Raw genomic sequence first — 57671 nt, 5'->3', positions numbered from 1 at the left:
ACCCGCACTCAGCGACGACGGTGACTATCAGTCGATCGAACAGTTGGCGCATCGCTACGTCGAAGAGATGGAAGCCGTTTCGCCGGACGGGCCGTACGACTTGCTCGGTTGGTCCCTCGGCGGAGTCATCGCGCACGCCATGGCCGTCGAACTGCAATCGTCCGGCCGCGAAGTTGCCACACTGACGATGATGGACAGCTACCCCGACAACGGCGATGCCTCTGCGTCAGCCGCACTCGACGTCCGAGACCTACTGCGAGGACTCGGCCTCGAGATCGAGACCGACCGAGATCTGACCTTCGACGAGGCGGCGGTCGTGCTGGCCCGGAGGCTCGGGCCCGAGACGGGAGTCGACGGTCGGGACCTCGAGCGGATTGCCAGAGGGTACGAGACTTCGCAGAGAATCACGCACCAGTTCGTTCCCCAGATATACGAGGGAGACCTGCTGATCTTCCCGGCTGACGGAAAAGACGACACGATTCCGCGGGAAAGGTCGCCACAGGAATGGCGTCCGCTCGTGACGGGCCGGATCGTGGAGGTACCGGTGCGATGCGGACACAACGAGATGATCGAGGCACCGGCCATGGCGGTCATCGGACCGGAGATGGCTCGGGTGCTCTCGATGTTTTCCGGATACTCCGAACGGGCATGACAACTTGAAGCCACCGAGCCGCACGCCCGTGAAGCGAGCGCCACCGAGCTGTTGCCGGGCACCGCAATCGAGCACGAGGAGCGGCAATGAGAAGGATCGGACGTACTCGGGCGATACTGGTCGTCGCCCTCGTCGCATGGACGGGATTGTTCGGTGAAGCGGCGCTTGCCTCGGCTGATCAGGCGCGAACATCCCCTCCAGGTGGTTCAGCTCTCGATCACGTCGAGGAAATCAACGCCCGTCAGCTGACGATGTATGTCTACTCCGCTGCAATGGACAAGGTGATCCCACTCGAGGTGATTCGGCCGGCAGACACGAGTGCGCCCCGGCCGACTCTCTACCTGCTCAACGGCGCGGGCGGAGGCGAGGACACGGCGACGTGGCAGACACGCACAGACGTCGTCGACTTCTTCGGCGACAAGAACGTCAACGTCGTCAACCCGATCGGCGGTGCCTACAGCTACTACACCGACTGGGAGAAGCCCGATCCTGTTCTCGGGCTGAACAAGTGGACCACGTTCCTCACCGAGGAGTTGCCACCGATCGTCGATGCCACGCTCGGGACGACGGGTGTGAATGCCGTTGCCGGATTGTCGATGGCAGGTACCTCGGTTCTGAGCCTGGCCGAGGCGGCGCCATCCGTTTACCGTGCCGTCGGTGCTTTCAGCGGGTGCGCCGAGACGAGTACTCAACCCGGTCAGGACTACGTGAGATTCGTGGTCGGATTCCGCGGCGGCAACGTGGACAACATGTGGGGTCCTCCCGGCGGTCCGGGCTGGGTAGCCAACGATCCTGTGGTCAACGCCGAGAGATTGCGGGGCGTCGACCTCTACATCAGCAATGGATCGGGCCTGCCCGGCCCACACGAGAATCTGGGCGGACCGATGGTCAACGGCGACCTCGGCGTTCTGGCGAACCAGGTGATCGTGGGTGGAGTCATCGAGGCCGGGACGAACCAGTGCACCCAGCGTTTGGCCGAGCGGCTCGACTCCCTGGGCATCCCGGCCACCTATGATTTCCGGGCAACCGGCACTCACTCCTGGGGTTATTGGCAGGACGATCTTCACAACTCGTGGTCGATGATTGCCGAGTCGATCGGTGCGCGTTAGCCGGTGAACCCGAGGATCGGCGGCTGAGTTGTTTCTCACTTCGGGGCCCGCTCGCCCCACCTAGCCGACCGAACTGCAGGTCAGCGGCGTTATAGTCGCCACATGAGTTCAGAAACACTCGCGCCCCTCGACACCGATGTACTTGCGCGCAGGTTTGCGTGCCTTGGTGATCCGACGCGGCTGCGAGTGCTCCGACTCGCTGCCGGCGGTCCGATCGACGTCGACACGATTGCACACGCCGCATCACTCGCGCCGTCGGCGCTGAGTGCTCACCTCGAGGCCTTGATCGAGGTCGGTTTTGTCGAGGCTTCGGTGCGTGAAGGCACTTCGGTTGTCAGTGTTGCCGGAACGGCATACTCCGATCTGATGGCAGCGGCCGCCGTCGTGGCTGCGCGTGGCCCGGTCGAAGACACACTGGGAGTTCTTCCCGACGATGTGGTGCTGCGCCGCATGGAATCCGGCGACTGGGATGCCGTGCGCTCGATCTACCGCGAAGGAATCGACACCGGAACCGCGACGTTCACCACGTCGGTGCCGTCAGCCGAGAAGCTCGACGCGCAATGGTTGCCCGATCATCGATGGGTCGCCGAGATCGACGGCCGAGTCGAAGGCTGGGCGAGCCTGAGCCCGGTGTCCTCGCGTGATTGCTACCGAGGGGTCGCCGAGAACTCCATCTACATCGGTAGCGGTGCTCGCGGGCGCGGCGTAGGCAAGCTGCTGCTTCGCCGACAGGTGCAAGCCGCCGACGCCAGTGAGATCTGGACGGTGCAGTCGTCGATCTTCCCGGAGAACCGGGCGAGTGTCGCCTTGCATCAGGCCGTCGGATTCCGAATCGTCGGCACTCGCTCGCGTATCGCTCAACTCGGTGGCAGGTGGCGTGACACGTTGTTCCTCGAACGTCGCAGCGAGGATGCTGACATTGAGGATGCTGACATTTGATAAGAGACGCTCAGCCCTTGGCAGCGCTGATTCCCGCGCGTCGCCCGTAGAAGCTGCCGTCACCGAGGGACGTTCCGGAGGCGTATCCACCGGCGCAGACGCCGGCGGTGCAGCGTCCAGCGGCAAACAAACCCGGGATCGGTTCGCCGGAGACGTGGATGACCTCCGAGTTGATCGACGTGCGCAGGCCGCCGAGCGTGAATCCGGCGGTGAAATTGCGAAGGTCGAGCGCAGCGACGGGTGAGCCGATCGGCTTGACCCACTCCTTCTTCTTACCGAGTACCGGGTCTTCACCACGGGCGGCGTGCCGGTTGTAGACCTCGACGGTCGACTGAAGGGTGCCTTCCGGCAGGCCCATGTCGGATTCGAGTTCCTCGACGGTCTCGGCCACCCACTTGGGCTGGAATCTGAAGAACGGTGTGGAACTGTCGGCGGCGCAGCCCTCTTCGTAGGAAGCTTCGTCGATGATCAGGTAGGCCTGATTCTCGTTGCGCAGCAGCGTCTCCTGGCCGATTCTTCCCGGATACGTGTCTTCGTTGACGTAGCGCTGGCCGCGTCCGTTGACCAGAATGCCGCGGATCATCAACTGGGGGTCGCCGAAGAATGCGACCTCGGTTGCGTCCATGTGTGCGAGGTCGGCCCCGAGTGCCTGCGCCATCTGGATGGCCTTGCCGTCGTGCTCTTCGATAGCCGCACCGGGGCGCCCGATCAGCCGTGGGGCGTACGACTGGATCATCGCTTCGTTGTAGGCGAAGCTTCCCGTCGCCAGTACGACACCCGTGCGTGCTCGAACTGCCACTTCCTTGCCGTACTGCTTGGCGATGATGCCGACTACTCGATCGCCGTCGACGACCAGACGCTGGACTCGCATGTCGTATTCGGCTCGTACACCGAGGCTTTCGGCCGTCTCGATCAGTGGCTTCATCAACATGAAACCACCGCCCTTCTCCCCGGTGCGCTTGCCGCTCATCTGCGGCACGTGCCCGCGAGGGGCCGGTGTCGCGATCGTGTTGAACGGTGCCGAGTTCTCGCCGCCGGAATACATGAGTCCGTCGTCGAAGGGTGTTTCCCAGCCGGGTTGGCCGTAGAAACTCTCCTTGAACGGCACACCGTTGTCGACGAGCCAGTTGTAGTGCTCGACACTGCCTTCGCAGTAGTCGGTGATCTTCTCCTCGTCGGCGCCGGGACCGAGTGCGGCCATCATGAACGATTTCATGTTGGCGGGGGAGTCCTCGAACCCGAGTGCCTGCTGCAACGGGGTCCCGCCGCCCAGATAGATGAATCCCCCTGCCAGCGCGGCAGCGCCGCCCCAGCCGCTCGTGCGCTCGAGCACCAACACGTCGGCGCCCGCTCGCGCGGCCTCGATCGAAGCACTCACTCCGGCAATGCCGTAGCCGGCGACGACGACGTCAGCCTCGAAGTCCCACTGCTCGATGCTTGCGGCGGACTGCGGACGGATTGAGCTGGCCTCGGCCATGGATTCGGATCCTTCGTTCTTCTGGTTGGTTGGTGGGGGAATCGGTGGGTGTGATTGATGCCCTGATGGCAGTATCTCGACCGAAAGTCAGTCGGTGTCCGTTTTCGCGGAATCGGCCGCGGCCTTCTCCTTGGCGCGCGCGGCTTTACGTCTGTCGGCCTTCACAGCGATCAGCGCATTGTTGAGTCCGGTGGCCAGCGGCCAGCCGACGTAGTGGCACAGGAAAATCGCGGCCTCTTCGAACTGCTGCTCGGTCAACTCCTCGTTGTGGAGAGCAGCGTTGATCTGGATCTTTGCCACATCGTTCTGCCCCTGGGCGGTGATGGCACCGATCAGGAGTAGTCGTCGGTCACGCACCGACAGTCCCGGTCGCGTCCAGATGTCGGCAAAGAGGTGGTCCGCGGTGACCGCGAAGAAGTCGCCGGGAACGTCGGCGGGAAGCTCCCAGCCGTACACCTCGTTCATCTTCGCGACGCCACGAGCGCGGGTCTCGGAGATGCGGCTTTCGTCGGTTCCACCGGCATCGGTCATGTGAGTGGTGTCGGTCATGCGTGCTCCCGAGTAGTAGATGCCGAAGATGCCGTTGAAGGTTCGGCCGGCCTGTCTTCGCTGTCATTCCCGACGCCCAGACCGGCACCGAGTCCGGCGAGCGCAAGGTGCGCGAGCGGCAGGTCGAGATTCAGCCGATCTCCGAGGTCGATGGCCAAGGCCAAGTCCTTCTCCCCGAGATTGCGAACATGCCGCAGTATCGAGAACCACGGGTCGTCCTCCGAGACCGGTGCGGTGGTGTCGCGGAGCATGATCGCGCCCGCGCCACCAGTGATCGCATCGGTGTGCCTGACGACCTTTCCGAGCGTGCGGAGATCGAGTCCTGCTGCTTCGGCGAGTCGCGCGGCCTCGGTCGTGGCGGTGAACGAGACGAAGTGAAGAAGGTTGCGTGCGAGCTTCATTCGCGTTCCCGCGCCGACGTCACCGGCGTGAACCACCAGCTCGGCCCAGGATCCGAAGGGCTCGCGGACGGCTTGGAACGCCTCGTCGGAGCCGCCGATCATCACTGCCAGCCTGCCATGCGCTGCGCCGCCGGCACCGCCACTGATCGGCGCGTCGACCAGCAGAACACCACGCTGTTGACAGATGTCAGCGAGTTCCACCGCCGTGGTGTCCGAGATAGTGGAGTGAATCGCGACGACAGTGCCTGGCTGTGCGGTCGACAGGATCCCGTGCGGCCCGCACACAACCTCGCGTACCTGCGCGTCGTCGAGCACCGTGACGGAGATGATGCTCGCCTGCGCTGCAACGTCGGCGGGCGTCGATGCTGCGCTCGCGCCCGCAGTGGTGAACGGCTCGAGCGCTTCTGCGCGGGCATCACACACCACCAGTCCGCCCGGCCAGTCCAGGAGGCGCTGCGCCATCGGCGCGCCCATGTTGCCTAGGCCGATGTATCCCAGTCTGGTTTTCGAAGCGCTGGCTTTCGGCGCCGATTCCGTCATGACCGGTACACCTGGCCTCCGTCGACGTTGAAGATCTGCCCGGTCACCCAGCCTGCGTCGTCGGAGAGAAGGAACAGGCACATGCCGACGAGATCCTCTGGCGTTCCCATGCGCTGCAACGGGATTCGCTTTACCATGTCCTTGACGATGTTGCCGGGGGTGACGGTTCGAGTCGCCTCCGTGTCGATGGGACCGGGAGCGATGGCGTTGATCCGGATGTTCGACCAGCCGAGTTCGGTCGCGAGTTGTTGTGTCAGGCTGTTGACGCCGGCTTTCGCGAGTCCGTAGTAATTCGAGTACAGCCAGGCTGCTGTGGAGGATTGGTTGACGATCGAACCGCCCTTCGCGCGCATATGAGGTACGACCGCCCGGCACACGTGCAAGGCGCCGTCCATGTTGACGCTCATGAACTTTCGGTAGTAGTCCCAGTCCACCGTCAACAGGGAATCGATCTTCATTCCGCCGTAGATGGCAGCGTTGTTCACCAGATGCTCGATGCTGCCGAACTGCTCGATCGTGAAGTCGGCAAGTGCCGCAGTCGACTCCCCGTCGGCGACGTCGACGTCCTTGAACACGGCACTTCCACCGTCCGCCGTGATCTGCTTGGCGACAGCTTCACCGAGTTCGCGATTGAGATCCGCCACGACCACGTTGGCCCCCTCCGCGGCCAGAGCGCGGGCATACGCCTCTCCGATACCCTGCGCTGCTCCGGTGACTATCGCGGTGCGACCGTCGAAACGTCCCATGTCGACCTACTTTCGTGGTGATGATTCTGTGGTGAGGGTGTGGGGTGAGGGTGTGGAATGTCAGGAAGGTGAAGCGACGAGCTTGGTTTCGAGGTATTCCTCGAAACCGGCGAGGCCCATTTCGCGGCCGATCCCGGATTGTTTGTAGCCGCCGAACGGTGCGTCGGCCGAATACCAGACGCCGCCGTTGACGCTCAGCGTTCCGGTTCTGACACCGGCAACGACGTGCGCGACGCGATCGGGATCGGAGCCCCACACCGACCCGGACAGGCCGTAGGGGGAATCGTTGGCAATCCGGATAGCGTCGTCGTCGTTGTCGTACGGAATGATCACGAGAACGGGCCCGAAAATCTCCTCCTGCGCTACGCGAGACGAGTTGTCCAGCCCGGCAATGAGAGTGGGTTCGACGAAGAAGCCGCTCTGGTGATCGTCGGGTCGGCCTCCACCCGTCACGATCGTGCCGCCCTCTTCGACCGCGAGGGCGAGGTAGCTCTCCACCCTGGCGCGCTGGCGCGCGGAGATGACCGGACCACACACCGTTCCGCGCGCGCTGGGGTCACCGGCTCGGATACCCGCCATCGCGGCGGAGGCCGCTGCCAGAGCATCTTCGTACCGAGCGCGCGGCACGAGAAGCCTGGTACTGAGTGCGCATCCCTGACCGGCATGAACGCACACGGAGAACGCGGCAACCGAGCATGCACCCTTGATGTCCGCGTCGTCGAGGACGATGAATGCGGACTTGCCCCCGAGTTCGAGGAAGACCTTCTTGAGGGTTTGCGCGGCCGTGGCCATCACCGTGCGTCCGGTGGCGGTGGAACCGGTGAAGGACACGAGATCGACGCGCGGATCGCTGCACAGCTGCGCGCCGAGAGAGTGATCTGTCGACGTCACCACGTTGACGACGCCCGCCGGGATCTCGGTTTCTTCTGCAATCACCTTGGCGACCAGCGCGGCGCACCAGGGCGTGTCCGGCGCGGGTTTGAGAACGATGGTGTTGCCGGCCGCGAGGGCGGGGCCGAGTTTGGCGAAATTGATCTGGTGCGGGAAGTTCCACGGTGTGATTGCGCCGACGACGCCGACCGCTTCCTTGAGCAGTCGGCGATGGGTCGGAATCCCCATGGGTGAAGCGTGCCCGAGATCTTGTTCCCACGAATAGGTTTCGATCAGGTCAGCCCAGTAGCGAAGATCTTCGATCGGGCCTTCGAGTTGCGGACCGCTCGTCAGCATGACGGGTGCGCCGACCTCGGCGACGGTGATCTCACGCAACTCCTCGATGTGGGACTGGAGTGCGTCGCACAGTTGGCGCAGGCAGCGAGCGCGAAACCCGTGATCGCGTGCCCATTCGGTCTCGTCGAACGCACGGCGCGCCGCGGCAATGGCCGCGTCCATGTCCGCGGTGGTGCCTTCGGCCGCACGGCCGATCAGTTCCTCGGTGGCCGGGTTGAAAACTTCGAAGGTTCCACCCGATCCGGGAACCAGCTTTCCGTCGACGAGAAGTGCAGAACTGTCTGCGGGTCGAAGCGTCATAACGCGAACCCTCTCTTTCTGGACATGTGTCTGGACTCTAGTTCACACTCGTGGTTGAGGCAATGGTTTCTGGGGCATAAGAGATTTCGAGAGCGTCTCGGGATCTGCTTCGGTGAAAAGCGCCTCGTGTCCGGGGCGGCGCGGCTACGGTTCACCGCACATTCACAACCACGCCTTCACATGCACGCCTTCACATCCACGCTTTCACATGCACGCCTTCACATTCACGGGAGAGAGGTCGAAATGAACAGAGTTGACGGAAAAGTGGTGCTGGTGACCGGTGCTGCTCGAGGTCAGGGGCGCAGTCATGCCGTTCATCTCGCACGGGAGGGCGCGCACATCATCGCCTTCGATCTGTGCGCAGACATCGCCAGCAACGAATACCCGCTCGCCAGTCCTGCCGATCTCGAGGAAACGGCTCGACTGGTGAAAGAGACCGGACAGCAGGTGGTGACGGCCCGTGTCGACGTCCGCGATCGCGCCGGACTCGAAACGGCACTTGCCGAGGCGGTAGGTCAGTTGGGCGGATTGCATGTCGTCGTGGCGAACGCCGGTATCTGTCCGCTCGGCAAGCACGTGTCGACTGCCGGTTTCGTCGACGCGTTCGATGTGAACTTTCTCGGTGTCGTCAATACAGTGCACGCGTCGATGGAATACCTCGGCGAAGGGGGTTCGATCATCGCGATCGGCTCTGTTGCCGGTCTGGTGCCACAGACCGGATTCAACGGGCAGCAGGCGCTCCAGGGTCCGGGTGGCGACGGATACGGACTGGCCAAGAAGCTGATTCAGGCATATACCAGTTCGTTGGCACTGACTCTCGGGCCGAGTTCCATTCGCGTCAACGCGATTCATCCGACCAACGTGAACACCGACATGTTGCAGAGCATGCCGATGTACCGGACGTTCCGTCCCGACCTCGAGAATCCGACCGCCGAGGATGCGGCAGTGACGTTCCCGTTCATGCAGGCGATGCCGACCCCGTGGGTCGAGCCCGCGGACATCTCGCATGCGGTCGTGTACCTGTCCTCGGACGAGTCGCGATTCGTCACCGGCCAGCAACTGCGCGTGGACGCTGGTGCCGGGATGAAGATCGGTCTGTAGTAGAACTTTTCGCTTCGTGGCTGCCTGTGAGTGGTGAATTTTCGAAGTTTCCCCATTTCGTTGCCCTGGACAGGGCGCTGTAGTAACGTCCAGACACGTGTCCAGCAAACGGGGCGATTCAAGTGGCGGGGGATCGATTGTCTATGAATCCACTCGCAGGCGCCTCACGGGCAAACAGGCGGAAACTGTGGCCAGGCTTGCCGAAGCAACAGTGAAAGTTCTACGCAAACAAGAGTTTTCCGGACTGACTGTCCGTTCGGTTGCGGCCGAAGCGGGTGTAGGAACTGCGACCGCCTACACGTATTTCGCGTCCAAGGAGCATCTGGTCGCAGAGGTTTTCTGGCGAAGACTTCAGAACTCGTCGGCGCCTGATGGCTCAGGGTTGGATCGCACCGCGCACGTGCTGTCTGTACTTCGAAACATCGCGCTGCTTCTCGCGGACGAACCGGAGGTATCGGCCGCCGTGACCAATGCACTGCTCGGATCCGATCCTGAAGTGGAACATCTTCGCGGGCGGATCGGACTCGAGATCCATCAACGACTCGCTTCGGCGCTGGATCCGAATGGCGAACCCGAAGTGTTGGAAGCGCTCGAAATGCTTTATGCCGGGGCGCTTCTGCGAGCAGGGATCGGCTACGGAACCTACGCGCAAATCGCTGGACGCCTCGAGGCCTCAGCTCTACTGATCCTGGAGAAATCATGACAGAAGCTTTGATCGATCCGGTGGTCTTCAATCCGTACGACTACCACTTTCACGACGATCCGTATCCGACGTACAAGCGTCTGCGCGAAGAATCACCGTTGTATCACAATCCGGACGTTGGCTTTTGGGCGTTGTCGCGATATGCGGACGTGGTCGACGGATTCAAGGACAACAAGCGTCTCTCGAGCGCCAACGGGGTATCGCTCGACCCCGCAGCCTACGGTCCACACGCACATTATGTGATGTCGTTTCTCGCGATGGACGATCCCCGCCATATGCGGTTGCGCCAGTTGGTTTCTCGCGGATTCACGCCGCGACGGGTTGCGGAGCTCGACGGCCGGATACTCGAACTCACGAAGCAACATCTGGTACCTGCGTTGGGCGCGGGGGAGTTCGACTGGATTACGGAGGTGGCGGGAAAGCTGCCGATGGACGTCATCTCCGAACTCATGGGGGTTCCCGAACCCGACAGAGCCGAACTGCGGCGAAAGGCGGATCTGGTGGTGCATCGAGAGGCGGGTGTTCTCGACGTGCCGCAACCTGCGGTGGAGGCTTCGATCAGTTTGATGGGCTACTACAAGGAGATGATCGCGCAGCGTCGCCGATCGCGGACTGACGATCTGACCTCGGCCTTGCTCGATGCCGAGATCGACGGAGACAAACTCTCGGACCAGGAGATCCTCGGATTCATGTTTCTGATGGTCGTGGCCGGAAACGAGACCACGACCAAGCTTCTCGGAAACGCTCTGTACTGGGGTTCGCACCACCGGGAGCAGATCACACCGGTTCTCGACGATCCCGAACGAGCCTCGGAGTGGGTGGAAGAGACTCTTCGCTACGACACGTCGAGCCAGATCGTGGCTCGGACTTCGGTTGTCGACCTCGAGTATCACGGACGCACCATTCCGGCGGGGGAGAAGGTCCTGCTCCTGATCGGATCGGCCAACCGAGACGCCGACGTCTTCGAGGATGCCGACAGCTTCCAGATCGGCCGGAGTTCGTCGGGAAAACTCGCGAGTTTCGGTGGTGGCGTGCACTTCTGTCTCGGTGCCCACCTTGCCAAGCTCGAAGCCAAGATCGCCCTCGCAGAGTTCGGGCGTCGGGTCAGCGACTACGAAGTCGACGAGTCCGGAATCGAGCGTGTTCATTCGACAAACGTCCGGGGCTTTGCGGCCCTGCCGGTGAAAGTGCAGGTGCGCTGATGCCTCGTTTCGAACCCAATCCACTTCGCCGGCCGGCATTGATCAGTGGTGCATCGTCGGGAATCGGCACCGCTACTGCGTATGCCCTGGCCGAACTCGGCCATCCGGTTGCGCTCGGTGCGCGTCGAGTCACCGAATGCGAAGCCATCGCCGAGAAGATCCGCAGCAATGGTGGCGAAGCGTTTGCCCACTTCCTCGACGTCACGGACGGTGATTCGGTCGACGGATTCGTCTCGGCCGCAGAGGCAGTCCACGGTCCCACCGAAATGGTCGTCTCCGGTGCCGGTGACCTCGAATTCGGGGCTGCGGACGAGATGGATCCAGAGGCGTTTTCACGGCAGATCCAAGTCCACCTCGTTGGTGCGCAGCGATTGGCGCATCGCGTACTCCCCGGCATGAGGCAACGACAGCGCGGTGACTTCGTACTGATCGGCTCGGATTGTGCCGAGCGCCAGCGTCCACTCATGGGTGCTTACGACGCGGCCAAGGCCGGGCTCGAAGCAATGGGGCGCCAGATGCGAATGGAGCTCGAAGGAACAGGCATTCGCGCGTCGATCGTGCGACCCGGGCCGACACTGACCGGCATGGGGATGGACACGACGCCGGAGATCATCGGACCGGTTGGGGAATCGTGGAGTAAGTGGGGGTTCGCCCGCCATGGTTACTTTCTGCGCGCCTCGGACATCGCCAATGCCATTGTCGCCGTTGTGTCGGCGCCGCGAGGAGCACACATCGTGCTCGTCGAAGTTCAGCCCGAGGCACCACTGGACAAACTTCCCACTGCGAACTCACAGGAGACGACATGACGCACGGAGTGCAGGAGACGTCGCGAACACTGCCCGAGCCGCCGCGGGTGTCCGGCGGGGATCTCCCGCACGGGCATCTCGAGGAACTGCGAACCGACCCGATAGCGCTCATGCGCCGGGTGCGTGAGGAATGTGGTGACGTCGGCGCCTTTCAACTTGCCGACCGCACAGTGATCCTGCTGTCCGGAGCTGAGGCAAACGAGTTCTTCTTCCGCTCCACCGACGAGGATCTCGACCAACAAGCGGCTTACCCCTTCATGAAGCCGATATTCGGTGAAGGCGTCGTCTTCGATGCCAGCCCGGAGCGGCGTAAGGAGATGCTGCACAACTCGGCTCTGCGCGGCGAACAGATGCGCGGGCACGCTGCCACGATCGGCCGCGAGGTCGAGGCGATGGTCGCGCAGTGGGGAGACGAAGGCGAGATCGATCTGCTCGACTTCTTCGCCGAGCTGACCATCTACACCTCGTCGGCGTGCCTGATCGGCAAGAAGTTCCGCGACGAACTGGACGATAGCTTCGCCAAGCTGTATCACGAGCTCGAACAGGGAACTGATGCATTGGCTTTCGTGGATCCGTACGCGCCGATCGAGAGTTTCCGCCGCCGCGACGAGGCCCGGTTGGCGTTGGTCGCTCTGGTACAGGACATCATGAACGGGCGCATCGCGAATCCTCCGAAGGGCAAGGAGGACCGCGACATGTTGGACGTGTTGGTCTCGGTCAAGGACGAGAACGGCGACCTCCGGTTCAGTGCCGACGAGATCACCGGCATCTTCATCTCGATGATGTTCGCCGGCCACCACACGACTTCCGGCACGGCAGCGTGGTCGCTGATCGAGATGTTGCGGCATCCCGACACCATGACGGACGTCGTCGACGAACTCGACAATCTGTACTCCGACGGCGCCGACATCAGTTTTCATGCCCTGCGCCAGATTCCGGTTCTCGAGGCTGTGGTCAAGGAAACCCTTCGACTGCATCCGCCGTTGATCATCCTGTTGCGGGTGGCACGTGGAGATTTCGAAGTGGGCGGCTTCGAGATCCGAGAGGGCCATCTTGTCGCCGCGACGCCCGCGATCTCCAATCGAATCGCCGAGGACTTCCCCCGACCGGACACCTTCGATCCCGGGAGGTACATCGACCCGAATCAAGAGGACATCGTCAACCGCTGGACGTGGATTCCGTTCGGAGCCGGCCGGCATCGCTGCGTCGGCGCTGCATTCGCCCAGATGCAGCTCAAAGCGATCTTCTCGATCCTGCTGCGGGACTTCGAGTTCGAGATGGCGCAGCCGTCGGAGTCCTACCGAAACGACCACAGCAAGATGGTCGTCCAATTGCAGCAGCCGTGCGCGGTGAGGTACCGGCGCAGAACACGTCCCGGGCGTGAGGGGTGATCATGCACGTCGAAGTAGACCTCGACCTGTGCCAAGGCCATGCGGCGTGCGAGCTCGAGGCACCGGAGATCTTTGTCGTCCCGAAGCGGGGGAAGGTCAGTCTTCTGGACTCGGACCCACCCGAGTCGCTCCGCGGTGAAGCTGAGATGGCGGTCAGGTACTGCCCGACCGGCGCCCTGAGAATTGTCGACTGATTACAGCGGATTGTCGATTGATTGCAGCGAATTCAAGTACTCGAGGGAGGAAGTTCAGATGACGGGTTTCGACCGCGCAGAGCTCGACGAGATGGTCCAACGCTGGATCGAGGCGAACAAGAAGGCCGAAGCCGCCGGTGATTGGAAACCGTTGGCGGACATGTACACCGAGGACGCAACGTACGGGTGGAACTATGGTCCCAAGCAGGATTTCATGGCAGTGGGGCGCGAGGAGATTCGCGAAGTCGCGCTCGGCCTCGAGATGAAGGGCCTCGAAGGTTGGGAGTACCCGTATCAAGACTTTGTGATCGACGAACGTAGCGGAAACGTGATCGGCTTGTGGAAGCAGATTTCCGATGCCAAGCGTGAGGACGGGAGCAACTACTCCGTCTACGGTATCGGCGGTAGTTGGTTCCGCTACGGCGGGGACTTCCAATGGTCCTGGCAGCGTGACTTCTTCGACTTCGGGAACGTGTCGGCACTGTTCATGGAGATGATCGGCAACAACGCTCTCTCGAAGGGGATGCAGGGCCGGATCCAGCGATCGATCTCGGGCGACCCGCTACCGGGCTGGTATCCGGTGGGCACCGCGCCGGTCCCGCTGTGGTGAGTCCGATGACGGTGCGCGATTCCTTCGAGACACTCTCGCAGCGCGACCTTGCCGTGTTGGTGCCCGAGTTGCTCCTGTGTGGGCAGCTGATCGATCGCTCGGGCATGGCGCATCTGATCGTCGAATTCGGACGCGAGGGTATGGCGCAGGTGGCCGTCGAGGAGTGGGAATCGGCCAGCCCCTGGTACACCCGCCGCATGCAGAAGGCTCTCGGATACGAGGGCGACGACGTCGTGACGATCTTCAAAGGGTTACAACTCGACATCGGCGCTCCGCCACAGTTCATGGACTTTCGATACCGGGTCGACGATCCGCTGCACGGTGAATTCTGGCTCGATCATTGCGGAGCACTCATGGACGTCGAGCCGTTGGGCGATGAGTTCGTGACCTCGATGTGTCACGACATCGAGGATCCGACTTTCGATGCGACGGCCATCGCGACCAACCCGCACGCCCAGATCCGGCCGATTCACCGACCACCGCGCAGGCCCGCGGACCGACATCCGCACTGCGCCTGGACCGTTGCCATCGACCCGTCGCACACGCCTCCCGTGATGACCGCGCACACCGAGCAGATCGGACGCACCGCCGCGGTGACGGTCGAGCTGAGCCCGATCGATCACGGTGGGGACGGTAGGGCGGACTACTCGGGTCCGTTGTTGTCCGACCTGAGGTTTTCCGACTTCTCGCGATCAGCCTTGGTTCGTATCGCAGAGGAGATCTGCGTGCAGCATCATCTGTTGGCGTTGGGCTTTCTGGCAGCGGTTCGCCGCCGTGCCGACGAAGACAAGGCGCGCGAGATCACGCGAAAGCAATTGACCGGAATCGCGGGAGTTGCGGCACAGCGTATTCGAGATGCGCTCGGGCTTCCTTCGACTCTGGAATCGTTGGCATTGGTCCTGTCCGTGCATCCCTTGCTGAATCCGAAGCAGTATGTGGAGAGCGAGATCCGACCGGACGGCGGTGCTCTGGAGCTGTGGATCTCGCGAGACGCTCTTGTCGACCGCGACGGCGGTTGGCCGACCTTGCTCGGCAGCGAGCACCTCGATCCCCTCCAGGCTTTGGTCCGCGGCGTGAATCCGCACTTCACCGTGAGAGTGGTGGCCGAAGATGCCGCGGGGCTCCTTCTGGCCGTCGACATCACCGAAGCTCCCGCTCCGGAATGCGTCGAAGTCGCCATTACGAAGGTCAGTACCGGCGCGGCATTCGTATTCGAAGATCGCGGAATCCCTTTGCCTCTCTTCGTCGTCTGACCGGCCGAACCCGAAGGACTCAACCTATGGCGTACACGTTTGCAGACCTGTTCGAGCATTCCGTCGATGTGATGCCCGATCGCCTCGCGCTGATCGTTTCCGGCGAGGAGGTGACATACCGTGAGCTCGACGAGCGGGCCAACCGATTGGCGCATTACTTCCAGTCCGTCGGGTTGGGTGTCGGTTCGCACATCGGTATTCAACTGCACAACTCGATCGAGGCGATGGTTGCTGTCCTCGCGGCCTTCAAGATCCGCGGCGTCCCCATCACGGTGAACTACCGCTACACGAGCGACGAATTGGTTTACCTGTACGAGAATGCGGATCTCACGGCGTTGGTTTTCCATCGTGGTTTCGCTGAGCGGGTCGCCGAGGCGTTGGTGTCCGCGCCGCGGGTCAAGTACGTGATCGAGGCGGCGGACGAACTCGCTCTCGGGAACGAACCGTCGATTCCGGGGGCAGTGGCGTACGAGGATGCGCTCGGCAACCAATCCCCGCTGCGCGTAGGTGAACATGCTTTTCCCGAGCGTTCCGGCGATGACGTCTACGTTCTCTACACCGGCGGAACAACCGGACGACCGAAAGGCGTCGTCTGGCGGCAGGAAGACATCTGGCGCGTGTTGGCCGGCGGTTACGACTTCTATTCGGGTGAGCCGATCGCCGACGAGTACCAGCAGTCGCGCGGTGGCGCCGCGGCAGCCGAACCGATGCGGTGGTGCATGCTTCCACCGCTGATCCACACCTCGGCACTGATGCCGACGTTCAACGCTCTGTTCTCCGGAAACACCGTCATCTTCGAACCGAAGTTCGATGCGGCAAAGGTCTGGAAAGTCGTCGCCGAGTATCGCCCGCAGGTCATGGTCATCACCGGCGACGCCATGGGCCGTCCACTGGTCGAAGCCCATCACGAATTGCAACCGGATGCGTCGAGCCTGGCTGTGCTCGCCTCCGGCGCTGCGCTCTTCTCCGGATCGGTCAAAGACGCGTTCTTCGACGTCTTTCCGAATCTGATGATTTCTGATTCGGTTGGATCGTCCGAAACAGGCTTCGGCGGAATCGGATTCGCAACCAAAGGGCTCGAGCAGCGTGGCGGACCCAAAGTGGGCGCCAACAGATTCACGGTCGTCGTCGACGACGACAACCGTGTGTTGGAGCCGGGTTCGGGGGCCGAAGGATGGTTGGCGAAACTCGGCAACGTCCCACTGGGCTACTACAACGATCCGGTGAAGTCGGCCGAGATATTCCGAGAGGTGAACGGCGCGCGGGCAGTGGTGACTGGAGACCGAGCGCGGATCGAGGACGACGGCTCGGTCACTCTCCTCGGCCGGGGAAACATGGTGGTCAACACCGGCGGTGAGAAAGTCTTCGTGGAAGAGGTCGAAGCAGTGGTGAAGGCCCATCCCGACATCTACGACGCAACAGTGATCGGCATTGCCGACGAGCGGTGGGGCAATCGGGTGGCGGCGGTGCTCCGCGTCCGCGATGGTGTGGAACCGGATTTCGATTCCATCGAAAAACACACCCGCACTCAGCTTGCCGGCTACAAGATTCCGCGTTCCTTCTGGATCGCCGACGAGGTCGTTCGAGCGCCGAGCGGCAAGCCGGACTACCGCTGGGCCAAGGAGTTCTCACAGAACAGCGACCCGGTCCACCGGATCGACTAGCGCTCACACGCAACACCCGGCACCCGGCGCCCATCCGTAAAGGAGCATCTGCAATGCCTGAGATCGACCTTCCCGACGGGTTCGACGTGACCGACCCGCATCTGTACGGCGAGCGCGTCCCGCTTGCCGAGTTCGCCGAACTACGACGATGCGCTCCGGTCTGGTGGAACGCCCAGGAACCGGGTACCGGCGGATTTCACGACGGTGGTTGTTGGGTTGTCTCCCGCCACGCAGACGTCCGCGACGTCTCGTTGCGCAGCGAGGAGTTCTCGAGCAACGTCAACGGCTGCATTCCGCGGCATGAAGACAACATCTCGGCGGAGGAGTTGGAGGCGACAAAACACGTCCTCATCAACAAGGACGCCCCTGAGCACACACAGCTGCGCAAGTTGGTGGCGCGCTTGTTCACTCCGCGGTCGGTGGAAGCGATGCGGGCCGGGCTGGAAGCGCGGGCAGAAGACATAGCGTCGGCTGCCGTGGCGGAAGGTAGCGGTGATTTTGTCAGCCAGGTCGCCAGCGAGTTACCGATGCAGGCGATCTCGGATCTGATCGGTGTACCGCAGGACGGGCGCCGTCAGCTGTACGAATGGTCGAATCAGATGACGGGATACGACGACGAGTCGCTCGCCGGCGAGTCTCGGATGGCGTCGGCGCAGATCCTGGGCTACGCCTATCAACTGGCCGAGGCGAGACGGGAGGAACCGCTCGACGACATCATCTCGCGCTTGGTGCATGCCGACATCGACGGACAGAAACTCACCCCGGAACAGTTCGGTTTCTTCGTCATCATGTTGGCTGTCGCAGGCAACGAAACGACGCGCAACGCAACGACACTCGGCATGATGGCATTTCTCGAGCATCCGGATCAGTGGGAACTGTACAAGCGTGAGCGTCCGCGCACCGCCGCGGACGAGATCATCCGCTGGGCTTCGCCACTGACGTCGATGCAACGAACAGCAGTGGTGGACACACAGATTGCCGGCACGGCGATTGCGAAGGGGCAGCGTGTCGTACTGCTCTACGGCTCGGCGAACTTCGACGAAACCGTCTTCGAGAACCCCGACGTCTTCGACATCACCCGAGACCCGAACCCGCACCTCGCGTTCGGAGGAACCGGACCGCACTACTGCGTCGGCGCCAACCTGGCCAGAATGGAGGTCGATCTGATCTTCGGCAAGATCGCCGATCACATGCCCGACATCAGCAAGCTCGGCGATCCGAGCAGGCTCTCGTCCGGTTGGCTCAACGGGATCAAGGAATTCAAGGTCGACTACGGCAACTCCACGTCATGTCCTTCGGGGCATTGACGTGTACAGCGGAAGAGTTGCACTTGCGGGCCCGATGCGCGAACTCGGCCAGTTCTACCGGATGGGCGCCGATGTCGCAGTGGGCTTGTTCCGCACTCGCTTTCAGGTGCAGGAGTTTCTCGAGCAGAGTTGGATGATCGCCCGGGTGTCGATCGTGCCGACAGTGTTGGTAGCCGTGCCGTTCACTGTCCTGGTGAGTTTCACCCTCAACATCCTTCTCCGCGAGATCGGTGCCGCCGACCTCAGCGGCGCCGGGGCCGCGCTCGGTGCCGTGACTCAGGTCGGTCCGGTGGTGACGGTGCTGATCGTGGCAGGTGCGGGCGCGACAGCCATCGCCGCCGATCTGGGATCGAGAACGATTCGTGAAGAGATCGACGCCATGGAGGTGCTCGGGATCGATCCGATCAATCGGTTGGTGATTCCGCGGGTGGTCGCGTCGACCGTGGTGGCTTTGCTGCTCAACGGACTCGTCTGCGTCATCGGCATCGCCGGCGGTTACGCCTTCTCGGTGTTTCTCCAGGGCGTGAACCCTGGCGCCTTCGTCGAGGGAATCACGTTGCTGACCGGCCTGCCTGAGGTGGCGTTGTCGATGGTCAAAGCTGCACTGTTCGGGATGCTGGCGGGATTGGTGGCCTGCTATCGCGGACTGTCGGTACGGGGTGGGCCGAAAGGCGTGGGGGAGGCCGTCAACGAAACGGTGGTGTACGCGTTCATGGCGTTGTTCGTCGTCAACACCATCGTCACCGCGGTCGGCATCCGATTGACGGCGGGGTGATCGAGGTGACGCTGTCGGATTCGCTGGCACAAATCGGCAAGTTCGGACGCACGCGGGCGCGGGTGGCTCGAACGTCACGCTCGATCGACGACGTCGGGCGACAAGCTGTCTTCTTCGCGCGCGCCATCGCTCACATCCCGTGGGCAATTCGCAAACACCCGAAAGAAGTGTTGAGGCTGGTAGCCGAGATCAGCATGGGCACCGGAGCTTTGGCAGTGATCGGCGGCACGGTTGCGGTCGTAGGATTTCTGACCCTAGCCTCGGGCGGCACCATTGCGATCCAAGGTTTCAGCTCGCTGGGAAATATCGGAGTCGAAGCGCTCACCGGATTCTTCTCCGCCTTCATCAACGTTCGTATCGCTGCGCCGGTCATCGCGGGAATCGGCCTGTCGGCCACGATCGGAGCAGGTTCGACCGCGCAGATCGGTGCCATGCGCATCAGCGAGGAAATCGACGCCCTCGAATCGATGGCGATCAGTTCGGTCCCGTACGTCGTCAGCACCCGCGTCACCGCAGGGATGATCGCGATCTTGCCGCTGTACTCACTGGCGCTCGTAGGATCATTTCTGGCCGGACGATTCACCACGGTCGTGCTGTTCGGTCAGTCCTCCGGTCTTTACGACCACTACTTCACGACGTTCCTCGATCCGGTCGACGTCGCATGGTCCTTCGTTCAAGTGCTCGTGATGGCACTACTGGTGATGCTGATCCACACGTACTACGGATACAACGCGTCCGGGGGACCGTCGGGCGTGGGAACTGCAGTGGGCCGCGGGGTTCGGCTCTCGCTGATCTGCGTCGTGGCGGTGACCCTGCTCGTCTCACTCGCGCTCTACGGCGGTTCCGGCAACTTCAATCTGTCCGGTTAGGGGGACTGCGTGCACAGATACGGCTACAAGTTGGCTGCTCTGGGCTTGGCTGCGGCGATCGTCGGGGTCATCGCTTTGTCGGTCGCGTCTTTCAACCAGGTGTTTGTCGCTCGCGTCCCGATCACGGTGATCGCGGAGCGCGCGGGGCTCGTGATGGATCCGGGCGCGCGGGTGAAGATGGCCGGGGTGACCGTGGGCTCGGTGGAGTCCATCACGCCGACTGACGACGCCACCGCACAACTGTCGTTGTCGATCGATCCCGAAGCGCTCGAATCGATTCCGTCAAACGTGGATGTGGCGATCACGTCGAACACGGCCTTCGGCGCGAAGTTCGTCAGCCTGTCCTCGCCGGAGCAGCCGAGCAGCGCGCGACTTGCCGCCGGGGCGACGATCGACGCATCCCGGGTGACTGTCGAGCTGAACACGGTGTTCGAGAAACTCACCACCGTGCTCCGGACGGTGGACCCGGGCAAGCTCGATTCGACATTGGGTGCCCTCTCGACTGCTCTGCAAGGACGCGGCGAACGGCTCGGGGTCGCACTCGAACAAGCAGATTCCTCCTTGCTTGAATTCAACACTGCACGTGAGGCTCTCGATCATGTGTTGACTGATTTACCAGCCGTCACACAGACCTACCGCGACGCTGTTCTCGACTTGATGGACACCCTCGACTCGCTCACGACGACGGGAACAACTGTTCTCGACGAGCAGCAGAATCTTGATCTCCTCTTGCTCAACGTGATCGGGGTCGCCCGCACCGGAGAAGATGTACTGGGAGCCAACGCCGACGGTATCGACACCGTTCTGTCGTTACTGCGGCCGACCACCGCACTGCTCGAGGAATACTCCCCGGTGATTCCCTGCATGTTCCACGGACTGCAGGAGAGCAAGAAGATCGGCGACGGCGCCTACAACGGACAACCAGGAATCAAGATGTCGATCGGTCTGATCGCCGGAACCGAACCGTACCGATATCCCGACGACCTTCCGAAGGTCGCGGCAACAGGTGGCCCGCAGTGTATGGGTCTTCCACTGCGCGACCCGAACGTCAATGCTCCGTACCTGGTGACCGATACCGGGGTGAATCCGTTTGCGCCCGAGCGTCAGCCGAATGGTGGGCAACCGATGAACACGGTCCCGGATCTGATGAGCTACCTGTTCGGGACGGAGATCCGATGAAAGTTCGTGGGTACACCGTCAAGTTCGGAATTTTTGTTCTGGTGATGATCCTCGTCAACGCCGGGCTGATCCTCGTGTTCGGCCAGATGCGAGGTGGCGACGCGAGGTCGTACTCGGCGGAGTTCGTCAACGCCTCCGGGCTCAGAGCCGGCGACAAGGTGCGCATCGCGGGTGTGCCGGTCGGTTCTGTCGGCTCCGTCGAATTCGGTGGGAATCACCGTGCCCACGTGAGTTTCAGTGTGGATACGGGTGACACCGTGACTGTATCGACCAGAGCCGCTGTTCGATATCAGGATCTGGTGGGTAATCGATACCTCGAACTGCTCGACGATCCGGGGATCGCGGAACCGCAGCCACAGGACGAGAGCATTCCCGTCGATCGCACCGCACCGGCACTCGACCTCGATGCGCTACTCGGTGGTTTCAAGCCGCTGTTTCAAGCCCTGGACCCGGAGCAGGTCAACGCGTTGTCGATGTCCTTGCTCGAGGTGTTTCAAGGCCAGTCCGGAACTGTGGCATCGGTGCTGGCGCACACCGGATCGATCACGAACACTCTCGCAGACCGCGACCAACTGATCGGTCGAGTGATCGGCAACCTCGACGGTGTGCTCAGTGAATTGCGCAGCCGCGGTGGTCAGTTCAGTGACACTCTCGATCACCTACAACAGCTGGTCAGCGGGCTCGCGGCGGACAGGGAGATGATCGGGACTGCCGTCGAGAGTGTGAACACCGCATCAGGCACCTTCGCCGATCTCCTCGCCGGAGTTCGCCCGGACATCGCGGGAAACCTGTCGAAGCTGGACGCTAGCCTGAATCCGCTGATCGAGCAACAAAGTGAGCTCGATCGGATTCTCGCGTCCATGCCCTCGAACTACAAGCAGCTGATCCGAGTCGGCTCGTACGGGTCGTTCTTCAACTTCTATCTGTGCGGAATCGCACTGAAGGTCGACGGTGCCGACGGTACGCCGCTCACTGTCGACCTGGTGGATCAGACGACCGGAAGGTGCGCACCACGATGAGAGAGATGGCACAGAGCCAGGCCGTACGCGTGGGGGTCGTGGGATTGGTCGTCACGGCCGCCGTCGTATTGGCATCGCTCCAGTATCAGAATCTGCAGTTCCTGAAATCGGGTGTCGGGTACAGCGCGGTGTTCGCCGACGCCAGCGGTCTCGCGCCGGGAGACGAAGTCAACGCCGCTGGAGTGAAGATCGGAACGGTGGACCGGATCGAGGTCGAGCACGGACTCGCCCGCGTGGATTTCACACTGGAAGGCTCGATCGGTTTGGGAGAGAGCACGTCGGCAGCCGTCACCACGATGTCGTTGCTCGGCAAGCGAGCGGTATCGCTCAATCTGGACGGTCCGGGAAGGATCGCGGTCGGCGGCGAGATCCCGGTCGAGCGAACAAGATCGGCGTACTCGCTGCCCGACGTGCTCGGTGACCTCACCACGACGGTCGAGGACATCGATCTCGACCAGCTCTCCGAATCGCTCGACGCAGTGGGGCAGGTGATGTCCGACAGTGCGCCGAACCTGAGGCCGGCGCTGGACGGTGTCGCACGGATCTCCGACAGCGTCAATAGACGCGACGACATGTTGCGCACCTTGCTGTCCGATGCAAACGACGTCGCCGGGACGCTGGCCGAGCGTGGACCACAGGTCAACGCGCTACTCGTCGACGGCAACGCCTTGTTGGGAGAACTGGATCGGCGACAGGCGGCGCTGGGGGAAGTGATCACGAACATCTCGGCGTTGTCGACCCAGCTGAGCGGACTCGTCCACGACAACGAGGCGCAATTGCAACCGGTCCTCGGCAAACTCGACACGGTTGTCGGCATTCTGCAGAACAACAAGGACAACCTTTCTCAGGGAATCGACGGTCTCGGTACGTACGTGGGCACGCTCGGCGACACCGTGGCCAGCGGTCCCTTCTATTACGCCTACGTCCAGAACCTGGTACCGGCGCAATACACCCAACCGTTGATCAACGCGATGTTCGGGCTACCACCTGCGCCGCTACCGATTCCGGAGGTTCGATGATGGGTGCCTTACGAGTTCGCAAACCGGTGAACTGGCGTCGAATCGGCGTAGTCGGTGGAAGCGTCGTCGGCGCGGCGATCGTCGTCGTGTCGGGATACCTTGCGGTGCAACATCTGCGCTACTACAACGTGACGGCCTACTTCACCTCGACGACCGGCCTGTATGTCGGTGACGACGTTCGTGTCGTGGGGGTCGACGTCGGCCGCGTCACCGAGATCGCCCCACAGGGAGATCGAATGCGCGTCGAACTGAAATTGGCGCGCGAGGTTCCCGTCGCCGAGGACGCGAAAGCGGTGATCGTTGCCCAGTCACTGGTCTCGGCCCGCTTCGTGCAGTTGACGCCGGCGGTGACGGACGGCGCCGACGCACTGAATGACGGTGCGGAGATCGGGCTCGACCGAACGGCGGTCCCGGTCGAGTGGGACCAGATCAAGGAACAGCTGGGCCGGGCTGCCGATGCTTTGGGTCCCGACGGGGACGATCGTGGTCCCGCCGCCAACTTCCTCGACGGTGCCGGATCCGCACTGGCCGGCAACGGGGAAGCGCTGGGGCGCTCGGTGACCGAACTCTCGGAGGCTATGAGCACACTCGACGAAGGCGGAGCCGATCTGTTCGGCACCATCCGCGGCCTGCAGACCTTCACGACTGCACTCGCCGCAAGCGACGAACAGATCGTTCAGTTCCAAGGACGGCTGGCAAATGTCTCGAGTGTGCTCGCCGAGAGCCGGACGCAATTGGCTCCGGCTCTCGCCGATCTGGACGCCGCCGTCGTCGACGTACAGCGGTTTGTCGAACAGAACCGAACCGGCTTGACGGAGCAGATCGCGAAGTTGGCCGACGTGTCCCAGGTATTGGTCGACAAGCGCGCAGGTCTCGAGAAGGTACTGCATCTGGCTCCGACAGCGTTGTCGAACTACTACAACGTCTATCGGCCGGCCCAAGGAGCGATGGTGGGTGTGCCCGCATTCCAGAACGTCGGCAACCCGATCGACTTGATCTGCGGCGGAATCGCCGGCCTGGCCAACGACACCTCGAAGAAGGGCGCGGATTTGTGCATCGAATACCTCGGCCCGTTGCTCAACACGATCAAGGCGAACTACCCGGACCTGAGCATCAATCCGACCCGGGCGCTCGGCGCTCTTCCGGACCAACTGGTGTACAGCGAGCCTGATCTGGAACCGACTGGCGCCTTGAGTTTTCCGACGGTACCGGTGGCGTCTGATCTGACCGGCTTGCTCATGCCGTCGACAGGATCACGATGACTGGCCGCCGGTGGGGAACAATGTGTGTGGCGGCGAGCGCCGTGCTCGTTCTGACGGGTTGTCAATGGAGCGGGCTGAATTCGGTGTCGCTGCCGGGCGCGGCCGGCCGCGGTGAGGGAAGTTTCTCGGTCGTGATCGAGATGCCGGACGTCACGTCGATCAGTCCCAACTCTCCGGTCATGGTCAACGATGTGACAGTCGGAAGTATCAGTGCGATCGAGACCGACAACTGGCACGCACGGGTGACGGTTGCGCTCGACGGTTCGGTGTCGCTGCCCGCCAACGCGACTGCCAAGATCGGCCAAACCAGTCTGCTCGGATCCAAACACGTCGCGCTCGCGCCGCCCACCGAGGTGGCGCCGGAAGGGCGGTTGTCGGAGGGATCCGTGATTCCCCTTGCATCGGCCAGTGTCTATCCCACCACCGAGGAAGCGTTGACGGCACTGTCCTTGGTGCTCAACGGCGGTGGGCTGGCCCAGATTCACAGCATCACCACGGAACTGAACACTGCTCTCGGCGGGCGGACCGATGCGGCGCGCGACCTGCTGAGCCAGATGGACACCGTGACCGAGACACTCGACCGTCAACGCGAGGCGATAGTCACGACCATGGAGAATCTAGACGTGTTCGCCGGCGAGATCACGGCTCAGCGAGACGTTCTCGGTGAGGCGTTGGAGACCCTTGATCCGGCCTTGGCGGAACTGAGCGCCCAACGCGTCGACCTGACCACCGCCCTCGATGCGGTCGGCAGGTTCGGGGACGTCGGGACCGATCTGGTCGACCGGACCCGCGACGATTTGAAAGCCAATTTGAGCGCCTTGGAATCGACGCTGCAGAAGGTGGTCGAAACAGGACCGGACCTGATCAACAATTTGGGCAATCTGAGTACCTTCCCCTTCCCCCAGACGACCATCGACGACGGAATGCGCGGTGATTACACCAATTTGTGGGCGCTGATTGACCTCACGAGTAATCGCCTTCAGTCAGGTCTGGGCTTCGGTACTCCGTTCGGGGCGCCGCAAACTCCGGTGGAGAACGGAACACTGGTCGATCCTTTGACCGCGCCTCTGGGTACCGGGCGGGCCGCCCCAAGTGACACCGGGCGGGCCGCCCCAAGTGGTACAGGGCGGACCGACCAGGACGGTGGACGATGATTCTCACGAAGTTGGTGCGAAGGCAATTGACGATCTTCGCGATCCTGGCGGTGATAGGCATGAGCGCAGCGGCTATCTCGTACCTGAGAGTTCCGACCATGCTCGGCATCGGGCGCTATTCGGTGACAGTCGAACTGCCCGACGCCGGCGGCCTGTATCGGAACGCGAACGTGACCTATCGCGGCGACACCATCGGTCAGGTCAGGTCGGTGCGTCTCTCGCCGGGAGTGGTACGCGCCGAATTATCTTTGGAGAGTGCGGTTCCCGTTCCCTCCAGCGGACTCACAGTAGCGGTGCGAAGCGTGTCGGCAATCGGTGAGCAATACGTCGACATGCAACCGAGCACCGCGGACGGACCCTTTCTGGCCGACGGAGACGTGATCGGCCCCGACGCTGTCACGATCCCGACCGAGATCGGACCGGTCCTCGATCAGGCGCAGGCGATGCTCGCATCCGTACCGCAGGACAAGTTGCGATCGGTGATCGACGAGTCCGCGGCAGCTTTCGGAGGCAGGGGAGAGGATCTGGCTCGTCTGCTGGATTCGACCACTTCGTTCGTCGATCAGATGTCCGCTGCCACAACGCCGGCTACGACGCTCGTACAGCAGTTGGATCCGCTCCTGCAGACACAGGTGGTGACGGGCGATCAGATTCGCCAGTGGGCGTCCAGTGTCGCTCAGCTCAGTGGACAGTTGGAGGTCGCCGACGGCTCCGTGCGCAATATCCTCGAGACCGGACCGGGCTTCGCGACTGAAGCCGACCTGCTGTTTCAAGGCCTCAAACCCACTTTGCCTGTGCTGCTTGCCAATTTCACCAGCACCGCTCAGGTGGCTTTGACGTACAACGCCGGGTTGGAGCAGGTGCTCGTCATCTTGCCGCCACTGGTCGCGGCACAGGAAACCGTCGTACAACGCGGGCAGGTGGACGGCGCCGCGAACGTCAACTTCCACCTCCAAGCGCAGGACCCTGCGGCGTGCTCGACCGGTTACCTTCCCGCCGATCAGCGACGGGACCCGACCCAGACGAGTGTGCCGGACACCCCGGCTGATCTGTACTGCAAAGTGCCACAGAACTCGGTCTTCGCCGTTCGTGGATCTCGGAACATTCCCTGCATGGAGGTACCGGGCAAACGAGCACCGAGCCCGGAGATCTGCCGGAGCCCCGAAGCGTACGTGCCGTCGGGGACCAATGCGCCCGGCGAGTTGTACACCGGGCCTGACGGAGTCGACTATCAACACACGGAGTTGGCTCCGGCTGACTCCGGTCCGGGGGAGGGTGAGCCGTGGCAACAGTTGCTGACGCCGACGAATCGCTGAGAGGTGAGGTGCTGGATCCGGTCGGAGGGAAGCGCGGTGTACTCACTGCCCTGGTCTGGATTGCACTCGCGGCTCTGAGCGTCGTTGTCGTCTTCGGTTGTCTGGCAGTTCGATCGGACCGCGCGCGAGAGTCCCAGCGTCAAGGGTTCGTCGACGGTGCTGTCGCAGGAACCCTTGCTCTGATCGACGTTCACTCTGCCACGCTCGACGAGGATCTCGCGGCGCTGAAGTCGCTGACTACGGGAACTTTTGCAGACGAACTGAAGTCCGGTGAACCTGCGTTCGTCGCATCGATTCGTGATTTCGCCGTCGATTCCGACGGTCGTGTCGACACCGCAGCCCTGGCATCGGAATCCGGAACCTCGGGGGTGGTACTGATCGCGGCATCGGCTCAGGTCGGCAATTCGGCGGGAGAATCTTCGGCGCGAACCTACCGTCTTCGCGTCGGTGTCGAGGAGGTCGACGGTCGGGTACTGATGTCGAGTGTGGAGTTCGTCCCGTGAAGCGCGTGGTCTTGGCGTTTGCAGCGCTGATCTTGGTGGGAGCCGGCGGGACTCTGCTCTGGAGTCACCACCGTTCGGCAGCCGCTGAAACCGCACGTGTCGAGGTGATCGGTGTGGCGCCGATGCTCGTCGAGAATCTCTTGAGCTACAACAGCGACACGGTGGACGAGGATCTTGCACATGCTGCCGAGGGCGCAAGTGGAACATTTCAGGACCGCTTCGCTGAATTCGGATCGAAAACCGTTGCACCCCAGTCGAAGGAGCAAGGAATCAGCACGAAGGCGCGAGTAGTCGACGTGGGAGTGCTCTCCGCTGCTGCAGACCGAGCAGAATTGCTCCTGTTCGTCGATCAGATCACGACGAGTATCGCGCGGCCGGCACCAGCGTCGACGTCGAGCCGAGTCGAGGTGACACTCGATCGAGTCGACGGCACATGGCTGGTGAGTGCCATGACCCCCGTCTAGTGAAGGTTGTCGCGGCCCGCCATGATCAGCCTGGCAGTGACTTCGAGCCGGTCTGCGATCTGCGAATAGGACTCGTAACCCATGCCGGCTCGGACAAGCGCTCCGGACCAGGAGATTTCGAGTGCTTCGAGTACGTCGGGATCGTATGACGGCCCCAGCGCCTCGATGAGCCGCTCGCGGATGTTCTTGCCGATACGTCCCCGAAGGTGTTCGACGTCGGGATCGTTGCCCATCATCGCCGTGGTCACGGCCGCGGCCAGCTCCGGTTCGTCGGAAACGAGGAGTGCGACGCTTCGAAGGACCGAGCAGACCTGCGCTTCTCGTTCCGCCTCGGGGGAGGGTTCGTGAGGTACCGCGTCGAGTCGGCGCCAGAACAGTTCTGCCACAAGGTGACTCTTGGACGAAAAATAGGTGTATGCCGTGGCTGCGGCGACACCGGCTTCCGCTGCCACCATTCGCACAGTCAGATCGGCAAACCCTTTGTCGCGCAGGACCGTGATCGCTGCCGCGGTCAATCGATCGACGGTTTCGGCTTGCTGCTGTGTGAGCCGTCGACGAGTGGACTCGAACTTGGTCTTACCAGACATGTGTCCAGACACTACGGGATCAGACCCGTGCGAGCAAAGTGTGCGCTATCACCGCTCGTTCTCGCTCCCCGCTCGGTGTCATGTCTCGCTGCCCGCTCGGTGTCATGTCTCGCTGCCCGCTCGGTGTCATGTCTCGCTCCCGCTCGGCGTCATGTCTCGCTCCCGCTCGGTGGGACAGAATTTCGATACCCCGCGATCTCTAAGTCCATGTGTTAGAACGATTTCTAGAACACGTTCGGAAATGTGCCCAGGATCGGAGAGGCTGATTATGACGAAGTGGGACGAGACATGCGACGTACTCGCTGTGGGATCGGGCGGCGGACTCGCCGGCGCGTACACGGCAGCACGAGAAGGCCTCGACGTCATTGTGATCGAAGCGACCGACAAGTACGGCGGAACAACGGCGTACTCGGGCGGCGGCGGAATGTGGTTCCCGTGCAACGCCGTTCTTCGCCGGGGCGGGGACGACGACACCATCGAAGATGCGCTGGAGTACTACCGTTCGGTGGTGGGTGATCGGACACCTGCCGACGTCCAGGAGGCATACGTTCGAGGCGGCGCCGGGTTGATCGACTATCTCGAAGAGGACTCGAATTTCGAGTTCCAGATACTGCCGTGGCCCGACTACTTCGGGGAAAAACCCAAGGCTCGCGCGAGCGGTCGACACATCGTTCCCAAACCGATGAACGCGAAGAGGCTTGGTGTGCTTCGTGATTCACTTCGATCGCCGCTCGCGACGGAGCGGTTGGGAGAAGAGTTGCCGGCGTACCTCGTCGGCGGGCAGTCGTTGATCGGTCGATTCTTGCTGGCACTTTCGACATTCGCCAACGCCGCCATGCACCTGAACACCACCCTCGAAGAACTGGTCGTCGAGGACGGATCGGTCGTCGGCGCGGTCGTCGAACAAGGTGGTCGGCGTCGAACCATCCGAGCCCGCAGAGGAGTGATTCTGGCCGCGGGCGGATTCGAACAGAACGAGACCCTGCGTGCCGAATTCGGTGTTCCCGGCTCGGCGCTCGACACGATGGGTTGTCCCGGCAATCTCGGCAAGGCGCATCAGGCGGCCATCGCCGTGGGCGCCGATACCGACCTCATGGGGGAGGCCTGGTGGTCGCCGGGGCTCACCCATCCGGATGGCCGCTCCGCGTTTGCGCTGTGGTTCACCGGCGGAATCTTCGTGGACGACAACGGTCGTCGATTCGTCAACGAGTCTGCGCCGTACGACCGCTTGGGTCGCTCCGTCATCGAACACATGCTGGCACGAGAAGTAACCACACCGTATTGGATGATCTACGACAACAGGGAAGGTGCAGTGCCGCCGGTGAAGGCGCCCAACGTGCCCATGGCGCAGACGGAGCAGTATGTGGATGCGGGGTTGTGGAAGAGTGCCCAGACGCTCGAAGACCTCGCCGCCCAGATCGATGTTCCCGCAGCGGAACTGGTGCAGACCGTGAAGCGATTCAACGAGTCTGCGGCGACCGGCGTCGACACGGACTTCGGCCGAGGAGACACTGCGTACGACCGTGCCTTTTCGGAGGGGGCTTCACCGCTCGTACCGATCGACCAAGGACCGTTTCACGCGGCCGCTTTCGGTATCTCCGACCTCGGGACCAAAGGTGGTCTACGTACCGACGCAACCGGGCGGGTGCTCAAAGCCGACGGTACGGCGATTGCCGGGTTGTACGCGGCGGGGAACACGATGGCAGCGGCCAGCGGGACTACGTATCCCGGAGGTGGAAACCCGATCGGAGCGAGCATGCTGTTCAGTCACCTGGCTGCACTCGACCTCACGAAGCCGCCGTCGTAAGGATCGGGCCGCTCGTGTCGGGAAAGGGGTCAGGCCTTGCCGAGTCCGGCGGCGATTCCCTTGTCCAGTTGGCTGAGCATTGCAGTCCCCAAGGACGAAAGCTGGGCGACCTGGCGATCATCGAGGCCCTCGAAGAGGAGACCTTGAACCGAGGCGACGTGTGGCGGCGCGGCCGCGACGACCTTTGTCATTCCTTCGTCGGTGAGTACTGCGTTGGAGCCGCGGCTGCCGCGAATGACTTCCCGTTTCACCCAGCCGGCTTTCTCCATCTTCGTGACGACGTGCGAGAGGCGGGACAGGGAAGCGTTCGCGCGCTGGGCCAGTACCGACAACTGGAGCTTGTGGTCGGGGGCGTCCGAGAGTGCGGCGAGCACGAAGTATTCGAAGTGGGTGAGTGCCGAATCGCGTTGCAGTTGAGTGTCGAGTGCGGCAGGCAACCGTGTCACGAGAGCGATCAGTGTCAGCCAGGCTTCCTGCTGCTCGGCTGTGAGCCACTTCGTCTGAGACTGCGCGTCGGGCTGCGCGGTCGGTTCACTCATCGGTGACTTCTCCTTCGGGTCGAGCATTCTTCGTGCACGGAGCGTGCTGGTGTACAGCGTCTCAGACGCATGTCCAGAAGAATATTGCGGGGAATAGTTGCGGGACGCAAGTGTTGAGTCCTATATTAGGTTGAACCTTCAACTTAACGACGAATGTCTATCCCGAGGAGCCCATATGTCCACCACAACCATGCCTGCGCTGTATCTCAGCCACGGTGCTCCGCCGCTGGTGGACAGCGCGTTGTGGGTCGACCAATTGGGGGCGTGGGCCGGCGATCTTCCGCGGCCGACGGCAATCCTCGTCGTCTCGGCGCACTGGGAATCAGCACCGCTGACGATCGGTTCGACGACCACGGGCACCCCGCTCATCTACGACTTCGGTGGTTTTCCCGAGAGGTTCTACCGCGCGAAGTACAACTCTCCCGGCGCTCCGGAACTCGCAGCTCAGGTCGCCGCGTTGATGCCGGACAACGAACGAGTGGTTCAGCAGCCGAATCGAGGACTCGATCACGGTGCCTACGTGCCGCTCACGGTGATGTACCCGGACGCAGACATCCCGGTACTGCAAATTTCGCTGCCAACCCTCGATCCCGAGCGTTTGCTCCATCTCGGAGAACGCCTACGGCCACTCCGTGAGCAAGGTGTACTGATCGTGGGATCCGGATTCACCACGCACGGGCTGCCGTTCCTGCGCGATCCGTCACCGGAGGCGCAGGCCCCGGGATGGTCGGCGGAATTCGACGCGTGGGCAGGGGAGAGGTTCGCTGCCGGAGACGTCGATTCGTTGATCGACTTCCGCGCCCAAGCTCCCGGGATGCCGTACGCGCATCCGACCATCGAGCACTTCGCCCCGTTGTTCGTCACGCTCGGTGCGTCGTCCGATCCGGAGCAGGTGCCCACCCAGGTGATCGACGGATTCTGGATGGGACTTGCGAAGCGCTCGATTCAGGTCGCCTAGAGAATCAGGTTGCTCAGAGAATCATTTCGCCCAGGTGAGTCAGCTTCGATTGCGAAGGAACTCGAGTGCCTGGTCGCCGTGCGTGTTGGCGCGAAGTTCACTCGAGATGACTTTGAGAACGGTGCGGTCGGTGTCGATCACGAAGGTCGAGCGTTTGACCGGAGCCAGCTTGCCCAGGAGTCCGCGCTTGACGCCGAACTGTTCGGCTACCTTGCCGTCGGTGTCGGCGAGCAGGGGGTAGTCGAAGGATTGTGCGGTGGCAAAGGTGGACTGAGCTTCGACCGTATCGGTGCTGATACCTGCCCGCGAAGCGCCCACCGCGGCGAATTCGCTGCCCAGGTCACGGAAGTGGCACGCCTCGGCGGTGCACACCGGCGTCGAGGCTGCCGGGTAGAAGAAGAGGACCAAGGGGCCGTTCGCGAGCAGGCTCGTCAGCGAGCGCGGAGTTCCGTCCTGGTCGGGCAGCGAGAAATCGGGGGCGAGTTGGCCTGGTTTCATTCGGCCGAGGTTACCCGCGCACGACGACCGTGTGGGGGAGCCTGGGATGATGGAGGCATGCACGGCGAGCCCACCTCCATGTCCGCACGGTCGTCCGACACCGCGATCGTCGGTGACGCGTCCGATTCCACCACCACTCGGGAGCAGTTCCGTGCCCTCGCAGCTGAGCACCGGGTCGTTCCGGTCACTCGGAAAGTGTTGGCGGACTCCGAAACTCCGCTCTCGGCGTACGAGAAGTTGGCCGGCAATCGTCCAGGCACCTTCTTGCTCGAGTCGGCCGAGAACGGTCGTTCGTGGTCGCGGTGGTCGTTCATCGGCGTCGGGAGTCCGGCTGCACTGACCGTCGTGGACGGAGAGGCGGCTTGGTACGGCAATGTTCCGGCCGGTGCTCCGGCCGGCGGTGACCCGATCGATGCACTCGGTGCCACCCTCGAACTACTTCGTTCGGAGCGACTTCCCGACCTACCCCCGCTGACCGGCGGAATGGTCGGGTTCCTCGGTTACGACGCGGTGCGGCGCCTCGAGAGATTGGGTGACTCCGCGGTCGACGACCTGCAGATACCCGAGATGGTCATGCTGCTCGCTGCCGACATCGCCGCTGTCGATCACCACGAAGGGGCGATCACCCTCATCGCCAATGCGGTCAACTGGGACGGCACCGACGAGCGTGTCGACACGGCGTACGACGACGCGGTCGCCAGGTTGGACGCGATGACTCGCGCTCTCGCGGCGCCGGCGAAATCGACGGTGTCGACATTCTCGAAAGCGACTCCGAACTACCGTCGTCAACGCACCACCGAGAGCTTCGGTGTCGACGTCAAAAAGTTGATCGGCGACATCGAAGCGGGCGAGGCATTCCAGGTAGTTCTCTCGCAGCGATTCGAGATCGATTGCACTGCAGCACCGATCGACGTGTACCGGATGCTGCGCGCGTCGAACCCCAGCCCGTACATGTATCTGCTCAACGTGCCGAACGGTGACGGAGAGACGGCGTTTTCGATCGTCGGTTCGAGCCCTGAAGCACTGGTCACCGTCGCCGAGGGCGTCGCGACGACACACCCGATCGCTGGAACCAGATGGCGCGGTGCCACAGAGGAGGACGACATCCTGCTCGAGAAGGACCTCCTCGCCGACGAGAAGGAAAACTCCGAGCACCTCATGCTCGTCGATCTGGGGCGAAACGATCTGGGTCGTGTCTGTCGCCCGGGCACGGTGAAGGTGCACGACTACCGGCACATCGAGCGGTACAGCCACGTGATGCATCTCGTATCGACCGTCACCGGTCATCTGGCCGAGGGAAAGCACGCTCTCGACGCGGTCACCGCATGCTTCCCCGCTGGAACCCTGTCAGGGGCACCCAAGGTGCGTGCGATGCAGCTGATCGAAGAACTCGAGCCCACCAGGCGGGGTATCTACGGCGGCATCGTCGGCTACCTCGACTTCGCCGGCGACGCCGACACCGCGATCGCGATCCGAACGGCATTGATCAAGGACGGGATCGGATATGTCCAGGCGGGCGCCGGCGTCGTCGCCGACTCCGATCCGGTCTACGAGGACACCGAGGCCCGCAACAAGGCGATGGCAGTGCTGAGCGCCATCGCGTCGGCGCACACCCTGCGCACCATCGGAGGTGACGATCAGTGAGTGAGAACGAGTCGATTGCAGCGGAGCAGCCTACAAGGGCTTCTCGTGGCACCGCTGTGCCGAGGACGCTTTTGCTTGCACTGTCGGCAGCAGCTCTGTGGGGCAGCTCACGAATGACGTGGGTTCATCTGACCTCGAGCGACGGCAAAACGCTGGAGCGGACGACGGACCTCGACGGCAGCACCTGGGCGGCGGCGATGACTCCGCTCGCGCTCGCGCTTCTGGCGGCGATCGCGGCGTCGTTCGCGGTGCGAGGTTGGGCGCTTCGTGTGGTCGGACTGTTGGTGGCACTCGTCGCCGTCGCGGTAGCGGTTCCGGCGGTGCAGTTGTTGGTGTCCGGAGCCTCTGCGGACCGAGCGGTGGAGTTGGCCGAGTTGTCCGGTCACCCGGAAGATCTCTCGACGACTGTTTCGGTACTGCCTGCCTTGCTTGCGTTGCTCGGAGCGGTGGCGGCGCTCGGCGCAGCAGTACTTCTGATGCGCAAACCTCCAGTGCGAGGCGGGTTGTCGTCGAAGTACGACAACCCGGCCGCGCGCCGCGAAGCTGCAGCCAAGCTCGGTCAGGGAGACACGCCCGCGTCGGACGAGCCTGTGACACAACGGATGTTGTGGGACGCGCTCGATGCCGGAGAGGACCCGACAGTGGCTGACGGGGACGACGGAGCTGGGGGAGGCAACGGTGCGAAACCGGGGTCGTCGCACTGAGTAAGACTGAACCCTCACCTGCGTGGGTACCCCGGCGGAGTAGCAAAATTTCGTCCCACTAGGCTGAGACCACCCTGATGACGTATCTCACATCGGGCTCTTGCCCAGAAAGGATTCGGGCCACGATGACCGTACTCGACTCGATTCTCGACGGGGTGCGCGCTGATGTCGCCGCCCGCGAAGCCGTACTCGACTTCGCTGCAGTCAAGGCTGCTGCGGCCGCTGCACCGCCTGCACTCGATGCTGCAGCAGCACTTCTGGAATCGAGCATCGGCGTCATCGCCGAGGTCAAGCGAGCGAGCCCCTCAAAGGGTGCGCTGGCCGACATTGCCGATCCCGCAGAGCTTGCCGCGGCTTACCAAGCCGGTGGCGCACGCATCATCAGTGTTCTCACCGAAGAGCGCCGTTTTCACGGCTCGTTGGCCGACCTCGACGCAGTCCGTAAAGCGGTCACCATTCCGGTGCTGCGCAAGGACTTCATCGTGGGGCCGTACCAGATTCACGAAGCTCGCGCTCACGGCGCCGACGTCATCTTGCTGATCGTCGCGGCACTCGAACAGCAGGCGCTCGCCTCGCTGATCGATCGCACCGAATCTCTGGGAATGACTGCCCTCGTCGAGGTGCACACCGAGGAAGAAGCCAACCGCGCGCTCGAAGCCGGCGCCAAGGTGATCGGTGTCAACGCGCGCAATCTCAAAACCCTCGAGGTGGACAAGAACACCTTCGGTCGCATTGCTCCCGGTCTGCCGACCGAGACGATCAAGATCGCCGAATCGGGTGTTCGCGGAACTGCCGATCTGTTGGCGTACGCCGGTGCGGGCGCCGACGCAGTGCTCGTCGGTGAAGGCCTCGTGACCAGCGGCGACCCTCGCAAGGCCGTCGCAGATCTGGTCAATGCCGGTGCACACCCGTCCTGCCCCAAACCGTCTCGATAAAGCGCTTCACCCGCCCGGCGTGCTTTGATGCACCCGGGCGGTGACCAGCGACACCGTTGGGGCAGACTGGTGGGGTGACTTCACGTACTCAGGAACCAGGCTCCGGTGCAGTATTCAAGGGCGGCAATCTGCCGCCGGCCAGCGCGGGACTCACCGAGCGCTCTCACGACCCGGATGCCGGAGGGCATTTCGGCGTCTATGGCGGACGGCATGTGCCGGAAGCCCTCATGGCGGTTATCGAGGAAGTCACTGCGGAGTACGAAAAGGCTCGCGCGGACGACACGTTCTTGAACGAACTCGATCGCTTGCAGCGCGATTACACCGGGCGTCCGTCGCCGATTTTCGAGGCAACACGAATGAGCGAGTTCGCCGGTGGTGCGCGCATCATTCTCAAGCGTGAAGATCTGAACCACACCGGTTCTCACAAGATCAACAACGTTCTCGGTCAGGTTCTGCTGGCGAAGCGTATGGGCAAGACCCGCATCATCGCCGAGACCGGAGCGGGCCAGCACGGTGTGGCATCGGCCACCGCCTGTGCACTGCTCGGTCTCGAGTGCGTCATCTACATGGGTGCTGTCGACACCGAACGTCAAGCACTGAACGTCGCACGCATGCGCCTGCTCGGCGCGGAGGTCGTCTCGGTCGAGACCGGTTCGCGCACGCTCAAGGACGCGATCAACGAAGCCTTGCGCGACTGGGTTTCCCACGCGGACAACACCTATTACTGCTTCGGTACCGCGGCAGGCCCGCACCCGTTCCCCACCATCGTTCGCGACTTCCAGCGAGTGGTCGGCCTCGAAACACGCGTCCAGGTTCAGGCACTGACCGGCCGCCTGCCCGATGCAGTCACAGCCTGCGTCGGAGGCGGCTCCAACGCAATCGGAATCTTCCATCCGTTCATCGACGATCTGTCGGTACGTCTGGTTGGCTACGAAGCAGCCGGCGACGGTGTCGAAACCGGAAGGCATGCAGCAACGTTCGCCGGCGGTACCCCTGGCGCATTCCAGGGTGCCTACTCCTACCTGCTCCAGGACGAAGACGGTCAGACCATCGAATCGCACTCGATCTCTGCTGGTCTGGACTACCCGGGCGTCGGACCCGAGCACGCTTACCTGAGCGATATCGGGCGTGCCACCTACGAACCCGTCACCGACAGCGAAGCGATGGATGCTCTACTGCTGCTCTCGCGCCGCGAAGGCATCATCCCGGCCATCGAATCCGCCCACGCCGTTGCCGGCGCGCTCCGACTGGGCAAGGAACTCGGCGAGGGCGCGATCATCGTCGTCAATCTCTCCGGTCGCGGTGACAAGGACATGGACACCGCCGCAAGCTGGTTCGGTCTCTTCGACGGCGCCTCGAGTCAGGCAACCGCTCCGGCTGATGCAGCAGACCAGAACGACAACACGGAAGGCTCGGACAAGTGAGCGAACGACCATCACGCCTCGCACCCACCTTTGCAGCGTGCAAGGCTGACAAGCGTGCCGCCCTCGTCGGTTACCTGCCTGCCGGTTATCCGACCGTTCCCGAATCGATCGACGTGTTCAAGGCGATGGTCGACGGTGGCTGCGACATCATCGAAGTCGGTGTCGCGTATTCCGATCCGGTCATGGACGGTCCGACCATCCAGCGTGCAGCCGAAACCGCACTCACCAACGGCGTTCGCCTTCGCGACATCTTCACCGTGATCGAGCAGATCAGTTCGGTCGGCGGCAAGGCCGTCGTGATGACCTACTGGAACCCGGTACTGCAGTACGGCGTCGACAAGTTCGCACGAGACCTCGCTTCCGCCGGCGGGCTCGGACTCATCACCCCCAACCTCATTCCGGAAGAAGCAGGCGCCTGGATGGAAGCATCCGAGGAGCACCACCTCGACCGGATCTTCCTTGTCGCCCCGTCCTCGACGGAAGAACGGCTCGCGATGACACTCGACGCGAGTAGTGGATTCATCTACGCGGCCTCGACAATGGGTGTCACCGGCGCTCGAGACGCCGTGTCTTCGATGGCTCCGGAACTGACCGCACGAATCCGCGCGCATTCCGACATTCCCGTCGGCGTCGGATTGGGTGTTCGGTCCGGCGCACAAGCTGCCGAAATCGCGGCGTACGCCGATGCCGTCATCGTCGGCTCGGCTCTGGTCTCCGCGGTCGAGAACGGCTTGGGAGCGGTTCGCTCGCTCACCGAAGAACTCGCCGAGGGCGTCCGCTCGGCTACCGTGGCGTCGTGACCTCAACTGTGGACCTACTGGCCTATATCCCCAGCCCGCCCCAAGGCGTCTGGTACGTCGGACCGGTAGCGCTGCGCGCCTACGCGCTCTTCATCATCCTCGGCATCATCGTCGCGATCGTGTGGGGAGATCGTCGTTGGGTCGCCCGCGGCGGCGAGAAGGGGACCGTTCTCGACATCGCGATCTGGGCTGTTCCGTTCGGTCTGATCGGTGGCAGGCTCTATCACGTATTGACCGACTGGCCCGCCTATTTCGGCGAGAACGGTCAGCCTCTCGATGCACTCAAGGTGTGGCAGGGAGGCCTCGGAATCTGGGGAGCTGTGTTCCTCGGCGGCATCGGTGCGTGGATCGGCTGCCGTCGACGCGGCATTCCGGTTTCCGCGCTCGGTGATGCGATTGCGCCCGGAATCCTGCTCGCGCAGGCCATCGGTCGTATCGGCAACTACTTCAACCAGGAGTTGTACGGTCGCGAGACCACCGTCCCATGGGGCCTCGAGATCTTCGAGCGTGTGAACTCCTCCGGCCAGCTCGATCAACTGGCAGGTGTCTCCAACGGAGAAGTCATTCGGGTCGTTCACCCGACGTTCCTCTACGAAGCTGTGTGGAACGTCCTGATCGTGATCCTGCTGGTCCTCGTCGACCGCCGATTCAAGATCGGTCACGGACGCCTGTTTGCTCTGTACGTCGCGGGTTATTGCCTGGGCCGGTTTGTCGTCGAACTGATGCGCGACGATTTCGCATACGAGATCGCCGGCATTCGAGTCAACACATTCACTTCGGGGATCGTGTTCTTCGCCGCACTGGCCTACTTCTTCCTGGCGAAGAAGGGTCGTGAGGATCCGGCTGATTTGAAGTCGAAGGACTACGTCGCTGCGGTAGCTGCCGGCGAAGCAGGAGTCGCGGCGCCAGTTACCGAAACTGATTCGGCGAAGGCCGACGCGAAAGGCGCCGACGCTGAAGATTCTGAATCCGATGCTGCCGAATCCGCTTCCAGTGAGGCAAGCGCCTCCACGGCAGCGTCGGATGAGTCGTCGGACGCGGTGAAGCTGTCGAAGAAAGACAAGCCGTGACAGGTCCCTATTCGCAAGGGGGATTCCCCGAGGATCAGGGACCGGTCTACGGCGCGCCCAATCCGTACGGATATCAGCAGCCACTGCCCGCTCAATCGATGTACGGGTTCGGAGATCCCTATGCGCCGTACGGTCGGCACCCGGTAACGGGGGAACCGTATTCCGACAAGTCGAAAGCTACAGCTGGACTGTTGCAGATCTTGCTGGGCTTCTTCGGAATCTGTGGAGTCGGTCGTCTTTACATCGGGAGCGTCGGCATCGGACTGTGCCAACTGCTCGGCATGTTCTTCGCGCTGTTCATGTCCGCGTTCCTCATCGGAATTCCATTTGCCATCGGAATTTGGATCTGGGCGTTCGTCGACGGCATCGTGATACTTTCGGGCAATGCGCGGGACGGTGTTCGCCGGCCGTTACGAGGATGATCCGGGAGCACGAACCGAGGAAAGATCTGTGGGGGACCGGCCACGCGAAGGCCGAACCCTTCTCGTGGCCCGATAACAAAAGCTATTACGTACCGTCGTCGAATCGAAGGAAAGTACGTTGCCTAACTTGAACAAGAATCCGGAACCGTCCGAGTCGGGGGACTCGTCAGGATCGCAGCCGCCGGTTCCACCCCAGTTCGGGTCGCCGTTCGACTACGACGCGACGGCGGATGCGTCGTTGACGGAAACCTCGGCGCCAACGGAAAAGACTCCGTCGACGGAGACCACCGGCACCGGTCCAGGCTGGGACACGTATTCGGGAGTCGGGAACGGCCCGGGCTGGGGAAACCACCCCATCTACCCGCCGCCGACCGGAACCGAATCGACTACAGCGTTCCCCACTGCCGATTCTGATTCCACCCCGAATCAGCCCACGGCGCCGTACACGTCGCAGGAAAGCTACGCCGCCCAGAACTATCCGGCGACCGACTATCCGGCGCCGGACTACTCGAGGCCGACCCAAACCCCGACGGACGGTCCTGTCTACGGCGCGCCGGCAGATCAGACTCCGAATCCCTACGCGGCTCCGCCGCAGGGCTACCCCGCCGCTCCACCGCAGGGAAGCCAGAATTACGGTCAGCAGCAGGGCTACCCCCAGCCTGGATATTCGCAGCCCGGTTACGGTCAGCCTCAGGGGTACCCGCAAGGTCAGGGTTATCCTCAGCCTGGTTTCGGCCTTGTCGATCCGTCCGCACCCTACGGACGTGACCCGATGACCGGCGAACCGTATTCGGACAAGTCGAAGACGACCGCCGGATTGCTGGGCATTCTGCTCGGCGGTTTCGGAGCAGGACGTTTTTACCTCAACCAGCCCGGCATGGCTGTCGCACAGATCGCGGTCACTTGGTTGACGTGTGGAATCGGTGGCATCTGGCCGCTCATCGACGGAATCATGATGTTGACCGGCAGTGTGCGCGATCAGTACAACCGACCTTTGCGTAGCTGATCGAAAACGATGTTCGGAACTGTGGCCCCCTGACGCTCGTCGTCAGGGGGTCACACTTTTCTCTCGCGACCTGCGGTTATGTGCTGATAAACTAACGAACGTCGGCTGCATGACCGTGTGGAGGTCGCCGAGTGCCGTTTTCTCGAATACCTGATCCTCGAGGCCTGTACGACCCCGATCAGGAAACCGATTCATGTGGTGTAGCCGTGGTAGCAGACACCTCTGGACGTCACCTGCATTCCATTGTCGACGAGGCGCTCGCGGTCCTGGCCAATCTCACCCATCGTGGCGCAGTCGGGCGCGAGTGCAACAGTGGTGACGGTGCGGGCATCCTTCTTCAGCTGCCGACGGAATTCTTCGACGCGGTGACCGCGTTCGAGCTTCCACCACCCAACGCGATGGGTGAGAACACCTACGCAGCCGGAAACTGCTTTCTCCCGGTGGATCAGGAAGCACGTCGGCGGGCGGTAGTTCGGATACACCGGTACGCAGCGGCAGAAGGACTGCGGATTATCGGGTGGCGGGAGGTCCCAGTCGACCGTGACTGCGTCGGAACCGTTGCCGCGCAGTGCGCTCCGTACATCAGTCAATGTTTTGTGACGTGCGCCGAGCCAAGAGATCGCAGTGTGGGCGGAATTGCCTTGGACCGACGAGTGTTCGCGCTCAGGAGACAAGTCGAGCGGATTCATTCGGCCGATGATGCGGTGTATTTCCCCTCGTTGTCCGCCCGAACCATCGTGTACAAGGGCATGCTCACGCCGACGCAGTTACCCGGTTACTTCACCGACCTATGCGACGCCCGAATGCGAACTGCCTTGGCGGTCGTGCACAGTCGGTACTCCACGAACACTTTTCCGTCGTGGTCACTTGCTCAGCCGTATCGCTGCATCGCTCACAACGGCGAGATCAATACGATTGTGGGAAACAGGAATTGGATGCGCGCTCGCGAGCCGATGTTGCGGAGCGCACTTTTGGGTGGGGACATCGATCGCATGTTTCCGATCTGTACCCCGGGTGGATCCGACTCTTCGTCGTTCGACGAAGTGATCGAGTTTCTGACGCTCGGGGGCCGCAGTGTGCAGCACGCCATCGCGATGATGATTCCCGGTGCCTGGGAGAACGATTCTTCGATGCCAGACGAGATGAGGGCCTTCTACCAATTTCACGCTTGCCTGATGGAACCATGGGACGGTCCGGCGTCCGTGACGTTCAGCGACGGCACTGTTGTCGGGGCGGTGTTGGATCGCAACGGTCTTCGCCCAGGGCGATGGTGGCGGATGAGGAACGGCCGTATCGTGTTGGCGAGTGAGAGCGGTGTGTTCGACGCTCCGACGTCCGAGGTGTTGGAGAAGGGGCGCCTCGAACCGGGTCGAATGTTCCTCGTCGACACCGCTCGCCGTGGCATCGTTTCCGATGCGGAGATCAAATCCGAACTCGCGAGCACAGCCCCCTACAGGGAATGGGTCGACGGGGGATTGGTCGATCTCGAGGAAATCCCCGAGTCGGCGCCTGCCCGAGGCGATCCGGCTCCGCTGTTGCACAGGCAGCTGCTCTTCGGATACCAGGCAGAGGACTTGCAGGAAGTTCTCCTTCCAATGGCTCGCACAGGATCGGAGCCGTTGGGATCGATGGGAGTCGACACACCTCTCGCCGTTCTCTCGGATCGGCCGAAGCTGTTGTACGACTACTTCGTCCAGCTCTTTGCTCAGGTGACGAACCCGCCTTTGGACGCGATTCGCGAGAAAGTCGTCACGACGCTTGGTGTCACCCTCGGCGCTGAGCAGAACTTGTTCGAAGCGTCGGCGCTGTCGTGCCGAAGGATTGTTCTCGATAAACCGGTGATCGGACCGGGGAAGATGGCGAAGGTCGCCGAACTATGCGGCGCAAGAACTCCGAGAAGCGCTGTCCTACGGGGAGGTTTCGATCCGAGAGGCAGTCTCGGCGAAGGCGTCGAGAGGCTTCGTGAGTCCGCCCGAACGGCCGCCGCAGCCGGAATCGAGATTCTGGTGATCTCCGACCGTGGATCGGGCCCTGAGCAGGCTCCCATTCCGTCATTGCTCGCAGTATCTGCCGTGCACCACGATCTGGTTCGTCATGGCCTGCGAACCAAGGTTTCCCTCGTCGTAGAGTCGGGTGACGCGCGCGAAGTTCATCACATCGCGCTGCTGATCGGCTACGGTGCGGCGGCTGTCCACCCCTATCTTGCTCTCGAATCGGTAGAAGCACTCAGCGAGCAAGACGAACTTCCCGGGATAGATTCGAAAATGGCATCGGACAACTATCTGAGAGCGGCAAATTCCGGCGTGCTCAAAGTGATGTCGAAGATGGGAATCGCTACGGTTCACTCCTACACGGGCGCACAGGTATTCGAGGCAGTGGGCTTGGGCCGAGATTTGGTCGACGAATACTTCTGCAACACACGGAGTCGGATCGGCGGGATCGGTATCACCGAAGTCGCGCGAGAAGTTCTGATACGTCACGCGGCCACGTATCGTACGGTGCAGCATCGTCAGTTGAGCAGCAGTGGAGAGTTCCGGTATCGCCGCGGTGGTGAATTGCATGTGTTCACACCCGAGTCCGTGTTCTTCCTTCAGCATGCGACCCGGACGGGGCGAAGTGAGATGTTTCGTCGCTACAGCGATGAAGTCGATCGACTGAGCGCGCAGGGCGGAACACTTCGGGGATTGTTTCGATTTCGGCGTGAGATTCGTCAGCTGATTCCCCTCGATCAGGTCGAACCCGTCGAGATGATTCTCGCTCGATTCAACACCGGTGCGATGAGCTACGGTTCCCTCTCTGCCGAGGCGCACGAGACGATGGCGGTTGCGATGAATGCTCTCGGCGGACGTTCGAACACCGGTGAGGGCGGAGAGTCACCGGAGCGGTTGCGTGACAACAAGCGTCGAAGCGCAGTCAAGCAGGTCGCGAGTGGTCGCTTCGGGGTGACCAGCGATTACCTGGTCAATGCCACTGACATTCAGATCAAGATGGCCCAGGGCGCCAAGCCCGGTGAAGGAGGGCAGCTTCCGGGGTCCAAGGTGTACCCGTGGATCGCGGAAACCCGGTACTCGACACCTGGAGTCGGCCTCATTTCTCCGCCCCCGCACCACGACATCTATTCGATCGAGGATCTCGCCCAATTGATCTACGACCTCAGATGCGCAAACGATCGTGCGCGGATACACGTGAAGTTGGTCAGCGCAGTCGGAGTCGGGACAGTTGCGGCAGGTGTGGCCAAAGCGCACGCCGACGTGGTGCTGATCTCCGGTCACGACGGCGGGACGGGCGCGGCGGCACTCTCGTCCATCCACCACGCTGGTACGCCCTGGGAGATCGGGCTGGCCGAAACTCAGCAGACCTTGGTGCTCAACGGGTTACGCGATCGGATCGTCGTCCAGTGTGACGGGGGTTTGCGCACGGCGCGGGACGTCGTCGTCGCCGCGTTACTGGGGGCGCAGGAGTACGGGTTTTCCACGGCGCCACTCATCGCGGCCGGCTGCGTCATGATGCGGGTATGTCACCTCGACACCTGCCCCGTCGGAGTAGCAACGCAGAATCCCGAACTGCGCGAGCGATTCACCGGCCGGCCGGAGTACGTCGAGAACTTCTTCCGCTTCATCGCCGACGACGTACGACGTTTGTTGGCAGAACTGGGGTTTCGAAGTATCGACGACGCTCTGGGCCACGCAGACGTATTGGAAATGTCTCCGGCGGTGGCGCATTGGAAGAGTCGCACGTTGGACCTCTCACCACTCTTCGACGTTCCGGCCGCGCCGACCGGCGCGGCCTACCCGCCGTGTGTCCCTGTTTCGAGCGAACTCGAACGCACCCTGATCGAGTGCGCCGCGAACTCACTCGAGGACGCTCGACCCGTGCATATAGAACTGCCAGTACACAATACGGATCGGGCGGTGGGGACGAGGCTGGGCGCAGAGGTGACCAGACGCTACGGCGCCGTCGGGCTACCTCAAGGCACCATCGACGTCGTGCTCAGTGGAACGGCAGGCCAGTCACTCGGTGCGTTCCTGCCGCCCGGCATCTCGCTGGTCGTCGTCGGCGATGCAAACGATTACGTGGGGAAGGGGCTCTCCGGTGGACGAATCGCGCTTCGGCCGAGTGAGGACGCGCCCTTCGTGGCGGAGGATCAGGTGATTGCCGGCAATACGCTGCTGTACGGCGCTACGAGCGGTGCGCTCTATGCCAGGGGGCGTGTCGGGGAACGATTCGCGGTGCGCAACTCGGGCGCGGTCGCTGTGGTGGAAGGCGTCGGAGACCATGCGTGTGAGTACATGACCGGGGGTCGCGTCGTCATCATCGGCCCAACTGGTAGGAACCTTGCTGCGGGAATGTCGGGCGGAATTGCCTTCGTACTCGACGTGAAGGCAGAGAAGGTCAACGGCGACATGGTCGTTCTGGAGCGACCTTCGGCGGAAGACTGCAGTCAGCTGGTCGAAATTCTCGGCGAGCATTTGGCTGCGACCGGCTCGCCCGTAGCGGCAAAACTTCTCGACGACTGGGTTGGCCAGAGTCCGAGATTCACCAAAGTTTTGCCTGTCGACTACCGGAAGGTCGTGGAAGAGAACGAACTGGTGGAGCCGGCTCATGCCTGACGCCCGCGGGTTCCTCAACGTGAAACGATCCGGCTCACCGACCAGATCGACCGATGTGCGTGTCGGCGACTGGGCGTCGGTATACGAGTCGCTGGATCCCGTCGTGCGAAATCGAGACGTATCTGCACAGGCCTCGCGTTGCATGGACTGCGCTGTGCCGTACTGCCATTCGGCCGACGTGGGGTGTCCGCTCGGCAATCTCATTCCGGAATGGAACGACCTGGTTCGGCGTGGACGGTGGTCCGAAGCCTCGGAGAATCTGCATTCCACCAACAATTTCCCCGAGTTCACCGGACATCTGTGCCCCGCACCGTGCGAAACGGCGTGCGTTCTCGCACTCGACGGCGAGCACACGTCGGGGGGTGTCACCATCAAGCGCATCGAACAGGCAATCGTCGACAACGCCTGGGAGTCGGGTTGGTTGGGGCCGCAGGCACCGGTAGTTCACAGCGGAAACCGTGTTGCGGTTGTCGGTTCGGGACCGGCGGGACTGGCCGCGGCTCAACAACTGACACGAGCCGGACACAGTGTCACGGTGTTCGAGCGGAGCGATCGGATCGGGGGACTGCTTCGCTACGGAATTCCGGAATTCAAGTTGCCCAAGGCCCTCATCAACCGGCGGCTGGACCAACTGACCGCCGAGGGGACCAGATTCGTCACCGACTGCGCCGTCGGAGTGAACGTGAGCGCGCACGACCTCTCGACGGAATTCGAGGCGGTAGTCCTGGCGGTCGGGGCCGATCGTGCCAGAGACACCGACGTACCGGGTCGTAGTCTTCGCGGAATCCATCGTGCGATGACGTACCTGCTTGCGGCCAACCGCGAATGCGAGGGTGACGGTGCGTCGAGCATCTCGGCGCGAGGTAAGAACGTCGTGATCATCGGTGGCGGCGACACGGCCGCCGACTGCCTCGGCACGGTGCATCGCCAAGGCGCCCTCTCGGTGACGGAATTGGATTACCACGTCCCACCTCCGGCACGCCGCGATCGAGATCGCGACCCATGGCCGTTGTGGCCGCGGGTCCTACGCAGCTCGCCGGCAGACGAGGAGGGCAGTGACAAACGATTCCGATGGGCGGCGCAGGAATTTCTCGACGACGGTGGGGGTGCGGTCCGCGCAATCCGGATGGTTCCGGTAGCCGTGTCACGAGCGAAGGACGGACAACGGACCCTGGTGGAGACCGGCGACACGACGGATCTGGTGTGCGAGATGGTCTTGCTCGCTCTGGGTTTCGACGGCGTCGAAACCGCCCCACTGCTCACCGACCTTGATGTCGACACCGATCCACTCGGCAGAATCGAGTGTGATGTCGGGTGGCAGACCCGGACACCCGGCGTATTCGTCTGCGGCGACGCGCATCGCGGGGCGTCGCTGGTCGTGTGGGCGATTGCCGAGGGACGGTCGGCCGCACGTGCCGTCGACATGTTTCTCACAGGCGAGTCGGCGCTTCCGGCGCCAGTTCATCCAAAGGCATTTCCGCTGTTCGTGAGCTGACCAACTGAATCGAGTAAGTACAGAAAGTGCAGGTCGCAAATGCCGGATAGAAGTGCGGTGGGGTAGCGACTAGGCTCGAGCCGTGAACCGACGGACAAAAATTGTATGCACACTTGGACCTGCGACAGCTTCTGGCGACCGCATCCGTGAGCTCGTGGAGAGCGGCATGGACGTGGCGCGCCTCAACTTCAGCCACGGCGAGCATGCCGATCACGAAGAAAACTACATTCGCGTCCGCGCCGCGTCGGACGCCACCGGAAAGGCCGTCGGTGTTCTCGCCGACCTTCAGGGGCCCAAGATTCGCCTCGGCCGATTCAAGGACGAGCGGACCACCTGGGCCAACGGTGAAGAGGTTCGTATCACCGTCGACGACGTCGAGGGAACGCACGATCGCGTCGGGACCACGTACAAGGAATTGGCGCGCGACGCCAAGGCCGGCGATCGACTGCTGGTCGACGACGGAAAGGTCGGCCTGGTCGTCACGTCCATCGACGGCAACGACGTCGTCTGTCGGGTCACCGAAGGCGGTCCGGTCAGCAACAACAAGGGCCTCTCACTGCCCGGTATGAACGTCTCCGTTCCAGCCCTGTCGGGCAAGGACATCGCCGACCTCGAGTTCGCTCTCAAGCTGGGTGTCGACTTCATTGCACTCTCCTTCGTTCGCTCACCGGCGGACGTCGAATTGGTTCACGCCATCATGGATCGAGTCGGGCGCCGCGTTCCCGTCATCGCGAAGCTCGAGAAGCCCGAGGCCATCGACAATCTCGAGGCCATCGTGCTCGCGTTCGACGCCGTCATGGTCGCCCGCGGTGACCTCGGTGTCGAGTTGCCGCTCGAGCAGGTCCCGCTCGTTCAGAAGCGCGCAATCCAGATTGCTCGTGAGAACGCGAAGCCGGTCATCGTCGCGACGCAGATGCTCGAGTCGATGATCGAGAACTCACGTCCCACTCGCGCAGAGGCATCCGATGTCGCCAACGCCGTTCTCGACGGCGCCGACGCAGTCATGCTCTCGGGCGAGACTTCGGTGGGCAAGTACGTCATGGAAACCGTTCGCACCATGGCCCGCATCGTCGAGGCCGTCGAGAACGAATCAACCCGTGTCCCACCGTTGACCCACGTCCCGCGCACCAAGCGCGGAGTCATCTCGTACGCAGCACGCGACATCGGCGAACGTCTCGACGCCAAGGCCTTGGTTGCGTTCACTCAGTCCGGTGACACGGTGCGTCGACTGGCTCGTCTGCACACGCCGCTGCCGTTGCTCGCCTTCACACCGCTGCCTGCGGTGCGCAGTCAGCTGACGCTGACGTGGGGAACCGAGACGTTCCTGGTCGATGCGGTGGCCACCACTGACGAGATGGTGCGTCAGGTGGACAGTGCGTTGCTCTCCCTCGGGCGGTACGTCAAGGGTGACCTCGTGGTCATCGTTGCCGGATCCCCTCCGGGAACTGTCGGTTCCACCAACCTCATTCACGTCCACCGTATCGGCGAAGAGGACCACTGAGTGACCCACGCGAACGCGTCCACCGACCTCGGTACGCTTCTCGGTCTGTTGGATCTGGAGCAGATCGGTGACGACGCGTTCCGTGGATACCACCCGAAGCAGGTAGGTTCGCGGACGTTCGGCGGTCAATTGGTGTCTCAGGCACTGATGGCCGCCGGACGGACTGTCGATGGTGATCGCCCCATCCATGCCGTGAACGCCCATTTCATTCGGGGCGGAGATGTGAAGGCGCCTATCGAGTACCGGGTGGAGCGTCATCGTGACGGGAGGGCATTCGCCAACCGTCAGGTGACTGCCTATCAGGGTGAGAACGAATTGTTCGTGATGCTCGCGGCGTTCCAGGACTCCGGCAAGGGGCTCGACCATGCTGTCGAGATCCCGGATGTTCCACTTCCGGAGTCGTTGCCTCCCATCGGCGATCATCTGGTGGGGTACGAGGAAAAACTGCCGCATTTCAGTGCGGCGCTCAAGCCGATCGACATGCGGTACGCCAACGATCCGGCGTGGATCCTCAAGGGCACCGGCGAGAAACTCAACCACAATCGGGTGTGGATGCGCCCCGACGGTGATCTGCCGGACGATTCGCTCATTCACGCTGCGACGCTGGCATATTCGTCCGACACCACCGTGCTCGATTCGATTCTGACCACTCATGGTTTGTCCTGGGGTCATGATCGTATCGTCGCGGCGACGGTCAATCATTCGATCTGGTTCCATCGCCCGTTCCGGTTCACCGACTGGGTTCTGTACGCCACCGAATCGCCGGTCGCCGCAGGTTCGCGCGGTCTGGCAACCGGACGGTACTTCTCGGTGGAAGGACTGCTGTTGGCGACGGTGGTCCAAGAAGGAATGATCAGGCATTTCCCGCGTAAAGGGGAATGAGATGCGGGCCCGAGACTGAACTCGGGCCCAGAATCAAGCAGACTTGCGATATTGCGGTGAGAGTTCGTCGGCGCGGTCCCACGGAGACCAGTCGACTTCGCGTCCATCGAGTTGGGCCGCAACAACTTCCAAGCCCGCGTGCCAGCCGGCGGCGTGGGCGTACGCGGACTCTTCGTCTTCCATCGTGTGGGTGAGGGTCAGCCAGCAACCGCCGGTGCCATCCGGTGCCAGTTCCCAATGCAGAGTATCTGCGTCCCAGAGGAATTCGAGAATTCGGTGCGGGTGGACGCTGATGACCGTCCCGCCCGTCACGTGATCTGCGGGCAGTCCGAATCGCTCGACTTGTTCCGGGGTCACCTTGAACAGCAGATCCGCGCCTGGAGTGAGATTGAAATCGACGTCCGCCGGGAACCAGGCGTCGAGGTACTCGCGTTCCGTTATCACTTTCCAGACCTTGTCCGGTGCGTGCGGAATTGCCAGTTGGAAGCTCAGTGACACCCGACCGTCATAGGTCAGGTTTATCTTGCCGTTGTCCATCGGTGCCTCCAATGCTTGGTGCCCGTGCGGTTGCCCCCATCGTGCCATCTAATTGCTTAGGATGGAATAACTGCAGGTCAGATCGTTACCTATTGATAGGTTATGTCGATTTGTCTCGTTTTGAGAGCGGCGTTCCGGATGCGTTTCGTGGCAGTGAGACAAACGCGCGGTACGCTGACCACGCACGACTGGCGCGGGTGGGAATTACCACCGGGGAGTGCACATCGCGAGGCATCGACCGCCTGGGTGCTTCACACATCTTGTGTGAAGGGGGATTCATGTCTACCGAAAATCTGTCTACCGAAAATCTGGCCAGCCAGAACGTGGCCGCTCGAATAATCGACGGACGCGCAATTGCCGATGCTGCGCTCGCGGACCTGTCAGTGCGCACGAGGCAGTTTCGTGATGAGACGGGGCAACGTTCCTTGCCTGGCCGCCGTCATCGTGGGAGCGGACCCGGCCTCGAAGGCGTATGTACAGATGAAGGCCAAACGGTCTGTCGTCGTCGGAATGACGTCGCGGACGGTCGAACTCCCGGTGAGTACAACCACCGAAGAACTAGTCGACGTGCTGAGAGCGTTGTCGGCGGACCCTTCGATCGACGGCATACTGCTGCAACACCCGGTGCCAGGCCACATCGACGAACGGGCTGCGTTCGATGCCATCTCGGCCGACAAAGACGTTGACGGCGTTACCTCGGCAGCGTTCGCGGCAATGGCGTTGACGGGTGGGGGATTCGAATCATGTACACCGAGTGGCATCCTGCGCCTGCTCGACGCCACAGGCGTCGAACTCTCCGGAAAGCATGCTGTCGTGGTCGGCCGAAGCCCGATACTCGGATTGCCGATGGGAATGCTCCTTCTGCGTCGAGGCGCAACGGTGACATACTGCCATTCGCGAACCGTCGACCTGGCCGCCCACGTCGCCTCGGCAGACATCGTCATCGCGGCCGTCGGTGTTCCGGAACTGATCAAAGGGGCGTGGATCAAGCCTGGGGCAGTGGTGATCGATGCGGGGTACAACGAGGGCAACGTCGGAGACGTGGAGTACGCCGCTGCGCTCCCACATGCCGGTGCGATCACACCAGTGCCGGGTGGCGTCGGCCCCATGACGGTTGCCGTCCTGCTGGAACAAACACTGGCAGCAGCAGTTCGAGCAGCGGAAGTTCGGGCATGCAGTGAGAGTTCGGGCATGCAGTGAGAATCATGACAGTCGTGTTGGACCGGACCCAGCAATCGCCTCGGATCGATTGTGAGACCTCGGTTTCGAGACGGAGTATTCATCCGCCCCTCGATAACCGAACTACCGCGTCGAGCACCGCTGCGCTGGAATGGCTGAGCTGAGCGCGCAATTGGGTATTCGACAGTCAGCTGTCTGCCGTGGGGATGTCGATCATCAACTGGGACGGTGAATCGGATGTCGATACGGTGTATGCCGGACGGATGTCGACCGTGCCGACAAACGACTGCAGGATCGCACTGTTCCTGGCCGCACTGTCTATGCGCGTGATGTTTTCGCCCTCGTGAGATACGGAGTTGAGCGACGAATCCGATTGGACTCCCATCAGGTCGACTTGAAGTATCGATCGACTTCCGACGTCCACGACTGTGCTGTCACCCGCTCGGATTGCTTCGCTGACATATTCGGTTTTCCAGAACACTGATCCATTTCCGTCGAATCGGTAGGTGATTCGGGTGAAACCATCGTGATCGGTCACGTCGATCTCGGTCACGTCGACGCGCGGATTCGGTGAAGGGATCTCCGTGTCGTTCGGGAACGGAGCAAGCGTGGAGATCTCGGTTGGTGGGGCATCGATCGGGGGAGTGCCGACCTGAAGGGTGCCTGTCTGTGTTGCAGCATCGAGGACGGTCTGGGTGGAAGATTCGCCGGCAGTGTCGGATTGGTCGTCAGTCTGACACCCGGGGAGCAGCGCGAAAACAGATATGGCTCCGAGCAGAGCAATCAGGCGACGACCGTTCATGGATCGAATCTAACTGCGGTCGATCTGGGGTACAGCCGAATGCCGAAACCTTGCGGTACGGCCAACTGCGGCAGGTGGTGCCCTCGGTGAGACTCGAACTCACACTGGACGGGTTTTGAATCCGTTTCCTCTGCCAATTGGGATACGAGGGCTTGTTGCGATGACTACATTAGAAGATGCGATTTCAATGTCAAACACCGGTACCCTCTAATCGTTCGCGTCTCGTGTCGGGGCGGTTCGATGGAGGAGGATGGTGGCCATGAATTCGCCGCAGCCGCAAGGCAATCAGCTCGCACCCCGTCGTGTTGTCGTCGCTGAAGACGAGGCGTTGATCCGCATGGATCTGGTCGAGATGCTCCGCGAAGAGGGCTACGACGTCGTCGGTGAGGCCGGTGACGGGCAGGTTGCGGTGGAGTTGGCCGAGTCGCTCAAGCCTGATCTGGTCATCATGGACGTGAAGATGCCCAGGAGAGACGGCATCGACGCCGCTTCGGAGATTGCCGCCAAGCGGATCGCTCCTGTTGTCATTCTCACAGCGTTCAGTCAGCGCGAGTTGGTCGAGCGCGCACGCGATGCCGGCGCCATGGCTTACTTGGTCAAGCCGTTCTCGATCAGTGACCTCGTTCCCGCTGTCGAATTGGCGGTCAGTCGTTTCCGCGAGGTGACGGCGCTCGAGCGTGAGGTCGCTGATCTTTCCGACCGGCTCGAAGCACGCAAGCTGATCGAGCGAGCCAAGAGTGTTCTGATGGTTCGCCAAGCGCTCACCGAACCTGAGGCGTTCAAGTGGATTCAGCGCGCCGCGATGGATCGGCGCTCCACGATGAAGGCGGTCGCACAGGTAGTACTGGAAACTCTGGGCGGTGAACCGGACGCTTGAGCAAAGTGTCCGGGTTATCCGGCTGCACTGAGTGGCTGCGTCGACCGTCGAAACGTCGCGCAGCGCTACAGCCGTGTAAACACTGTGCGCCTTCAGATAACAGTCAGGTCACAGGGCTTTCTTGAAGGATCGCGAAACGGTTCCAAGGTCTAGCGTCTGATCCCACAGCGAGCGCCAGTTCGGGTGGCGCGAGCACCGGCTGATCTTAGGAGCGTGGGATGGCTAGACGAACACTTGTGCGTACTGCTGCAGTTCTCGGCGCGGCATCACTGGCACTTGCAGGCTGTAGCTCGGACAAGTCGGATGACTCGTCTTCGAGTGGCTCTACGTCCGGCGCTTCCGCCGCGACGACATCCGTCACGACTGATTGCACCCCGGAGCAGGCCAAGGCCGGCGCCACCCCGTCCACGGAAGCGCTGCGTATCGGTACGCTTCTTCCCGATACAGGCAGCTTGTCGTTCCTCGGGCCGCCGATGGTCGCGGGCACCCAGCTGGGAGTCAACGACGTCAATGCTGCCGGAGGCGTTCTCGGCCAACCGGTCCAGCTGATTCCCGGCGATTCGGGTGACACCACAACGGACACCGCCAACACCACCGTCGACCGCGAATTGGCTGCAGGCACTCAGGTCATCGTCGGCGCCGCGTCGTCTTCGGTCTCGCTCAAGGTGATCGACAAGATCGCCAGCGCAGGCGTCGTGATGTTCTCGCCTGCCAACACCTCGGACCAATTCGTCTGCTACCCCGACAAGGGCATGTACTTCCGCACCGCTCCGACGGACGTACTGCAGGCTCAGGCCGTCGCACAGCTCATTTCGGACGACGGTGGTCAGCGCGTAGCGATCATGGCCCTCAACGACCCGTACGGGACGGGTCTGGCGGACAACATCGAAAAGAATCTGATCGATTCGGGCGTCCCCTCCGATCAGATCGAGAAGATCATCTACGACCCGAACGCGCAGTCGTTCAACTCCGAAGTCGATCAAGTCAAGAACTTCAATCCGGATGCAGTGGCATTGGTGGGCTTCGAGGAGTCGGCGAAGATCATCACGCGCATGCACGAAGTGGGCATCGGCCCGTCGGACGGAATGGCGATGTACGGCGTCGACGGCAACATGGGTAACGCGCTCGGCGAATCCGTGGCGAAGCCGTTGCTCGACACCATGCAGGGAACCACGCCCCTGACGGACGTCGGAGCTGCCTTCCAGGATCGTCTGAAGGCTGTGAACCCCTCTCTGATCGACTTCAACTACGCCGGAGAGTCGTACGACGCGGTGGTGATCTCAGCGCTCGCTGCCGAGCAGGCGAAGTCGACGGCCGGTACCGACATCGCAGCCAACATCAACAGCGTCACCGAAGGCGGCACCAAGTGCACGTCCTACGTCGAGTGCCTGCCGTTGGTGAAGGCGGGAACCGACATCGACTACGACGGCATCACCGGTGAGTTGGACTTCAACGATTCGGGAGAACCGTCCATCGGTTCGTACGGAAAGCTCAAGTTCGGCCCTGAGAACACGCTGACCACAGAAGGATTCGTGGTCGTGGGCAAGTAAGCAGCCAACGAGAATGGGCCAGGGTCGAGAGACCCTGGCCCATTCTCGTGTCTGTCCTACTTCTCTTTGCTTCCGGCGAGCGTTCCCAAGTACAACTCGATCACCTTGGGGTCGTTCATCAGATTGGCGCCGGTGTCGGTGTACGCGTTCTTACCCTGATCGAGTACGTAGCCGCGGTCGCAGATCTGAAGGCAGCGGCGCGCGTTCTGCTCGACCATGATGACCGAGACACCCGCAGCATTGATCTTCTTGCAGCGGATGAACACCTCGTCCTGGAACATGGGGGACAGGCCCGCGGACGGTTCGTCGAGCAGCAGCACCGACGGATCCATCATCAGGGCCCGGCCCATCGCGACCATCTGGCGTTCGCCGCCGGAGAGTGCGCCGGCCTTCACCTTTCGCCGTTCACTCAGAAGAGGGAACAGTTCACTCACGAAGGCGAATCGTTCCGCGAATGCCTTGGGACGCAGATAAATGCCCATTTCGAGGTTTTCTTCGATGGTCAGAGTCTGAAAGACGTTCTGTGTCTGAGGGACGTACCCGACTCCCTTCTGAACGAGGACGTGAGCGGGCGCAGACGTGATGTTGTCCTCGCGTAGGGTGACCGACCCTTCGCGTACCGGTATCAGTCCGAACAGTGATTTCAGGAGTGTCGATTTGCCTGCGCCGTTCGGTCCGATGATCCCGACGATTTCCCCTTCCTTCAGGAAGAAGTTGCATTCACGCAGGATGTTGACGCCGGGAATGTAGCCCGCGACGAGGCTGTCGGCGCGGAGCAGGGCACCTGCCGACAGTCGCTGATGCTCCTCGGCCGTCGCGGCGAACTCTGCAGGCGTGAGTGAACGTGCGTGGTTCTCGCTCATGGCTTCTCGTGCCTTCCGCGCGGTTCCTCGGGACTCGATTCCAGCGTCGCGGCGAGATCGGCCGGAAGGTTGTCGACGTCGGGTTCCGACAGGTCCCCGCCCGACTCGAGGGTTTCGACCTCGGCTTCAGCCAGGGCGGCGGCCAGAACGGCCGTCTCGCCCACCGGATTTCCGTTGTCGTCGAACTCGAGGGCCTGGTCATGGTGGCTGCCCAGATATGCGTCGACGACGGCTGTGTTGGACGAGAGTTCGTCCGGGGTGGATTCGGCGATGACGCTGCCCTGCGCCATGACCACCACCCAATCGCTGATATCTCGGATCACGTCCATGTCGTGCTCGACGAACACGACCGTCATTCCGTCGTCGCGCAATGATTTGATGTGTCCGAGCAGGCTTTGCGTCAGAGCAGGATTGACCCCCGCCATCGGTTCGTCGAGCATCACCACCGAGGGCGAGGTCATGAGTGCGCGAGCCATTTCGAGCAGTTTGCGCTGCCCACCGGAGAGCGAACCGGCGAGGTCGTCTGCCTTGGTGTCGAGTTTGAATCGTGCGAGGAGTTCGTTGGCGCGTTCGGTGATCTCGCGTTCCTGCCCTTTCCAGATCCACGGAACGAGGGATGCAAAAATGCGTTCACCATGTTGGCCGGTGGCGCCGAGACGTACGTTGTCCAGCACGGTGAGTTTGGAGAGCGCCTTGGTCAACTGGAACGTCCGTACCACTCCTTTCCTGGCTACCTGGTGGGGATACATGCGGCCCAGCGATTGACCGTCCATCGACCACGTACCGGTGTCCGGCCGGTCGAAACCGGTGAGGAGGTTGAAGAGCGTCGTTTTTCCGGCACCGTTCGGACCGATCAGACCTGTGATGCACCCTCGTTGAATCTCGAGGTGATCGACGTCGACGGCCTTGAGACCGCCGAACGTCCGCGAGACGTTGTCAGCGACCAACACCGGGTCGGGTTTCGCCGATCCGGGAAGGTGAGGAACGTCGGCAAAGATCTGTGCTCTGGTATCGGCGTCAAGCATTGAGTTGCACCTCCCGCTTGTTACCCAGTATTCCCTGCGGTCTGAAGACCATCAGGAGAGCAATCATCAATCCGAGTAGGACATACCTGGTGGCGCCGACTTGCTGTTCCGTGAGTGAAAGCAGCGGATTTTCGCCGGAGATCGCCTGACGCAGCAAGGCATCAGGGATGGCGAGGAGGAACCAGAACAACATTGCGCCGACCACCGGGCCGAATACCGTTGCCGCCCCGCCCAGAATCAGTGCGCCGAACGCGAAGAACGTCTGCGCGGTCGAGTAGAAGTCCGGGTTGATGGACTTGGTCTGCAAAGCGTTGAACACACCGGCCAGACCACCGATCACGCCGCCGAGAACCAGCGCCTGCATCTTGTACACGAAGACGTTCTTGCCCAACGATCGCGCTGCGTCCTCGTCTTCGCGTACCGCCTTGAGGACGCGCCCCCACGGACTGTGCGTCAACAGGTAGACAAATCCACACAAGATCAAGACCAGCGTCCACCCCACGACCATCGACCAGAGGTCGTCTCCGTAGAACTTCACGCCGAGAAACGAGTACTGCTTGGCCGAGTCGAAGGGGCTCAGTGCGGTGAACGGGTCTGCGAAACCGAACAGGCCATTGGTGGAACCGGTCACCGAATCCGACGCGGTCGAGCGGAAGATCAGACGCAGGATCTCCGAAGCAGCGATGGTCACGATGGCGAGATAGTCGGCGCGCAGACGCAGCGTCGGGATACCGAGCACGAGCGCGAGGAGCCCGGCTGCGGTAAGTCCGACGAGGATGCCGAGCCACAACGGCTGGTCGTAGGTCACGGTCATGATGCCGACCCCGTAGCCGCCGAGGAGGGCAAAACCGATCTGACCGAAGTTGAGCAGTCCGGCGTAGCCGAAGTGCAGGTTCAGCCCGATTGCCAGCAATGCGTAGAAGATTGCCGACGGCCCGATCAACTGGGCGAAGGAAACCTGGAAAGCTCCCATGATGTCCATGTTCGTCACCCGATCCTTTGTCTGGATCCGAGGATGCCCTGGGGGCGAACCACGAGGATCACGATCAAGACGAGAAGTCCGCCGATGTATTTGAGATCGGGGTTGATGATGAGCGTCGAGAGTTGGACCAGAAGTCCCACGATGACGCAGCCGAGTAGCGCCCCGTACGCGGTTCCCAGACCACCGAGGGTGATTCCGGCGAACATGAGCAGCAGCAGTTTGAAGCCCATTTCCCACTGGACGCGTCCGCCGAGTTCGGAGATACCGAACAGCACACCGCCGAGGGCGGCCAGTCCGCCGCCGAGACCCCAGACGAACATGATCACGCGCTCGACGTTGATACCGGACGAAGCGGCGAGGTCACGATTGTCGGAGACGGCACGCATGGCCTTTCCGATGCGAGTCTTCTGCAGAAGCAGTGCGACGCCGACCAGGACGACCAGACTGACGATCATGACTATCGCGTTGGCGTCGGTCAGTGCGATCGGACCCCAGTTCTTCTCGACCTGGCCCTGGTAGTCGTCGAACGGTTCGGCGCGGTCGGAGAAGAAGATCAGGATCAAGTAGCGCAATGAAATCGCGAGACCGATCGAGACCACCAATTGCGCGATCAACCCGGTCTTGCGCTTACGCAGTGGTTTCCAGACGATTCCGTTGGTCAGCAGGCCGATGCCGATGCCGACGAAGATCGCGAGGATGGTGGCGGGAATCAGCGGAACGCCGAAGGACGTGTTGATCACCCAGGCAGCAACGGCGCCCAACGTCACCAACTCGCCGTGAGCGAAGTTGGTCAGGCCAGTGGTGCCGTAGATCAGGCTCAAACCCACACCGGCGATCGCGATCACGAGGCCGAACCGCAGACCGTCGACCGTCGTGCGGATCAGCTTCTCGCCGAAGCTGACATTCGAGGCGGTACGTACCTCGCCGAACGAGAAGATCACGGTGTTCGCGCGGCCGGCCACCACCTCGCGTTCGACAGCGACTTGCACACTGACCCCGTCGGGAAGTGTGTCGGCAACGATCTCGAAGGTGTAGGTGCCCGGTGCCACGGCCAGTTCCCAACGGCCGTTCGATGCCGATTCTCCGGTGGCGACTTCCGTACCGGAAGAATCGAGCGCACGGACGGTGACGCCCTCGAGGCGTGTGCCGCCGTTGTTGAGATTGCCGCTGACGGGGACAGCGTTGTCGGGAACCGGTGCTGTCGGTGTTGCGGATGCTGTCGGGGTCGGCGGTGTAGGGGAAG

General features: G+C 62.3%; 54 protein-coding genes, 1 tRNA gene and 1 riboswitch (2 of these 56 cut by a window edge). Of the genes, 40 read left to right on the top strand and 15 right to left on the bottom strand.

Annotated elements, in window-relative coordinates; genetic code table 11:
* The 3 genes from QM596_RS29430 to QM596_RS29420 form a co-directional block, all read left to right on the top strand.
* Positions 1 to 652, top strand: part of the annotated coding region (locus QM596_RS29430; protein WP_283310582.1) for a non-ribosomal peptide synthetase (this coding region is incomplete at its 5' end). Its footprint begins 11688 nt before the window's first position; 652 of its 12340 annotated nt are in view.
* 86 nt (positions 653 to 738) lie between these two features.
* Entirely contained in the window at positions 739 to 1761 is a 1023-nt protein-coding gene (locus tag QM596_RS29425; protein ID WP_019748690.1) for an alpha/beta hydrolase, read from the top strand.
* A gap of 102 nt (positions 1762 to 1863) precedes the next feature.
* The gene (locus tag QM596_RS29420) at positions 1864 to 2700 is read left to right on the top strand and encodes a helix-turn-helix domain-containing GNAT family N-acetyltransferase (RefSeq protein WP_279164129.1); all 837 of its coding nucleotides are present in this window, start codon (positions 1864 to 1866) and stop codon (positions 2698 to 2700) included.
* 10 nt (positions 2701 to 2710) lie between these two features.
* Here QM596_RS29420 and QM596_RS29415 read toward each other — a convergent pair whose 3' ends face one another.
* The 5 genes from QM596_RS29415 to QM596_RS29395 form a co-directional block, all read right to left on the bottom strand.
* Positions 2711 to 4177: an FAD-dependent oxidoreductase gene (locus tag QM596_RS29415; protein ID WP_020907950.1), complete on the bottom strand. Its 1467-nt coding sequence runs from the start codon at positions 4175 to 4177 to the stop codon at positions 2711 to 2713.
* Between the two features lie 87 nt (positions 4178 to 4264).
* Positions 4265 to 4726 carry a carboxymuconolactone decarboxylase family protein gene (locus tag QM596_RS29410; protein WP_021334001.1) on the bottom strand — a complete coding sequence of 154 codons (462 nt, stop codon included), beginning with the start codon at positions 4724 to 4726 and terminating at the stop codon, positions 4265 to 4267.
* Positions 4723 to 5667 carry an NAD(P)-dependent oxidoreductase gene (locus QM596_RS29405; protein ID WP_283310581.1) on the bottom strand — a complete coding sequence of 315 codons (945 nt, stop codon included), beginning with the start codon at positions 5665 to 5667 and terminating at the stop codon, positions 4723 to 4725. Before QM596_RS29405 ends, QM596_RS29410 begins: the two co-directional genes overlap by 4 nt.
* Entirely contained in the window at positions 5664 to 6413 is a 750-nt protein-coding gene (locus QM596_RS29400) for an SDR family oxidoreductase (protein WP_007728639.1), read from the bottom strand. Before QM596_RS29400 ends, QM596_RS29405 begins: the two co-directional genes overlap by 4 nt.
* 60 nt (positions 6414 to 6473) lie before the next feature.
* Positions 6474 to 7940, bottom strand: a complete 1467-nt coding sequence (locus QM596_RS29395) for an aldehyde dehydrogenase (RefSeq protein ID WP_021334002.1) — start codon at positions 7938 to 7940, stop codon at positions 6474 to 6476.
* Positions 7941 to 8183: 243 nt separating this feature from the next.
* Here QM596_RS29395 and QM596_RS29390 point away from each other — a divergent pair, with 243 nt between their 5' ends.
* From QM596_RS29390 to QM596_RS29295, 20 genes are all read left to right on the top strand, one after another.
* Positions 8184 to 9041: a mycofactocin-coupled SDR family oxidoreductase gene (locus tag QM596_RS29390; protein WP_019748684.1), complete on the top strand. Its 858-nt coding sequence runs from the start codon at positions 8184 to 8186 to the stop codon at positions 9039 to 9041.
* Positions 9042 to 9177: 136 nt separating this feature from the next.
* Complete coding sequence (locus QM596_RS29385; RefSeq protein ID WP_024487471.1) at positions 9178 to 9744, top strand: TetR/AcrR family transcriptional regulator; 567 nt, start codon at positions 9178 to 9180, stop codon at positions 9742 to 9744.
* Complete coding sequence (locus QM596_RS29380) at positions 9741 to 10946, top strand: cytochrome P450 (RefSeq protein WP_019748682.1); 1206 nt, start codon at positions 9741 to 9743, stop codon at positions 10944 to 10946. The genes QM596_RS29385 and QM596_RS29380 overlap by 4 nt, the downstream gene beginning before the upstream one ends.
* Positions 10946 to 11752 (top strand): SDR family oxidoreductase, encoded by an 807-nt coding sequence (locus QM596_RS29375; protein WP_019748681.1) that lies wholly within the window; start codon positions 10946 to 10948, stop codon positions 11750 to 11752. Before QM596_RS29380 ends, QM596_RS29375 begins: the two co-directional genes overlap by 1 nt.
* Positions 11749 to 13143, top strand: coding sequence for a lanosterol 14-alpha demethylase (gene cyp51, locus QM596_RS29370; protein ID WP_195791395.1), 1395 nt, complete (start codon positions 11749 to 11751; stop codon positions 13141 to 13143). The genes QM596_RS29375 and cyp51 overlap by 4 nt, the downstream gene beginning before the upstream one ends.
* A gap of 2 nt (positions 13144 to 13145) precedes the next feature.
* Complete coding sequence (locus QM596_RS29365) at positions 13146 to 13337, top strand: ferredoxin (protein ID WP_020907945.1); 192 nt, start codon at positions 13146 to 13148, stop codon at positions 13335 to 13337.
* 58 nt (positions 13338 to 13395) lie between these two features.
* Entirely contained in the window at positions 13396 to 13947 is a 552-nt protein-coding gene (locus tag QM596_RS29360; RefSeq protein ID WP_020907944.1) for a Cif family virulence factor, read from the top strand.
* 5 nt (positions 13948 to 13952) lie between these two features.
* Entirely contained in the window at positions 13953 to 15200 is a 1248-nt protein-coding gene (locus QM596_RS29355; protein WP_031333428.1) for a hypothetical protein, read from the top strand.
* Between the two features lie 26 nt (positions 15201 to 15226).
* Complete coding sequence (locus QM596_RS29350) at positions 15227 to 16864, top strand: acyl-CoA synthetase (RefSeq protein WP_283310580.1); 1638 nt, start codon at positions 15227 to 15229, stop codon at positions 16862 to 16864.
* Between the two features lie 53 nt (positions 16865 to 16917).
* On the top strand, positions 16918 to 18171 hold the full coding sequence (locus QM596_RS29345) for a cytochrome P450 (RefSeq protein WP_047888955.1): 1254 nt from the start codon (positions 16918 to 16920) through the stop codon (positions 18169 to 18171).
* Positions 18172 to 18205: 34 nt separating this feature from the next.
* Positions 18206 to 18946, top strand: coding sequence for an MlaE family ABC transporter permease (locus tag QM596_RS29340; protein ID WP_021344419.1), 741 nt, complete (start codon positions 18206 to 18208; stop codon positions 18944 to 18946).
* On the top strand, positions 18943 to 19815 hold the full coding sequence (locus QM596_RS29335) for an MlaE family ABC transporter permease (RefSeq protein WP_003944051.1): 873 nt from the start codon (positions 18943 to 18945) through the stop codon (positions 19813 to 19815). The genes QM596_RS29340 and QM596_RS29335 overlap by 4 nt, the downstream gene beginning before the upstream one ends.
* A 9-nt stretch (positions 19816 to 19824) precedes the next feature.
* A complete protein-coding gene (locus tag QM596_RS29330; RefSeq protein WP_020907940.1) occupies positions 19825 to 20994 on the top strand; it encodes an MCE family protein in 1170 nt (389 codons plus the stop codon).
* Complete coding sequence (locus QM596_RS29325) at positions 20991 to 22013, top strand: MCE family protein (RefSeq protein WP_029255482.1); 1023 nt, start codon at positions 20991 to 20993, stop codon at positions 22011 to 22013. Before QM596_RS29330 ends, QM596_RS29325 begins: the two co-directional genes overlap by 4 nt.
* A complete protein-coding gene (locus QM596_RS29320) occupies positions 22010 to 23032 on the top strand; it encodes an MCE family protein (protein WP_283310579.1) in 1023 nt (340 codons plus the stop codon). Before QM596_RS29325 ends, QM596_RS29320 begins: the two co-directional genes overlap by 4 nt.
* The gene (locus QM596_RS29315) at positions 23032 to 24294 is read left to right on the top strand and encodes an MCE family protein (protein ID WP_069147170.1); all 1263 of its coding nucleotides are present in this window, start codon (positions 23032 to 23034) and stop codon (positions 24292 to 24294) included. Before QM596_RS29320 ends, QM596_RS29315 begins: the two co-directional genes overlap by 1 nt.
* Complete coding sequence (locus QM596_RS29310; RefSeq protein ID WP_153212172.1) at positions 24291 to 25448, top strand: MCE family protein; 1158 nt, start codon at positions 24291 to 24293, stop codon at positions 25446 to 25448. Before QM596_RS29315 ends, QM596_RS29310 begins: the two co-directional genes overlap by 4 nt.
* Positions 25445 to 26764 carry an MCE family protein gene (locus QM596_RS29305; protein WP_021334011.1) on the top strand — a complete coding sequence of 440 codons (1320 nt, stop codon included), beginning with the start codon at positions 25445 to 25447 and terminating at the stop codon, positions 26762 to 26764. Before QM596_RS29310 ends, QM596_RS29305 begins: the two co-directional genes overlap by 4 nt.
* Positions 26731 to 27267 carry an Rv1363c family protein gene (locus tag QM596_RS29300; RefSeq protein WP_283310578.1) on the top strand — a complete coding sequence of 179 codons (537 nt, stop codon included), beginning with the start codon at positions 26731 to 26733 and terminating at the stop codon, positions 27265 to 27267. The genes QM596_RS29305 and QM596_RS29300 overlap by 34 nt, the downstream gene beginning before the upstream one ends.
* Positions 27264 to 27731, top strand: a complete 468-nt coding sequence (locus QM596_RS29295; protein WP_134999577.1) for a hypothetical protein — start codon at positions 27264 to 27266, stop codon at positions 27729 to 27731. Before QM596_RS29300 ends, QM596_RS29295 begins: the two co-directional genes overlap by 4 nt.
* Here the strand turns inward: QM596_RS29295 and QM596_RS29290 are convergent.
* Positions 27728 to 28318: a TetR/AcrR family transcriptional regulator gene (locus QM596_RS29290; protein WP_003943994.1), complete on the bottom strand. Its 591-nt coding sequence runs from the start codon at positions 28316 to 28318 to the stop codon at positions 27728 to 27730. The genes QM596_RS29295 and QM596_RS29290 overlap by 4 nt on opposite strands.
* Before the next feature lie 268 nt (positions 28319 to 28586).
* Between QM596_RS29290 and QM596_RS29285 the strand changes: the two genes are divergently transcribed.
* Entirely contained in the window at positions 28587 to 30125 is a 1539-nt protein-coding gene (locus QM596_RS29285) for an FAD-binding protein (RefSeq protein ID WP_020907931.1), read from the top strand.
* A 29-nt stretch (positions 30126 to 30154) separates the two neighbouring features.
* On the opposite strand, the gene QM596_RS29280 is transcribed toward QM596_RS29285, so the two are convergent.
* On the bottom strand, positions 30155 to 30664 hold the full coding sequence (locus tag QM596_RS29280) for a MarR family winged helix-turn-helix transcriptional regulator (RefSeq protein ID WP_020969752.1): 510 nt from the start codon (positions 30662 to 30664) through the stop codon (positions 30155 to 30157).
* A 175-nt stretch (positions 30665 to 30839) separates the two neighbouring features.
* Between QM596_RS29280 and QM596_RS29275 the strand changes: the two genes are divergently transcribed.
* Entirely contained in the window at positions 30840 to 31622 is a 783-nt protein-coding gene (locus QM596_RS29275; protein ID WP_019748662.1) for a dioxygenase family protein, read from the top strand.
* A gap of 39 nt (positions 31623 to 31661) precedes the next feature.
* Here the strand turns inward: QM596_RS29275 and QM596_RS29270 are convergent, their stop codons facing one another.
* Positions 31662 to 32120, bottom strand: coding sequence for a peroxiredoxin (locus QM596_RS29270; protein WP_020907928.1), 459 nt, complete (start codon positions 32118 to 32120; stop codon positions 31662 to 31664).
* 57 nt (positions 32121 to 32177) lie between these two features.
* Here QM596_RS29270 and QM596_RS29265 point away from each other — a divergent pair, with 57 nt between their 5' ends.
* The 12 genes from QM596_RS29265 to QM596_RS29210 all read left to right on the top strand — a co-directional run bounded on the left by QM596_RS29265 (position 32178) and on the right by QM596_RS29210 (position 48613).
* On the top strand, positions 32178 to 33764 hold the full coding sequence (locus QM596_RS29265; RefSeq protein WP_019748660.1) for an anthranilate synthase component I: 1587 nt from the start codon (positions 32178 to 32180) through the stop codon (positions 33762 to 33764).
* On the top strand, positions 33761 to 34468 hold the full coding sequence (locus QM596_RS29260) for a TIGR02234 family membrane protein (RefSeq protein WP_019748659.1): 708 nt from the start codon (positions 33761 to 33763) through the stop codon (positions 34466 to 34468). The genes QM596_RS29265 and QM596_RS29260 overlap by 4 nt, the downstream gene beginning before the upstream one ends.
* Positions 34469 to 34593: 125 nt before the next feature.
* Positions 34594 to 35403 carry an indole-3-glycerol phosphate synthase TrpC gene (gene trpC / locus QM596_RS29255; protein WP_003944016.1) on the top strand — a complete coding sequence of 270 codons (810 nt, stop codon included), beginning with the start codon at positions 34594 to 34596 and terminating at the stop codon, positions 35401 to 35403.
* 74 nt (positions 35404 to 35477) lie between these two features.
* Complete coding sequence (gene trpB / locus QM596_RS29250) at positions 35478 to 36827, top strand: tryptophan synthase subunit beta (protein ID WP_019748657.1); 1350 nt, start codon at positions 35478 to 35480, stop codon at positions 36825 to 36827.
* Complete coding sequence (trpA, locus tag QM596_RS29245; RefSeq protein ID WP_003944010.1) at positions 36824 to 37627, top strand: tryptophan synthase subunit alpha; 804 nt, start codon at positions 36824 to 36826, stop codon at positions 37625 to 37627. Before trpB ends, trpA begins: the two co-directional genes overlap by 4 nt.
* A complete protein-coding gene (gene lgt, locus QM596_RS29240; RefSeq protein WP_019748656.1) occupies positions 37624 to 38697 on the top strand; it encodes a prolipoprotein diacylglyceryl transferase in 1074 nt (357 codons plus the stop codon). The genes trpA and lgt overlap by 4 nt, the downstream gene beginning before the upstream one ends.
* Positions 38694 to 39119: a TM2 domain-containing protein gene (locus QM596_RS29235; protein WP_020907925.1), complete on the top strand. Its 426-nt coding sequence runs from the start codon at positions 38694 to 38696 to the stop codon at positions 39117 to 39119. Before lgt ends, QM596_RS29235 begins: the two co-directional genes overlap by 4 nt.
* Positions 39120 to 39246: 127 nt before the next feature.
* Positions 39247 to 40125, top strand: coding sequence for a TM2 domain-containing protein (locus QM596_RS29230; RefSeq protein ID WP_283310584.1), 879 nt, complete (start codon positions 39247 to 39249; stop codon positions 40123 to 40125).
* Positions 40126 to 40256: 131 nt separating this feature from the next.
* Complete coding sequence (gltB, locus tag QM596_RS29225; protein WP_283310577.1) at positions 40257 to 44735, top strand: glutamate synthase large subunit; 4479 nt, start codon at positions 40257 to 40259, stop codon at positions 44733 to 44735.
* Positions 44728 to 46230 carry a glutamate synthase subunit beta gene (locus QM596_RS29220; protein ID WP_020907922.1) on the top strand — a complete coding sequence of 501 codons (1503 nt, stop codon included), beginning with the start codon at positions 44728 to 44730 and terminating at the stop codon, positions 46228 to 46230. The genes gltB and QM596_RS29220 overlap by 8 nt, the downstream gene beginning before the upstream one ends.
* An 82-nt stretch (positions 46231 to 46312) precedes the next feature.
* Positions 46313 to 47731: a pyruvate kinase gene (gene pyk, locus QM596_RS29215; protein WP_003944038.1), complete on the top strand. Its 1419-nt coding sequence runs from the start codon at positions 46313 to 46315 to the stop codon at positions 47729 to 47731.
* Positions 47732 to 48613 carry an acyl-CoA thioesterase gene (locus QM596_RS29210; RefSeq protein ID WP_019748651.1) on the top strand — a complete coding sequence of 294 codons (882 nt, stop codon included), beginning with the start codon at positions 47732 to 47734 and terminating at the stop codon, positions 48611 to 48613.
* A gap of 33 nt (positions 48614 to 48646) precedes the next feature.
* Here QM596_RS29210 and QM596_RS29205 read toward each other — a convergent pair whose 3' ends face one another.
* A complete protein-coding gene (locus QM596_RS29205; RefSeq protein ID WP_113684196.1) occupies positions 48647 to 49150 on the bottom strand; it encodes an SRPBCC domain-containing protein in 504 nt (167 codons plus the stop codon).
* Positions 49151 to 49324: 174 nt separating this feature from the next.
* Positions 49325 to 49405, top strand: a riboswitch (ZMP/ZTP riboswitch).
* A gap of 150 nt (positions 49406 to 49555) precedes the next feature.
* Between QM596_RS29205 and QM596_RS29200 the strand changes: the two genes are divergently transcribed.
* Positions 49556 to 50350, top strand: a complete 795-nt coding sequence (locus QM596_RS29200; RefSeq protein WP_283310576.1) for a bifunctional 5,10-methylenetetrahydrofolate dehydrogenase/5,10-methenyltetrahydrofolate cyclohydrolase — start codon at positions 49556 to 49558, stop codon at positions 50348 to 50350.
* Positions 50351 to 50516: 166 nt separating this feature from the next.
* On the opposite strand, the gene QM596_RS29195 is transcribed toward QM596_RS29200, so the two are convergent.
* Together QM596_RS29195 and QM596_RS29190 are read right to left on the bottom strand one after the other, a co-directional pair.
* Positions 50517 to 51131, bottom strand: a complete 615-nt coding sequence (locus tag QM596_RS29195) for an AMIN-like domain-containing (lipo)protein (protein ID WP_283310575.1) — start codon at positions 51129 to 51131, stop codon at positions 50517 to 50519.
* Positions 51132 to 51206: 75 nt separating this feature from the next.
* A tRNA-Leu gene (locus tag QM596_RS29190) sits at positions 51207 to 51283 on the bottom strand.
* 107 nt (positions 51284 to 51390) lie between these two features.
* Here QM596_RS29190 and QM596_RS29185 point away from each other — a divergent pair.
* Positions 51391 to 52008, top strand: a complete 618-nt coding sequence (locus QM596_RS29185; RefSeq protein WP_003944029.1) for an ANTAR domain-containing response regulator — start codon at positions 51391 to 51393, stop codon at positions 52006 to 52008.
* 218 nt (positions 52009 to 52226) lie between these two features.
* Positions 52227 to 53558, top strand: a complete 1332-nt coding sequence (locus tag QM596_RS29180) for an ABC transporter substrate-binding protein (protein WP_003944031.1) — start codon at positions 52227 to 52229, stop codon at positions 53556 to 53558.
* A 56-nt stretch (positions 53559 to 53614) separates the two neighbouring features.
* On the opposite strand, the gene QM596_RS29175 is transcribed toward QM596_RS29180, so the two are convergent.
* The 4 genes in view from QM596_RS29175 to QM596_RS29160 are tightly spaced (at most 5 nt apart) and all read right to left on the bottom strand, a layout consistent with a single transcriptional unit that may run on beyond the window.
* Positions 53615 to 54421, bottom strand: coding sequence for an ABC transporter ATP-binding protein (locus QM596_RS29175; protein WP_007728720.1), 807 nt, complete (start codon positions 54419 to 54421; stop codon positions 53615 to 53617).
* Entirely contained in the window at positions 54418 to 55446 is a 1029-nt protein-coding gene (locus tag QM596_RS29170) for an ABC transporter ATP-binding protein (RefSeq protein ID WP_283310574.1), read from the bottom strand. The genes QM596_RS29175 and QM596_RS29170 overlap by 4 nt, the downstream gene beginning before the upstream one ends.
* Positions 55439 to 56428: a branched-chain amino acid ABC transporter permease gene (locus tag QM596_RS29165; protein WP_003944088.1), complete on the bottom strand. Its 990-nt coding sequence runs from the start codon at positions 56426 to 56428 to the stop codon at positions 55439 to 55441. The genes QM596_RS29170 and QM596_RS29165 overlap by 8 nt, the downstream gene beginning before the upstream one ends.
* A 5-nt stretch (positions 56429 to 56433) precedes the next feature.
* Positions 56434 to 57671 carry the 3' portion of a branched-chain amino acid ABC transporter permease gene (locus QM596_RS29160; protein WP_283310583.1) on the bottom strand. Its footprint extends 73 nt past the window's final position, so only the last 1238 of its 1311 coding nucleotides appear in the window; its start codon lies off the right edge, out of view; it ends in the stop codon at positions 56434 to 56436.

Source organism: Rhodococcus sp. IEGM 1406, from assembly GCF_030056745.1.
GTDB lineage: Bacteria > Actinomycetota > Actinomycetes > Mycobacteriales > Mycobacteriaceae > Rhodococcus_F > Rhodococcus_F erythropolis.
The sequence above is the reverse complement of the archived record's forward strand: the minus strand, read 5'-3'. Positions and strand labels throughout refer to the sequence as shown.

Bases quoted from the DNA above. Each gene is read 5' to 3' on its own strand.
- QM596_RS29170 (WP_283310574.1), bottom strand. From the start codon at position 55,446: ATGCTTGACGCCGATACCAGAGCACAGATCTTTGCCGACGTTCCTCAC.
- QM596_RS29280 (WP_020969752.1), bottom strand. From the start codon at position 30,664: ATGAGTGAACCGACCGCGCAGCCCGACGCGCAGTCTCAGACGAAGTGG.
- QM596_RS29405 (WP_283310581.1), bottom strand. From the start codon at position 5,667: ATGACGGAATCGGCGCCGAAAGCCAGCGCTTCGAAAACCAGACTGGGA.
- QM596_RS29410 (WP_021334001.1), bottom strand. From the start codon at position 4,726: ATGACCGACACCACTCACATGACCGATGCCGGTGGAACCGACGAAAGC.
- QM596_RS29310 (WP_153212172.1), top strand. From the start codon at position 24,291: ATGACTGGCCGCCGGTGGGGAACAATGTGTGTGGCGGCGAGCGCCGTG.
- QM596_RS29315 (WP_069147170.1), top strand. From the start codon at position 23,032: ATGGGTGCCTTACGAGTTCGCAAACCGGTGAACTGGCGTCGAATCGGC.
- QM596_RS29375 (WP_019748681.1), top strand. From the start codon at position 10,946: ATGCCTCGTTTCGAACCCAATCCACTTCGCCGGCCGGCATTGATCAGT.
- QM596_RS29265 (WP_019748660.1), top strand. From the start codon at position 32,178: ATGCACGGCGAGCCCACCTCCATGTCCGCACGGTCGTCCGACACCGCG.
- QM596_RS29290 (WP_003943994.1), bottom strand. From the start codon at position 28,318: ATGTCTGGTAAGACCAAGTTCGAGTCCACTCGTCGACGGCTCACACAG.
- QM596_RS29325 (WP_029255482.1), top strand. From the start codon at position 20,991: ATGAAAGTTCGTGGGTACACCGTCAAGTTCGGAATTTTTGTTCTGGTG.
- QM596_RS29205 (WP_113684196.1), bottom strand. From the start codon at position 49,150: ATGGACAACGGCAAGATAAACCTGACCTATGACGGTCGGGTGTCACTG.
- QM596_RS29185 (WP_003944029.1), top strand. From the start codon at position 51,391: ATGAATTCGCCGCAGCCGCAAGGCAATCAGCTCGCACCCCGTCGTGTT.
- QM596_RS29345 (WP_047888955.1), top strand. From the start codon at position 16,918: ATGCCTGAGATCGACCTTCCCGACGGGTTCGACGTGACCGACCCGCAT.
- QM596_RS29365 (WP_020907945.1), top strand. From the start codon at position 13,146: ATGCACGTCGAAGTAGACCTCGACCTGTGCCAAGGCCATGCGGCGTGC.
- QM596_RS29395 (WP_021334002.1), bottom strand. From the start codon at position 7,940: ATGACGCTTCGACCCGCAGACAGTTCTGCACTTCTCGTCGACGGAAAG.
- QM596_RS29285 (WP_020907931.1), top strand. From the start codon at position 28,587: ATGACGAAGTGGGACGAGACATGCGACGTACTCGCTGTGGGATCGGGC.
- QM596_RS29340 (WP_021344419.1), top strand. From the start codon at position 18,206: ATGCGCGAACTCGGCCAGTTCTACCGGATGGGCGCCGATGTCGCAGTG.
- QM596_RS29175 (WP_007728720.1), bottom strand. From the start codon at position 54,421: ATGAGCGAGAACCACGCACGTTCACTCACGCCTGCAGAGTTCGCCGCG.
- QM596_RS29270 (WP_020907928.1), bottom strand. From the start codon at position 32,120: ATGAAACCAGGCCAACTCGCCCCCGATTTCTCGCTGCCCGACCAGGAC.
- QM596_RS29390 (WP_019748684.1), top strand. From the start codon at position 8,184: ATGAACAGAGTTGACGGAAAAGTGGTGCTGGTGACCGGTGCTGCTCGA.
- QM596_RS29400 (WP_007728639.1), bottom strand. From the start codon at position 6,413: ATGGGACGTTTCGACGGTCGCACCGCGATAGTCACCGGAGCAGCGCAG.
- trpC (WP_003944016.1), top strand. From the start codon at position 34,594: ATGACCGTACTCGACTCGATTCTCGACGGGGTGCGCGCTGATGTCGCC.
- QM596_RS29305 (WP_021334011.1), top strand. From the start codon at position 25,445: ATGATTCTCACGAAGTTGGTGCGAAGGCAATTGACGATCTTCGCGATC.
- QM596_RS29275 (WP_019748662.1), top strand. From the start codon at position 30,840: ATGTCCACCACAACCATGCCTGCGCTGTATCTCAGCCACGGTGCTCCG.
- QM596_RS29320 (WP_283310579.1), top strand. From the start codon at position 22,010: ATGAGAGAGATGGCACAGAGCCAGGCCGTACGCGTGGGGGTCGTGGGA.
- QM596_RS29380 (WP_019748682.1), top strand. From the start codon at position 9,741: ATGACAGAAGCTTTGATCGATCCGGTGGTCTTCAATCCGTACGACTAC.
- QM596_RS29415 (WP_020907950.1), bottom strand. From the start codon at position 4,177: ATGGCCGAGGCCAGCTCAATCCGTCCGCAGTCCGCCGCAAGCATCGAG.
- QM596_RS29200 (WP_283310576.1), top strand. From the start codon at position 49,556: ATGAGACGGGGCAACGTTCCTTGCCTGGCCGCCGTCATCGTGGGAGCG.
- QM596_RS29360 (WP_020907944.1), top strand. From the start codon at position 13,396: ATGACGGGTTTCGACCGCGCAGAGCTCGACGAGATGGTCCAACGCTGG.
- cyp51 (WP_195791395.1), top strand. From the start codon at position 11,749: ATGACGCACGGAGTGCAGGAGACGTCGCGAACACTGCCCGAGCCGCCG.
- QM596_RS29355 (WP_031333428.1), top strand. From the start codon at position 13,953: ATGACGGTGCGCGATTCCTTCGAGACACTCTCGCAGCGCGACCTTGCC.
- QM596_RS29180 (WP_003944031.1), top strand. From the start codon at position 52,227: ATGGCTAGACGAACACTTGTGCGTACTGCTGCAGTTCTCGGCGCGGCA.
- QM596_RS29425 (WP_019748690.1), top strand. From the start codon at position 739: ATGAGAAGGATCGGACGTACTCGGGCGATACTGGTCGTCGCCCTCGTC.
- QM596_RS29195 (WP_283310575.1), bottom strand. From the start codon at position 51,131: ATGAACGGTCGTCGCCTGATTGCTCTGCTCGGAGCCATATCTGTTTTC.
- QM596_RS29420 (WP_279164129.1), top strand. From the start codon at position 1,864: ATGAGTTCAGAAACACTCGCGCCCCTCGACACCGATGTACTTGCGCGC.
- QM596_RS29220 (WP_020907922.1), top strand. From the start codon at position 44,728: ATGCCTGACGCCCGCGGGTTCCTCAACGTGAAACGATCCGGCTCACCG.
- QM596_RS29350 (WP_283310580.1), top strand. From the start codon at position 15,227: ATGGCGTACACGTTTGCAGACCTGTTCGAGCATTCCGTCGATGTGATG.
- QM596_RS29165 (WP_003944088.1), bottom strand. From the start codon at position 56,428: ATGGACATCATGGGAGCTTTCCAGGTTTCCTTCGCCCAGTTGATCGGG.